General features: G+C 59.0%; 53 protein-coding genes (2 of these 53 only partly in view). 25 read left to right on the top strand and 28 right to left on the bottom strand.

Annotation, left to right across the window (positions count from 1 at the left end):
- From cyoE to ALQ04_RS16405, 6 genes are all read right to left on the bottom strand, one after another.
- On the bottom strand, positions 1–31 hold the start of the coding sequence (gene cyoE / locus ALQ04_RS16430) for a heme o synthase (RefSeq protein WP_122316807.1). Its footprint begins 857 nt before the window's first position; the window shows 31 of its 888 coding nt (coding positions 1–31); the start codon lies at positions 29–31; its stop codon lies beyond the left edge, outside the window.
- Positions 32–41: 10 nt separating this feature from the next.
- Positions 42–374, bottom strand: coding sequence for a cytochrome o ubiquinol oxidase subunit IV (gene cyoD, locus ALQ04_RS16425; RefSeq protein ID WP_122316806.1), 333 nt, complete (start codon positions 372–374; stop codon positions 42–44).
- Positions 375–1,001 (bottom strand): cytochrome o ubiquinol oxidase subunit III, encoded by a 627-nt coding sequence (gene cyoC, locus ALQ04_RS16420; RefSeq protein WP_122316805.1) that lies wholly within the window; start codon positions 999–1,001, stop codon positions 375–377. It abuts the gene before it with no gap.
- A gap of 2 nt (positions 1,002–1,003) precedes the next feature.
- Entirely contained in the window at positions 1,004–3,013 is a 2,010-nt protein-coding gene (gene cyoB / locus ALQ04_RS16415; protein ID WP_122316804.1) for a cytochrome o ubiquinol oxidase subunit I, read from the bottom strand.
- 3 nt (positions 3,014–3,016) lie between these two features.
- The gene (gene cyoA, locus ALQ04_RS16410; protein ID WP_122316803.1) at positions 3,017–3,958 is read right to left on the bottom strand and encodes a ubiquinol oxidase subunit II; all 942 of its coding nucleotides are present in this window, start codon (positions 3,956–3,958) and stop codon (positions 3,017–3,019) included.
- Between the two features lie 463 nt (positions 3,959–4,421).
- Positions 4,422–4,931 (bottom strand): disulfide bond formation protein B, encoded by a 510-nt coding sequence (locus ALQ04_RS16405; protein ID WP_122316802.1) that lies wholly within the window; start codon positions 4,929–4,931, stop codon positions 4,422–4,424.
- A 630-nt stretch (positions 4,932–5,561) separates the two neighbouring features.
- Here ALQ04_RS16405 and ALQ04_RS16400 point away from each other — a divergent pair.
- The 4 genes from ALQ04_RS16400 (at position 5,562) to ALQ04_RS16385 (ending at position 8,197) form a co-directional block, all read left to right on the top strand.
- A complete protein-coding gene (locus ALQ04_RS16400; RefSeq protein WP_122316801.1) occupies positions 5,562–6,461 on the top strand; it encodes a chemotaxis protein in 900 nt (299 codons plus the stop codon).
- Positions 6,462–6,523: 62 nt separating this feature from the next.
- Positions 6,524–6,985 carry an N-acetyltransferase gene (locus ALQ04_RS16395; RefSeq protein WP_122316800.1) on the top strand — a complete coding sequence of 154 codons (462 nt, stop codon included), beginning with the start codon at positions 6,524–6,526 and terminating at the stop codon, positions 6,983–6,985.
- A 44-nt stretch (positions 6,986–7,029) separates the two neighbouring features.
- Positions 7,030–7,344, top strand: a complete 315-nt coding sequence (locus tag ALQ04_RS16390; protein ID WP_122316799.1) for a hypothetical protein — start codon at positions 7,030–7,032, stop codon at positions 7,342–7,344.
- A 100-nt stretch (positions 7,345–7,444) separates the two neighbouring features.
- Positions 7,445–8,197 (top strand): YkgJ family cysteine cluster protein, encoded by a 753-nt coding sequence (locus tag ALQ04_RS16385; RefSeq protein ID WP_122316798.1) that lies wholly within the window; start codon positions 7,445–7,447, stop codon positions 8,195–8,197.
- Positions 8,198–8,203: 6 nt separating this feature from the next.
- Here the strand turns inward: ALQ04_RS16385 and ALQ04_RS16380 are convergent, their stop codons facing one another.
- The 7 genes from ALQ04_RS16380 to ALQ04_RS16350 all read right to left on the bottom strand — a co-directional run bounded on the left by ALQ04_RS16380 (position 8,204) and on the right by ALQ04_RS16350 (position 15,056).
- A complete protein-coding gene (locus ALQ04_RS16380; RefSeq protein ID WP_122316821.1) occupies positions 8,204–8,428 on the bottom strand; it encodes a hypothetical protein in 225 nt (74 codons plus the stop codon).
- A 92-nt stretch (positions 8,429–8,520) separates the two neighbouring features.
- Positions 8,521–9,519, bottom strand: coding sequence for a fimbrial protein (locus ALQ04_RS16375; protein ID WP_122316797.1), 999 nt, complete (start codon positions 9,517–9,519; stop codon positions 8,521–8,523).
- A gap of 1 nt (position 9,520) precedes the next feature.
- Positions 9,521–10,282 (bottom strand): molecular chaperone, encoded by a 762-nt coding sequence (locus ALQ04_RS16370; RefSeq protein ID WP_409077267.1) that lies wholly within the window; start codon positions 10,280–10,282, stop codon positions 9,521–9,523.
- On the bottom strand, positions 10,273–12,732 hold the full coding sequence (locus ALQ04_RS16365) for a fimbria/pilus outer membrane usher protein (protein ID WP_259645023.1): 2,460 nt from the start codon (positions 12,730–12,732) through the stop codon (positions 10,273–10,275). Before ALQ04_RS16365 ends, ALQ04_RS16370 begins: the two co-directional genes overlap by 10 nt.
- Before the next feature lie 251 nt (positions 12,733–12,983).
- The gene (locus ALQ04_RS16360) at positions 12,984–13,721 is read right to left on the bottom strand and encodes a molecular chaperone (protein WP_122316820.1); all 738 of its coding nucleotides are present in this window, start codon (positions 13,719–13,721) and stop codon (positions 12,984–12,986) included.
- 62 nt (positions 13,722–13,783) lie between these two features.
- Positions 13,784–14,368 carry a fimbrial protein gene (locus ALQ04_RS16355; protein WP_122316794.1) on the bottom strand — a complete coding sequence of 195 codons (585 nt, stop codon included), beginning with the start codon at positions 14,366–14,368 and terminating at the stop codon, positions 13,784–13,786.
- A 307-nt stretch (positions 14,369–14,675) separates the two neighbouring features.
- Complete coding sequence (locus ALQ04_RS16350) at positions 14,676–15,056, bottom strand: hypothetical protein (protein WP_122316793.1); 381 nt, start codon at positions 15,054–15,056, stop codon at positions 14,676–14,678.
- 345 nt (positions 15,057–15,401) lie between these two features.
- On the opposite strand from ALQ04_RS16350, the gene ALQ04_RS16345 reads away from it, so the two are divergent.
- The 5 genes from ALQ04_RS16345 to ALQ04_RS16325 all read left to right on the top strand — a co-directional run bounded on the left by ALQ04_RS16345 (position 15,402) and on the right by ALQ04_RS16325 (position 23,396).
- Positions 15,402–16,562, top strand: coding sequence for an efflux RND transporter periplasmic adaptor subunit (locus ALQ04_RS16345; protein WP_122316792.1), 1,161 nt, complete (start codon positions 15,402–15,404; stop codon positions 16,560–16,562).
- Positions 16,559–19,660 (top strand): multidrug efflux RND transporter permease subunit, encoded by a 3,102-nt coding sequence (locus ALQ04_RS16340; RefSeq protein ID WP_122316791.1) that lies wholly within the window; start codon positions 16,559–16,561, stop codon positions 19,658–19,660. Before ALQ04_RS16345 ends, ALQ04_RS16340 begins: the two co-directional genes overlap by 4 nt.
- Before the next feature lie 10 nt (positions 19,661–19,670).
- Positions 19,671–20,348: a heavy metal response regulator transcription factor gene (locus ALQ04_RS16335; RefSeq protein WP_122316790.1), complete on the top strand. Its 678-nt coding sequence runs from the start codon at positions 19,671–19,673 to the stop codon at positions 20,346–20,348.
- Positions 20,338–21,714 (top strand): heavy metal sensor histidine kinase, encoded by a 1,377-nt coding sequence (locus tag ALQ04_RS16330; protein ID WP_122316789.1) that lies wholly within the window; start codon positions 20,338–20,340, stop codon positions 21,712–21,714. Before ALQ04_RS16335 ends, ALQ04_RS16330 begins: the two co-directional genes overlap by 11 nt.
- 158 nt (positions 21,715–21,872) lie before the next feature.
- Complete coding sequence (locus ALQ04_RS16325; protein WP_122316788.1) at positions 21,873–23,396, top strand: sensor domain-containing diguanylate cyclase; 1,524 nt, start codon at positions 21,873–21,875, stop codon at positions 23,394–23,396.
- A 49-nt stretch (positions 23,397–23,445) separates the two neighbouring features.
- Here the strand turns inward: ALQ04_RS16325 and ALQ04_RS16320 are convergent, their stop codons facing one another.
- Positions 23,446–23,916 (bottom strand): PA2169 family four-helix-bundle protein, encoded by a 471-nt coding sequence (locus tag ALQ04_RS16320; RefSeq protein ID WP_122316787.1) that lies wholly within the window; start codon positions 23,914–23,916, stop codon positions 23,446–23,448.
- A 216-nt stretch (positions 23,917–24,132) separates the two neighbouring features.
- Between ALQ04_RS16320 and ALQ04_RS16315 the strand changes: the two genes are divergently transcribed.
- Positions 24,133–24,366, top strand: coding sequence for a DUF3820 family protein (locus ALQ04_RS16315; RefSeq protein ID WP_122316819.1), 234 nt, complete (start codon positions 24,133–24,135; stop codon positions 24,364–24,366).
- Between the two features lie 220 nt (positions 24,367–24,586).
- Here the strand turns inward: ALQ04_RS16315 and ALQ04_RS16310 are convergent, their stop codons facing one another.
- From ALQ04_RS16310 to zwf, 3 genes are read right to left on the bottom strand one after another with little or no spacing between them, the layout of a single operon-like run.
- Positions 24,587–25,261, bottom strand: a complete 675-nt coding sequence (locus ALQ04_RS16310; RefSeq protein ID WP_122316786.1) for a bifunctional 4-hydroxy-2-oxoglutarate aldolase/2-dehydro-3-deoxy-phosphogluconate aldolase — start codon at positions 25,259–25,261, stop codon at positions 24,587–24,589.
- Between the two features lie 17 nt (positions 25,262–25,278).
- Complete coding sequence (gene pgl / locus ALQ04_RS16305; protein WP_122316785.1) at positions 25,279–25,992, bottom strand: 6-phosphogluconolactonase; 714 nt, start codon at positions 25,990–25,992, stop codon at positions 25,279–25,281.
- On the bottom strand, positions 25,979–27,448 hold the full coding sequence (zwf, locus tag ALQ04_RS16300) for a glucose-6-phosphate dehydrogenase (RefSeq protein WP_122316784.1): 1,470 nt from the start codon (positions 27,446–27,448) through the stop codon (positions 25,979–25,981). Before zwf ends, pgl begins: the two co-directional genes overlap by 14 nt.
- 207 nt (positions 27,449–27,655) lie before the next feature.
- Between zwf and ALQ04_RS16295 the strand changes: the two genes are divergently transcribed.
- Entirely contained in the window at positions 27,656–28,522 is an 867-nt protein-coding gene (locus ALQ04_RS16295; protein ID WP_122316783.1) for a MurR/RpiR family transcriptional regulator, read from the top strand.
- 229 nt (positions 28,523–28,751) lie between these two features.
- On the opposite strand, the gene ALQ04_RS16290 is transcribed toward ALQ04_RS16295, so the two are convergent.
- From ALQ04_RS16290 to ALQ04_RS16265, 6 genes are all read right to left on the bottom strand, one after another.
- Positions 28,752–29,624 carry a D-hexose-6-phosphate mutarotase gene (locus tag ALQ04_RS16290; protein WP_122316782.1) on the bottom strand — a complete coding sequence of 291 codons (873 nt, stop codon included), beginning with the start codon at positions 29,622–29,624 and terminating at the stop codon, positions 28,752–28,754.
- A gap of 99 nt (positions 29,625–29,723) precedes the next feature.
- Positions 29,724–31,082, bottom strand: a complete 1,359-nt coding sequence (locus ALQ04_RS16285) for a carbohydrate porin (RefSeq protein ID WP_122316781.1) — start codon at positions 31,080–31,082, stop codon at positions 29,724–29,726.
- Between the two features lie 127 nt (positions 31,083–31,209).
- Entirely contained in the window at positions 31,210–32,370 is a 1,161-nt protein-coding gene (locus ALQ04_RS16280) for an ABC transporter ATP-binding protein (protein ID WP_122316780.1), read from the bottom strand.
- Positions 32,371–32,372: 2 nt separating this feature from the next.
- Positions 32,373–33,218, bottom strand: a complete 846-nt coding sequence (locus ALQ04_RS16275; protein WP_122316779.1) for a carbohydrate ABC transporter permease — start codon at positions 33,216–33,218, stop codon at positions 32,373–32,375.
- Positions 33,211–34,119: a carbohydrate ABC transporter permease gene (locus tag ALQ04_RS16270; RefSeq protein WP_122316778.1), complete on the bottom strand. Its 909-nt coding sequence runs from the start codon at positions 34,117–34,119 to the stop codon at positions 33,211–33,213. The genes ALQ04_RS16275 and ALQ04_RS16270 overlap by 8 nt, the downstream gene beginning before the upstream one ends.
- A gap of 102 nt (positions 34,120–34,221) precedes the next feature.
- Complete coding sequence (locus tag ALQ04_RS16265; protein ID WP_122316777.1) at positions 34,222–35,508, bottom strand: ABC transporter substrate-binding protein; 1,287 nt, start codon at positions 35,506–35,508, stop codon at positions 34,222–34,224.
- Positions 35,509–35,940: 432 nt separating this feature from the next.
- Between ALQ04_RS16265 and ALQ04_RS16260 the strand changes: the two genes are divergently transcribed.
- Positions 35,941–37,263 carry a hypothetical protein gene (locus ALQ04_RS16260; RefSeq protein WP_122316776.1) on the top strand — a complete coding sequence of 441 codons (1,323 nt, stop codon included), beginning with the start codon at positions 35,941–35,943 and terminating at the stop codon, positions 37,261–37,263.
- A 64-nt stretch (positions 37,264–37,327) separates the two neighbouring features.
- Here ALQ04_RS16260 and ALQ04_RS16255 read toward each other — a convergent pair whose 3' ends face one another.
- The 4 genes from ALQ04_RS16255 to edd all read right to left on the bottom strand — a co-directional run bounded on the left by ALQ04_RS16255 (position 37,328) and on the right by edd (position 42,393).
- Positions 37,328–38,800, bottom strand: coding sequence for an ATP-binding protein (locus ALQ04_RS16255; RefSeq protein WP_122316775.1), 1,473 nt, complete (start codon positions 38,798–38,800; stop codon positions 37,328–37,330).
- The gene (locus ALQ04_RS16250; RefSeq protein ID WP_122316774.1) at positions 38,790–39,527 is read right to left on the bottom strand and encodes a response regulator; all 738 of its coding nucleotides are present in this window, start codon (positions 39,525–39,527) and stop codon (positions 38,790–38,792) included. Before ALQ04_RS16250 ends, ALQ04_RS16255 begins: the two co-directional genes overlap by 11 nt.
- Before the next feature lie 77 nt (positions 39,528–39,604).
- On the bottom strand, positions 39,605–40,570 hold the full coding sequence (locus ALQ04_RS16245) for a glucokinase (RefSeq protein ID WP_122316773.1): 966 nt from the start codon (positions 40,568–40,570) through the stop codon (positions 39,605–39,607).
- Positions 40,567–42,393 carry a phosphogluconate dehydratase gene (gene edd, locus ALQ04_RS16240; RefSeq protein ID WP_122316772.1) on the bottom strand — a complete coding sequence of 609 codons (1,827 nt, stop codon included), beginning with the start codon at positions 42,391–42,393 and terminating at the stop codon, positions 40,567–40,569. The genes ALQ04_RS16245 and edd overlap by 4 nt, the downstream gene beginning before the upstream one ends.
- Before the next feature lie 218 nt (positions 42,394–42,611).
- On the opposite strand from edd, the gene gap reads away from it, so the two are divergent.
- The 13 genes from gap to ALQ04_RS16170 all read left to right on the top strand — a co-directional run bounded on the left by gap (position 42,612) and on the right by ALQ04_RS16170 (position 57,252).
- Positions 42,612–43,613: a type I glyceraldehyde-3-phosphate dehydrogenase gene (gap, locus tag ALQ04_RS16235; RefSeq protein WP_122316771.1), complete on the top strand. Its 1,002-nt coding sequence runs from the start codon at positions 42,612–42,614 to the stop codon at positions 43,611–43,613.
- 99 nt (positions 43,614–43,712) lie between these two features.
- Positions 43,713–44,231, top strand: coding sequence for an RNA polymerase sigma factor (locus ALQ04_RS16230; RefSeq protein WP_122316770.1), 519 nt, complete (start codon positions 43,713–43,715; stop codon positions 44,229–44,231).
- Positions 44,232–44,305: 74 nt separating this feature from the next.
- Positions 44,306–45,271 (top strand): FecR domain-containing protein, encoded by a 966-nt coding sequence (locus tag ALQ04_RS16225; protein ID WP_183142198.1) that lies wholly within the window; start codon positions 44,306–44,308, stop codon positions 45,269–45,271.
- Positions 45,272–45,397: 126 nt separating this feature from the next.
- Positions 45,398–47,974: a TonB-dependent receptor gene (locus ALQ04_RS16220; RefSeq protein ID WP_122316768.1), complete on the top strand. Its 2,577-nt coding sequence runs from the start codon at positions 45,398–45,400 to the stop codon at positions 47,972–47,974.
- A gap of 116 nt (positions 47,975–48,090) precedes the next feature.
- The gene (locus ALQ04_RS16215; RefSeq protein ID WP_122316767.1) at positions 48,091–48,705 is read left to right on the top strand and encodes a biliverdin-producing heme oxygenase; all 615 of its coding nucleotides are present in this window, start codon (positions 48,091–48,093) and stop codon (positions 48,703–48,705) included.
- Positions 48,702–49,163, top strand: coding sequence for a YbaN family protein (locus ALQ04_RS16210; RefSeq protein WP_122316766.1), 462 nt, complete (start codon positions 48,702–48,704; stop codon positions 49,161–49,163). The genes ALQ04_RS16215 and ALQ04_RS16210 overlap by 4 nt, the downstream gene beginning before the upstream one ends.
- A 113-nt stretch (positions 49,164–49,276) precedes the next feature.
- Positions 49,277–49,633 carry a DUF5064 family protein gene (locus ALQ04_RS16205; RefSeq protein ID WP_122316765.1) on the top strand — a complete coding sequence of 119 codons (357 nt, stop codon included), beginning with the start codon at positions 49,277–49,279 and terminating at the stop codon, positions 49,631–49,633.
- A 120-nt stretch (positions 49,634–49,753) separates the two neighbouring features.
- Positions 49,754–51,256: a sigma-54-dependent transcriptional regulator gene (locus ALQ04_RS16200; protein WP_122316764.1), complete on the top strand. Its 1,503-nt coding sequence runs from the start codon at positions 49,754–49,756 to the stop codon at positions 51,254–51,256.
- 338 nt (positions 51,257–51,594) lie between these two features.
- A complete protein-coding gene (gene gcvH, locus ALQ04_RS16190) occupies positions 51,595–51,978 on the top strand; it encodes a glycine cleavage system protein GcvH (protein WP_122316762.1) in 384 nt (127 codons plus the stop codon).
- A gap of 10 nt (positions 51,979–51,988) precedes the next feature.
- Complete coding sequence (gcvP, locus tag ALQ04_RS16185; protein WP_122316761.1) at positions 51,989–54,853, top strand: aminomethyl-transferring glycine dehydrogenase; 2,865 nt, start codon at positions 51,989–51,991, stop codon at positions 54,851–54,853.
- Between the two features lie 84 nt (positions 54,854–54,937).
- Positions 54,938–56,065, top strand: a complete 1,128-nt coding sequence (gene gcvT / locus ALQ04_RS16180) for a glycine cleavage system aminomethyltransferase GcvT (RefSeq protein ID WP_122316760.1) — start codon at positions 54,938–54,940, stop codon at positions 56,063–56,065.
- A 390-nt stretch (positions 56,066–56,455) separates the two neighbouring features.
- On the top strand, positions 56,456–56,668 hold the full coding sequence (locus tag ALQ04_RS16175) for a cold-shock protein (protein ID WP_010220199.1): 213 nt from the start codon (positions 56,456–56,458) through the stop codon (positions 56,666–56,668).
- Between the two features lie 98 nt (positions 56,669–56,766).
- A complete protein-coding gene (locus ALQ04_RS16170; RefSeq protein ID WP_122316759.1) occupies positions 56,767–57,252 on the top strand; it encodes an RDD family protein in 486 nt (161 codons plus the stop codon).
- Positions 57,253–57,303: 51 nt separating this feature from the next.
- Here the strand turns inward: ALQ04_RS16170 and lptG are convergent, their stop codons facing one another.
- Positions 57,304–57,502, bottom strand: partial view of an LPS export ABC transporter permease LptG gene (gene lptG / locus ALQ04_RS16165; RefSeq protein WP_122316758.1) — the end only. 863 nt of this gene lie beyond the right edge of the window; 199 of the gene's 1,062 nt are visible here — the last part of the coding sequence; the start codon falls outside the window, past its right edge; its stop codon occupies positions 57,304–57,306.

The following is a 57,502-nucleotide window of genomic DNA, read 5'->3' as shown; positions in this document are numbered from 1 at the left end:
TGGTGATTTGGATAAAGTGCTTCAGAGACATCTGGTATTCCTCAATGCGCCATCATTTCGCGATGGATACTGAAGATGATCCACACCGACAGACCGACCAGGAAGAAGATCACCAGCGCGGTAAAGGCAAAAGCCATCACGTTGTTGCGTTGCCCGCTCGAGAAATCCAGGTGCAGGAAGTAACGCAGGTGCACCAGGATCTGGATAACTGCGAACGCCAGGATAATCCAGATGGTCGTGTCTTTTGGCAGAGCCGGGGACATGACCAGGGCAAACGGGATAGCGGTCAGGATGATCGACAGTACGAAACCGATCAGGTAGTCCTTCACGGAACCGTGGCTGCCATCGTCGTGGGAGTTATGTGGATTAGCCATTTACAGCACCCCCAGCAGGTAAACAATGGTGAACACACCGATCCAGACCACGTCCAGGAAGTGCCAGAACAGGCTCAGGCAGCTCAGGCGGGTCTTGTTGGTGTTGGTCAGGCCCTTTTTCTGGACCTGATACATCATGATCGCCATCCAGATCAGACCGCTGGTCACGTGCAGACCGTGCAGGCCGACCAGGGCGAAGAACGCCGACAGGAAGCCGCTGCGGCTAGGACCGTAGCCTTCGTTGATCAGGTGATGGAACTCATAGACTTCCATGGCGATAAACGCAGCACCGCACAGGAAAGTAATGGCCAGCCAGCCCAGTACCTGACTCTTCTTGCCTTTGTACAGCGCCAGCATGGCAAAGCCATAAGTGATGGAGCTGACCAGCAGGAAAGCGGTTTCCACGGCCACGAATGGCAGCAGGAAGATGTCCTGACCGGACGGGCCGCCCGCAACGCTGTTGACCATCACGGCGTAGACCGCGAAGAACGAAGCGAAGAGCACACAGTCGGTCATCAGGTACAGCCAGAAGCCGTAGACCGTCATCCCACCACTGTCGTGGTGATCGTCGTGCCCATGATCATGGTCATGATCGTGGGCTCCGGAGTTGATAGCAATATTTGACATGTTTAAACCTGTTCCAGCGAGGACTTGACAGGAGTGTATGCACCGTTGGCCGCCAGGACCTTGTGATGCTCACCTTCAATACGCGCTACTTCTTCAGCAGGCACCATGTAGCCCTGGTCGTCACGCGCAGCGTGAGCAACGAAGACCGCGATGGTCGATACCAGGCTTACGCCCACCAGCCACCAGATGTGCCAGATGAAAGCAAAGCCGAAGACCGTCAACAGCAGCCCCATGTACAGGCCGGTTGGCGTGTTGTTGGGCATGTGGATCGCCGAGTAACGAGCCGGAACCTTGTAGGCGGTACCTGCACGCTTGGCATCGGTGAATGCGTCGATGTCTTTTGCCTCAGGCAGCTCGGCAAAGTTGTAGAACGGTGGTGGCGACGAAGTGGACCACTCCAGAGTGTGGCCATTCCATGGGTCACCGGTCAGATCGCGGTTCTTGTTGCGGTCACGGATACTGACGAACAACTGGATCAGCTGCGAAGCGATACCGGCTGCGATCAGGAACGCACCGAACAGGGCAACGTCCAGGTAGATGTTCCACTCAGGCATGTCGGTAGCGTTCAGGCGACGGGTCATACCCAGGAAGCCCAGCGCGTACAGCGGCATGAATGCAATGAAGAAACCGCTGATCCAGAACCAGAACGCTGCCTTGCCCCACTTCTCGTTCAGGGTGAAACCGAACGCTTTAGGGAACCAGAACGCGAAGCCGGCGATGTAACCGAATACCGCACCGCCGATGATGACGTTGTGGAAGTGAGCGATTACGAACAGGCTGTTGTGCAGCACGAAGTCGGCACCAGGGATCGCCAGCAGAACGCCGGTCATGCCGCCGATCGAGAAGGTGACCATGAAGCCCAGGGTCCAGAGTACTGGCGCGGTGAAGCGCAGGCGGCCCTGGTAGATGGTGAACAGCCAGTTGAATAGCTTCACACCCGTCGGAATCGCGATGAGCATCGTCGCCAGACCGAAGAAGGCGTTGACGTTCGCACCCGCACCCATGGTGAAGAAGTGGTGCAGCCAGACCACGAAGCCCAGTACACAGATACCGCCGGAAGCGAAGATCATCGACTTGTGGCCGAACAGACGCTTGCCGGTGAAAGTCGAAATGACCTCGGAGAACACACCGAACGCTGGCAGGACGAGGATGTACACCTCAGGGTGACCCCATGCCCAGAACAGGTTCACGTACATCATGGGGTTACCGCCCATTTCGTTCGTGAAGATGTGGAAGTCCATGTAGCGGTCAAGAGTCAGCAGCCCCAGACACGCGGTCAGGATCGGGAACGAAGCCACGATCAGGACGTTTGCCCAGGTGCAGGTCCAGGTGAAGATCGGCATGTCCATCAGTTTCATGCCAGGAGTACGCATCTTCAGCACGGTAACCAGGAAGTTGACGCCCGTTAGCGTCGTACCCAACCCGGATAACTGTAGTGCCCAGATATAGTAATCGACACCCACTCCAGGACTGTACTGCAGACCCGACAACGGCGGATACGCAACCCAGCCGGTCTTGGCGAACTCGCCGACACCCAGGGAGATGTTGATCAGCAGCATGCCCGCTACCAGAAGCCAGAAGCTCAGGGAGTTCAGGAACGGGAAGGCAACGTCACGAGCACCGATCTGCAGCGGCAGGACGATGTTCATCAGGCCGGTGAAGAATGGCATCGCCATGAAGATGATCATGATCACACCGTGAGCGGTGAAGATCTGGTCATAGTGTTCAGGCGGCAGGAAGCCTTCGGAACCGTTCTGGGCCATGGCCAGTTGCGCACGCATCATGATTGCGTCGGCAAAACCGCGCAGCAGCATGATCATGGCAACGATGATGTACATCACGCCGATTTTCTTGTGGTCGACGGACGTCAGCCACTCGGTCCAAAGGTACGACCACTTCTTGAAGTAAGTGATTGCCCCGACCACACCCAGACCACCGATAGCGATCATGGCAAGGGTCACCATGACTATGGGGTCATGCGGTACCGCTTCCCAACTTAATTTGCCTAACATCGTTTACTCCTCTGCCCCAGCAGCTGAATTTTTGCCCTTTTCCGCACCTTCGGAACCAGCAACTTCCTTCTCACCCGGAACAAGCTTCTTGCCTGGATTCATACCTTCATACTTGTCGATGATGATCTGGAACAGGTTCGGAGTGACCGTGGAATAAAGTTCGACGGGATTGCGTTCGCTAGGTTTGGCCAGTTCAGTGTATTCAGCAGCACCAAGCTGTTTAGGTGAACTCTTGACTTCGTTGACCCAGGCTTCGAAATCGGCCTGGCTGGTGGCGATAGCCTTGAACTTCATGCCGGTGAAGCCCGCGCCACTGTAGTTGGCCGAGATACCGTTGAACTCGTGGTTTTCGTTGGCAATCAGATGCAGTTTGGTGTGCATGCCGGCCATTGCGTAGACCTGGCCACCCAGACCCGGAATGAAGAACGAGTTCATTACAGAGTCGGATGTGATCTGGAAATTGACCGGGGTATTGGCAGGGAAGACGATCTTGTTGACCGTGGCAATGCCTTGTTCCGGATAGATGAACATCCATTTCCAGTCCAGCGCGACAACCTGGATGGTCACAGGCTTGACGTCGGACACAAGCGGACGGTAAGGGTCCAGCGAGTGAGTGGAAATGTAGGTGAAGTACCCCAGGAAGACCAGCAGGATCATGGGGACGCCCCAGACTGCGACTTCGATCTTGGTCGAGTGCGACCAGTCGGGCGTGTACTTGGCGGCCTTGTTGGACGCGCGATACTTCCAGGCGAAGACGAGGGTCATGACAATGACCGGGATGACCACGATAAGCATCAGCAACGTGGCGATGACGATCAGGTTCCGTTGTTCGATACCCACCTGCCCTTTCGGATCGAGCAGAGGAAAGCCCTCACAGCCGCTGAGCAACAGCATGCTGAACAGGGCCAAGTAGCCAAAAAACCTGGGGTACCTTTTTTTACTCATCTCACGACCTCTAAAAGCAGCTTGCGCGGTGCAGTGGGTTTCGACCGCCAACACTTTACCCTGCCAGTGCCGGCATCTTTTTTAAATTGAACAGGGACCTGCCGGAACGCTCTGTTGCGCAACGACACATCCGGGTTTACCTGTGAATTCTTATTTTGAGTCGCTGGAAATTGCCTGCTTTCGCACGACAACCCCCTTCAGCGCAGCCGTTTTCATGCGCTCAGAGGCCAGCATTGCGCTGCCTGTTTAGCTTGCACAGGGCGCTCCAAGCCTCAAAATTGCTGATCGCCAAGCCTGGCTAGACGATAAGTGCTGGCGATTGTAGATATGTAAATTTTTATTGACTATGGCTAATTTTGTAACAGTTAATATCAGAATCCGCAACAATCGCAAACCATTGATCTGCAGCGGCAGAAAAAATGCCTCGTCGAAACGAGGCATTTTTCGCTCAAAGCCCTTGCAGTCAGTAAGGTCTACGGCGATTACGAATGACTCCGACAGGGACCAGAATAGCAGTCAGAACGAATGCTATCAGAGCCCATTGAGCCAGTGACAATCCCAGGACGGGTGGATAGGGCGTGGAACAGAAACCACTGACCTGAAACACCAGCGGGAACAGCGACGCCAGCGGCAGGCCGTCGACGATGGGTTGCAGGGTGTCGATGCCGCAGCTGACTGCCGGATAGGCCAGGGTGTAGACATGGTGACCTGCGGCAGCGATCCCGCCCAGGGCGCTGAAGGTCACCAGGGTTTCCAGGACCGTGATGCTGCGGCGGCCCGGCATGGCCGCGCCGATGAAGGCAAAGATGGCGATGAACAGCAAGGCGTAGCGCTGCAGGATGCACAGCGGGCATGGCGCCTCGCCCAGCACGATCTGCATGTACAGAGCGCCGCCGATCAAGGACAGGCAGATAATTCCCAGCAAGACCAGAAACCGTTTTTCGCGTCTCAGGTACAACGTGTTGTCACTCATTCACATACCTTATCGAAATGGTGTGCAGATGCGCCGGACCAGCACGGGCGCCTGCGAGGGGAACTGACCCGCGGGTGCCAGGCACTCGCGGTCGGAACGTGGGAGATATTCATCTGTCGTTCCCGCCAACTCAAGCGCTTGCCCGCCATACGGATGCATTTGCCAGCTGGATGGTTCCCCCGGCACCGAAACAGGCGATGGCGGAAACCGGGCAAAAAACAGATCTCTTCCTTATATATAGAAGGATGCGTCTTTTTGTCGCACCGGGCCGTCCATGGGTTGGTCATGCACGGGCGTGCGACAGTTTACCGCAGGCCCATGCGAAGACACAGCTGATGGCCCCCTGAAAGACACAATCGGTAATTGTCTTGTCCTGTGTGACGCCATCAACTGTTTGACGTCAAATAAGCCAAACTGCCAGTATTGCGGCCCCGGCACCTGCGGCCGACACGAACCCTGCATGAGCTGGAAATCACTTTTTCCAGAAGTGTGACCGAACACCCAGGCCTTCAACGCTGCGGCCAGCTAACCTGTCAGAAACCTAAAGCCAGCCTGTCGCAAGTCGATAACCAGTAACTGAAAGTTGTTTTGCGCGTTGCAGCGACGAACACCGATAGCCAGAAGGTTTATATGTCACCCAAGAACGTCCGAGCAGATTCACTTTCGCTGCTGCTTTTCACGCTGCGCAGCGGCAAGCTGATGGCGATCAATCTGCTCAAGGTCAGTGAAATCATTCCCTGCCCGCCCCTGACTCACCTGCCCGAATCACATCCGCACGTCAAAGGTGTCGCGACCCTGCGCGGAGCTTCCCTTTCGGTGATCGACCTCAGCCGCGCGATTGGCGAGCGCCCGTTGGCCGATCCCGATGGTGGCTGCCTGATCGTCACTGACGTCAGCCGCTCCAAGCAAGGTCTGCATGTACAGGCGGTGAGCAAGATCGTGCATTGCCTGACCACCGATATCCGTCCGCCGCCCTTCGGTTCGAGCGGCCGCTCGTTCATCACCGGCGTGACCCAGGTTGATGGCGTGCTGGTGCAGGTGCTGGATATCGAGAAAGTGATTCACGGTATCGCCCCGGCACAGATCGTTGTCCAGCCCAATGAGCTGCCAGCCGAAGATGTCATGGCGCTGTCCCAGTCGCGGATTCTGGTGGTCGACGACAGTCAGGTCGCCCTGCAGCAGTCGATCATCACCTTGCGCAATCTTGGTCTGGAATGCCACACGGCGCGCAGCGCCAAGGAAGCCATCGATGTCCTGCTGGAACTGCAAGGCACCCCGGCGCAGATCAACATCGTGGTTTCCGACATCGAGATGTCCGAGATGGATGGCTACGCGCTGACCCGCACCCTGCGCGAAACCCCGGACTTCCAGAAGCTGTACATCCTGCTGCACACCTCTCTGGACAGCGCGATGAACGGCGAAAAGGCCAAGCTGGCAGGCGCCAATGCGGTGTTGACCAAGTTCTCGTCACCCGAGTTGACCAAATGTCTGATCGAGGCGGCCCATACCGTCATGGCCGAGGACACCTGATCCACCGGCCCGGCGCCACACGCCCATCACCTGGCGACGCATCGGCCCGACACTGCTGGCTGATGCGCCGCGATCTCGGCAAGCCGGTGTCCTTGCGACACTGGCCTGACCACATCGGGCTCATTCCCTTCACACTTGATCAAGCCCCCGGGATTCATGCCCTGCTTACCCTGGGTTATCAGGACGGCTGCGGCAGCGTGCCGAACTATCCAGACTGGTCGAGAGCGTTCGAGCAAGATCCCGAATTCGATACCGCACTGTGCTTCGTCGCCCGCGACGAGCTGGGAGCGGTCGGCGTGATTACCTGCTGGACCAGCGCGTTCATCAAGGATCTGGTAGTTCATCCACGCGCCCGCCGTCAGGGCATCGCCATGGCATTGCTGGCTCATCTGTTCGATCACTTGCGCCAGCGCGGCGAAGCCCGGGTTGATCTGCGGGTGATGGAAAACAATCTGGCGGCACGCGAATTGTACGAAAAATCGGATATGTCCTACATCCTGCGCTCCGCCATCGACCCACAGTGATCTGGCATAATCCGGGCTTCAAGCGATGCCCGTGGAGGCAGCTCATGAAACCATCCATCGTCCTGCTGATCGCCCTCTCAGCCTTCGTCGGCCGGAGCTTCGCCGCCACCCCGCAAGCCTGGCAGGCACTGGACAAGGCCATGCTGGAAAGCTGTCTCAAGGCCAGCCAGCTCAAGGACAGTAAACCGCTCGGCAACAGCGCGCAGTTCGATGACCGGGTTGGCTACAGCGCCCTGTTGTTGCAAGGTCGCTATCCGCAGAAGCACATGAACAACCGCAAGGGCACCGAGCTGTGCCTGTTCAACCGTAAAAGCCGACAAGCCAGCGTCACCGAGTGGGACAGCATCGCCCCCAAATGAGCCGACGCTGGCGCACAACTTGCTTTGCAACCTGTCCAGGTCATGACTGACAGCAACTTGCCGTCAGTCCTGGCGCTTATCTGAACGGGTTCCCGAAACAATGAACACTCAGTTTTCCTGCGTAGGCTGCGGCAGTTGCTGCACCGATCACCATGTTCCCCTGACCCTCATCGAGGCCGCGCAATGGGCGGCGGATGGCGGTACGGTGATCGTATTGATCGAGGCATTCCTGAGTAACGGCTATGGCGTTCCCGCAGAACAACTGACCCACGCTACACGCCGTTCGACCCTGGTGAGCAGCGGTTCGGCACAAGCGCATGTGGCCATCACCTTCGCCGCCTATAACGTCGGTCGTTGCCGGAATCTTGACGCAGAAAACCTCTGCCGCATCTACGAGCGCAGGCCGCTGGTGTGTCGTATCTATCCGATGGAGATCAATCCGCACATTCCGTTGCGCCCAGAGGCCAAGGATTGTCCGCCGGAATCCTGGGAGCAGGGTCCGGACCTGATTGTCGGCAACAAGCTGGTCGATACCCAGTTGCTGGCGCTGATCGAACAGTCGCGCCAGGCCGACCGGGATGAGATTGCCACCAAACAGTCGGTCTGCCAGTTACTGGGCATTCGCACCACAGCGCTCAAGGGCAACGGGTTTGTGGCTTATCTGCCGGACATGCAGGCTTTCGCCGCGGCCATCGAGCAGATCACCAACAGCCAGGAGCCGCTGGTGGTCGATGCGGGCTGGGAGTTTCATGTTGCCGGGCAGGAAGTCGTCAGCACATTGCATCTGGCTGGCGCAGAAGTGACGACTCGCGAGCCGTCCTCCTACCTGTTCATACCCCTGCAAGCCACCTGAAATCGATCAGCGCTTGCCCATCGAGCGACGGGTTCCGGCTGGCGCGGCACCCGGCGTCTTGTGATGAGAGTGCTTGTTCGATTTCTGGTGCCAGGCTTGATCCTTCCTGGCCTGAGCAAACTCGGACGGCTTGAACGGAAAGCTGAACGGCGCAATCACGGGTTTGCTGTCTTTCTCAGGTGCCGGGTCAGTAACGGCTTCCAGGGCAGGTGTTTGGTCAAGGCTGGTCATGGTGACACCAAAAATCCGAATAATCGGGCACATGCCCGCGGGCGCGCAGCATACCTGAATCGCTGCACGGTTGCCCGACCAGACATCGGCCTTCACTTGTAGAACAGATCCACCATGACCTCGGCCTCGAACGGCCCGGCCTTGGGCCGTGTGGTCTGCCACAGCAGCTCGGCATTGAAGTCGGCCCTGCCCGTCTGGTTCTCGCCCTGCAGGTCGGTCAGATGAAACAGTTCGTTATAGCGCAAGGGCGTATTGCTTCTCTCGCTGACGATCCGAATACCCAGTGAATTGTTATTGCCCGGCACCAGCACATCACCGGACAGGCGCCCCGTCACCGGCCTGAAACGCGCATTGAGGCTGAACGGTGATTCACAACTGCGGTTGGCCAGCAGGGAAAACGGGCGACGGGCAAAGACCTTGCCCACTTCGACCCGCTGAATGCCCAGGGAACCGAACTCCAGGGTTTCGGGCAGCACTTGCAGCTCGGCTTCACAGGCAATGAAACGCAAGCCCGTCAGGTTGTTGATGACATAGCTCAGGTTGCGCCCCTGTAACAGGTCCGGCCCTTCCACGCCGTCGAGCTGGAACATCCGATAATCCAGCAGATCGCTGGCCACGCCCGAGGGTGGCGTCGGCCCGAACTTCTGCACGAACACGGAAAAGGCCAGGGAGAAACGCACCTTGGGACAGGCACCGATATTGGAATCCCCTTCGTGGCAGACCGGCACATACTGGCGGGTGCTGATGCGTCCGCTGCTTTGCAGGTAATCCACACCATCGATGGTCAGACCTGCGCGGATGCCCTGGCCGATCACCCGGTTATCGGGATTGAGGTAGATAAAGACTTCTTCCTGTACCGACTGCTGCCCTTCCCTGGCACATTCGACCTGAACGTTCAGACGTTCGGAACGCCACACCACTTCACCATTGGGCGTCGATGCCGGTATCGCGACCGTGCTGCTCAGGTCGCCATGGATCGCGGACTCGCCCGAGCCCTGAGTCTTGCATACCAGAGCAAAACCGGTGGCCGGGCTCAGTGCCGCTGCAAGAACAAAATATTTCAACCAGTGGTTGACAGGAAAACAGGACATTTCAGCATTCTTCTTGAAGTTGGATAGGGTCTGGCGTGAAAGGCATTCGCCCGTTCAAACGCATGCAATAGGTGCGCTGACCGCCATAGTCGGTCAACGCCTTGAATGAAAAGGTCTGCGGCTGGACCCGCCGCTCACCTGCCGGCAAAGGCATTGCAAAACGCCCTCCCGGCTCAAGCAGCAGGTAATCACTGAGCGCGATGTCATCGAGCTTCACCGTTTGCAGCGTGGCGTGGTACGACGTGGGATTGCTGACCTGCAACGCGGCGCCGTCATCCACCAGGCTCCAGCCCAGACGTAGTGCGGTGTCAGCCGGATCGCCCGACAAAGCGGGCGGGCGATAGAACACATTGATGCGCTGGCGCACGGCGATATTGAGCTGGTTATTGCCTTCCCGGCGCCTGGGCACCTCCAGCACATAGAGGTGCAGCAAGGATTCGCGATCCATGGGCATGCCGCTGCCCTGATACAGCACCCGCAGCAGTTGCTTTCCTCCCGCCGGCAGATGAGAGAAATGCGGAGTGACGACAAATGGCAGAACACTGCGCTGATCCCTTGGCGTCTCATCACTTTCGTGCGGGGCGCTCAGCCAGGTCTGAATCAGCACTTCATGCTCACCGCGATTGCTGGCCTGGATACTGGCCTCACGAAAGCTGCCATCGAAGATCAAGCGGGTTCCGGCCAGCGACACCGCGGCCTGCGCACTGCTGGCTGCCCAGCAGAGCAACACAAGCACCCCGTGACGCAGGCAACTCATTGGCATATCACCTTGAGCCGTTCATAGGCGCGCCCAGGATCCTTGGCTGGCAGGGTGAAAGGCGCACGGCAACTCTGCCCGGACCACTGCACGTGCAATACGCCGCTGTCTTTCTCGCTGAGCACCAACGCCTCACTGTTGGGATCGACGACCGCAAGCGCCCTGCCCTGCTCATCCTCGACACTGGCACCCAGGGGAATCGCGCTGGCGTCGGCACGTACCAGCTCGAACTGCACACGGCGACCTTGCGAGGCCTTGAAACTCACCAACGGAATTGCGCCACGACGCGGCACGATCTGCGAAATAGCGTTATCCAGCTCGATATCGGCGCCCAGTCGCCGGGTGTCCAGCGAAACCCAGTTGGTGCGATAGGGCTGGGCGTAAGGCAGCACCGCATAACCATTGCCCGAAGTCTGCACATTGCTGTAGGACTTCAGTTTTGCGCCCGCCACTTCCGGCACCTGGACCAGCGCGAAGGTTTCACCCAGCGGCTGGCCAAGGTTGATCCCGCCTGCATGGGCCACCAGCGAACCCGATGCGCCAAGGGTCAAGGCGTCGTAGTCGCGGCCCTGGCTGTAGCCTGTCTCGAAACGGCCAAAAGTTGTGGTGACATTCAGCTTGCCGGCACCGAAGCTGCCGGAACTGCTGTCATGCCCGGCCTGTACCGAATAGAACAGATCGCGCTGATCCAGCACCTGGCCATTGAGCCCGGCCTGCATGTTGTACTCGCCCGTGTCATCGCGTACCGCATTCAACGACAGGCGCGAAGAGCCAGGCTTGTCGCCCAGTGGCAAGGTCATGCTCAAGGCGATGCGCTTATCGGTTTCTCCGCGCCCTCCGGCATCGAATTCCTGGTTACGCTCCAGCGACACGCTGTAGTTCAAGGTGCGCCAGACAGCGTTGTAGGACAGGTATAGCTGTCGGGTCTTGCCGGGCAGGTTCCAGTAACGCTGCTCGGAAGCGGTCAGGCTCAAGGAACCGGTCTGGCTCGGCAATACCTGAGTGATATTGGCCTCCAGCCGGTCCCTGGCCCGGCCACTGGACAACAGGCCCGGCCGCTGGTCGGTTTCACTGACATGCTGGTTGAGGGTCCGGTACTGCTCGGTCGAATAGCGGTAACCGGCCACTGCCAACGTGGTGTTGGTCACATCCAGGGTATTGGCATAGCGCACCCGCATGCTCTGGCCAGTGCGGGTCTGCTGTTCCAGCTCACTGATCGAATGGGTGATATCGAAAGAGACAGCACCCAGCCCGGTATTGACCCCGGCACCGATATTGGCGGCGCTGTAGTCCTCGGCCAGTTGCAGGCCGCCAAAGCCGGTGACACGTTCACTGAGGCCGTAGATCATTGCTGCACTGGTGAAGTTCGGCGACGCCTGATGGTCGTCGTTGCTGTCCACCTGCCCGGCGGCCAGGCTGTAGCGGAACGAGCCGACCGGTACCATGATCGGCAGCGAGGCATAGGCCTGAGTAAAGGTCCGGCGCCGACCGTCGGCCTCGATGATGGTTACCAGCAGATCGCCATTGGAGCCGCTGGGGTAAATGTCGGAGATCTCGAAAGGCCCTGGCGAAACGTTGCCGCTGTAAAGCATGAAACCGTTCTGCCGGACCTCGACCGTGGCGTTGGTTTCAGCCGTGCCACGAATCACCGGCGCATAGGTGCGCTCGCTGTCGGACAGCATGCCATCGTCGGAGGTCATCGCCGCGCCCTTGAAACGAACACTGTCGAATACCTGGGAATCGGTGAAGGTTTCACCCAGCGTCAACTGGCTCTTGAGAGCCGTGATATCACGCTGCGCAAAAGTACGGTTACTGCGAAAACGATAGGACTGATTATCGCCATGAACTATCGATGACTCATTGCGCAGCCGCCAGGCACCGATATTGAAGCCGTTGCGCAGGCCCAGATAATACTGATCGCTCTGCAACCCTCGCTGGCGGCGTCTTGCGCCATTGAAGTTGTAATTGACGAACCCTGCGGTTTCGCCCTGATCCCACAGTTCCGGCGAAACATAGCCGCGCCTGCTGCGCGCCATCACCGCCTGGGGAACACTGATATCCAGGCGCAGGGCGTCAGGACGATAGTCGACGCGGGCAAACTCGATATTGGCCGTCAGATCGAAACATGCCTGCCCGTCAGTCCCGACCAGACGTGCGGGGTCCAGTCCGAAGCCTTGCAGCATATCCGGACTCAGACAGGGTTCGATCAGGCCGGAATGACTATTACGGCTGAAGGTAATATCCCGGCGACCACTCAGCGCCCGGTTGACATACACATCCACCCGGTAAGTACCGGGTAATACGCTGTTGGCGCGCAGAAACTCCTGTAGATCGGGAGGCTGGTCACTGCCTTGAATGAAAGCGGTATTGAACTTGACGGGCTGGGCGTTGCGCGTGTCCGCCGATGCGCCGCTGAAGGCGGTTATCCATAAACCGACCCCCACACCAATCGCCAGGCGACAACGTCGCAATGATCTTCGGGCCTTGCGTCTCACCCAGCGAGCCCGATCATGCAGACCGAAACCCTTCATGACTTTCTTGTTGTTCTGGTGGTGCCATTCCATTAGCTGTTTCACTCTACTTGCAGATCTGGCGCGCAGCAGAATCCTTTCACGCAGACGCACGACTACCGAGTCGCTGTTTTCGTCAGGACTCAAATGGTTGGAAATCAATAAAAGCGTCCAGGCTGATATTTGCAGAAGTATCGCTATCGGTTTTTACTGGCCAGCGTGATTTGTTCACCTTTCAAGGTCGCGTGATAAGGAACTTGCCCACCGAAGTCATTGATACTGATGAAACTCAGGTTCACCGGCGCATTACCGGACCTGTTGCTCAACGACAGACGCAAACTCTGTCCCGGTGCAAGCATTTGGCTGTCGAGGCTGGCCAGTTCCCTTTTGCCCTGGCGGGTCGCAAGCTTGAGCATCGAGACATGATAAGGCCCCGGATTTTCGACCTGCAGAACATCGTTGCTCAGCAGCCGCCAGCGCAGCATTTCCGGGGCCGCAGTCGGGTCGGCCTTCAGGCCTTCGGGGCGAAAGAAAACCTTGATGCGCTGACGTATCGCAATCTGCAGGGTATTTTCCGCAGCCGTCTGCGGAATCTCCTGCACGTTGAGCCATAGCACCGATTCGCGGTCCTTCGGCAAGCCGGAACCGGCATAGATCAGGCGCAGCAATTGCCTGCTGCCCCCGGCCATGCGGGCAAGGGTCGGGGTCACGACAAATGGCAGCCTCGCGACGGTCTTGTCCTCGGTGACCGGCGCCTCAAGCCAGGACTGCAGAAGGATTTCCCCGCCGCCACTGTTATGCACGCCAAAACTGGCTTCCTTGTCACCGCCCTGATAAATGACCCGCGTGGTATTGAGCACAATGCCCGCCTCGGCGACGGACATCCATAACCCCACCGCAAGCAGTGCGGCAGAGCGAAGATAGGTAAAAGACATGAAGGCATTCGCTTTGAGTTCGACATGTGGCAGGGCGAGCAATGGCTCACCCTGCCGTTTCATCACTCGTAGTCCAGCACGAAAGGCATGAAACCATCGGCATTACCCGGGTTGGTCGGCGTGCCATTGAGGACATAGACGGCGCCGAAGTTGATTTCCGCCGTTGCACCGCCTACACCATCCTTGACCAGGGTGTTGTCGATGGTTTCGTTACCGCTCAGATCCATCAGCACATTGGAGGCGTTGAGCAGGCCGATACCGACACCGTCGGCCGCACCGGTAGTGCGCAGCAGTTTCGGATCATTGTTGTCCAGGCCGCTGCCGTTACGCGCGGTAAAGCGCATCTTCACCATGTTGTACTGATCGACACCGGCACTGCAGTTGACCAGCAACTGAATCGGCATGGCCGTTTCAAGTTTGGTCTCACTCGAAAGACCGATATCGGAAAACGAAACATTCCCGAGATCGACATTGATTTCGCCAGGATTGTTGCCCGGGCTGACACCCGTACCTGGAGCGACATCACAGGAAATATTGGTCAGGGTTCCATTGAATATCAACTTACCGTTGTTGGCGGCATTTGCCATGTTTGCAACACCCAACCCCAGCACACTCATTACAGCCAATGTGAAAGAAAACTTTTTCATACCAACGACATTCCTTGTGTTATTTCGTGTGTGCCCACTATCGGACGGCGAGCACTATAGGTCCCGAACCTTTTAATCGCTGTCAGGCTGATGACTTTGAAATATGAGATAGACCAATTCAGCGTGCAGGACGTGTCTGTAGGAAAAACAAAAAACCACCTACAGCCCGTATAACTCAAGGACCGTACAGAAAGACCGACTGAAACAGTCAACCAAAGATTGCATTTGGATAAAAATGCGTTGCAGCGTGGCACTGCCGGAAAAACCGTCACACTGGCAAGCATGACGGTTGCAGAGAAGAAGAGACTTACTGATAGGTCACTATAAGCAGCCCCGTCTGCCCAGAAGCCTGGCTCTGCAAGGTTGTCTGTGCCGACGTCAGCGACATGGCCTGGTATTGCAGAGTAAAGGGCACAGCCTGATCGCCACAGGCATTGCGCAAGGTGCTCATCCGGACCGTAACACCTGAAACCTGTATATAACGGGCATCATTGTCGCTCCCGACAGCGGAGGCCTGCACGACATCGCAGCCAGTATTGACGAGTTTCCCATGGAACCTCAGGACTTCAGCCTGCGTCATTATCGGTGCCGATAAAACCAGTACAGGAATAGCCATTACAGCAGCCAGTTTCCGAGTCCTGGGCAAAGCTCGCAGAAAACTTTCCCAAACCAACGCAGCGCTCTTCATGGCAATACTCCGTTTGTTCAACTGACAGATTCAAGTTAAGTCGACGCAAGGATTAACCGCCAGAAAAATCGCACAGACATGTAGGATCTTTCTTATGAAATTCAAAATATCTGTAACGTGTTTTTCAATAACTTTCCGTACAGAACTCCGAACGATTCAAGCGTTGTCCAGTTCAACCTCTAGACAGATATCGTCCGAAAGCGTTTTTTCTTGATGCTCTGCCCGCCACCTGACGCTTGCTGACAATTCTGACAGCTAAAAGTCATTCTACTGACCGGATTTAACCGTTATAAGGAGGGCCTGACATCATGGTTTCTCCATTGACCCTTCCGGCGCCTCCTTCACATGCGTAAACAGAGCAGAATCGTCATTGTTGTGGTCACCCTTGCCGCGATGGCCGCGATTGCCACCTGGTACCTGACGCGCCCTGCCCCGGCGAAAACAAGTGCCCCCAGCGCCGTGCCGGTCAAGGTGATCAGCGTCATTGAAGAGGATGTGCCGCGTTTCATAACCGGCATCGGTTCGGTGCTGTCGCTGCAAAGTGTGGTGATTCGCCCGCAGGTAGACGCCATCCTCACTCGTCTGCTGGTCAAGGAAGGACAGTCGGTCAAGGCTGGCGACCTGCTGGCAACGCTGGATGATCGCTCGATTCGCGCCAGCCTCGAACAGGCCAGGGCGCAACTGGCCCAGAGTCAGGCGCAACTGGATGTGGCGCAGCTGGATCTCAAGCGTTATCGCCAGCTTACCGACGACAATGGTATTTCCAGGCAGACCTTCGATCAGCAGCAGGCGCTGGTGCGTCAGCTCAATGCCACGGTGCTGGGTAACCAGGCGACGATCAATGCCGCTCAGGTACAACTTTCCTACACCCAGATTCGCTCGCCGGTGAGCGGTCGGGTCGGGATTCGCAATGTGGATGAAGGCAACTTCCTGCGCGTCAACGATGCCGCCGGGATGTTTTCCGTAACCCAGATAAACCCGGTGGCGGTCGAGTTTTCCCTGCCGCAACAAATGCTGCCTACCTTGCAGGCGCTGACCGGAAATTCCGCCCCGGCGACGGTCAAGGCTTACCTGGGCAGTGATGGCAATGGCATGCTGCTGGGTGAAGGCAAGCTGGCCTTGATCGACAACCAGGTATCGGCCACCACCGGCACCATTCGCGCCAAGGCGCAGTTTGGCAACAGCGACGAAAAACTCTGGCCCGGTCAATTGGTCACGGTAAAAATCCAGACCGGCATCGAACACAATGCGCTCAAGGTTCCACCGCAAGTCGTGCAGCGCGGCATCGACCAGCATTACGTCTACCGGGTTACCCCTGAAGATAAAGTGGAAGTGCTGCCAGTCACCGTGCTGTATCAGGACAGCGAACTGACCCTGATCAGCGGGCCGAATGCCGGTGACGTGCTGGTCAGCGATGGCCAGTCGCGACTCAAGCCCGGAGCACGGATCGAGGTCGTTCGTGAGCAGCCACAGCCGCCGCTGCTCAAGGTAGGGAGTGCACAATGAAAGGCCAGGGCTCGATCTCGGCCTGGTGCATCGATCATCCGGTCGCCACGCTGCTGCTGACATTCGCCCTGGTGCTGCTGGGGCTCATCGCCTTTCCGCGCCTGCCGGTCGCACCGCTGCCAGAAGCGGAATTTCCGACGATCCAGGTCAGTGCCCAGCTCCCCGGCGCCAGCCCGGAAACCATGGCTTCGTCGGTCGCCACGCCCCTCGAAGTGCAATTCAGCGCGATACCGGGCATGACCCAGATGACCTCCAGCAGTGCGCTGGGCTCGACCAACCTGACACTGCAATTCACCCTCAACAAAAGCATCGACACCGCTGCCCAGGAAGTCCAGGCCGCGATCAATACCGCCGCAGGCCGGTTACCCGCCGACCTGCCGAACCTGCCGACCTGGCGCAAGGTCAATCCGGCCGACAGCCCGGTGCTGATTCTCAGTGTCAGCTCGAACCTGATGCCCGGCACCGAACTGAGCGACGTCACCGAAACCCTGTTGGCGCGCCAGCTCAGCCAGATAGAAGGCGTCGGACAGGTTGCCATCAGCGGTCAGCAACGCCCGGCGATCCGCATCCAGGCAGCGCCGGAAAAACTTGCCGCCCTGGGCCTGACCCTCGCGGACATACGCCAGGCCGTGCAGCAGACCAGCCTCAACCTGGCCAAAGGCGCGCTGTATGGCAAGGACAGCATTTCCACGATTTCGGCCAACGATCAATTGTTCGAGCCGCAGGATTACGCGCAGTTGATCGTTTCCTACCGGGACGGCGCGCCGGTGCATCTCAAGGATGTGGCGCGGGTCATCAATGGCTCGGAAAACGCCTACGTGAGAACCTGGTCCGGCGATCAACAAGGCGTCAATATTGTGATCTTCCGCCAGCCGGGAGCCAATATCGTCGATACCGTGGACCGCATTCAGCGCGAACTGCCGCGTCTGCAGGAAATGCTCCCGGCTTCGGTGGAAGTCTCGGTGCTCAACGACCGGACCCGGACCATCCGCGCCTCGCTGCACGAAGTCGAGTTGACCCTGCTGATTGCCGTGCTGCTGGTCATCGCGGTAATGGCGCTGTTCCTGCGCCAACTGTCGGCGACCCTGATCGTCAGCAGTGTGCTGGGCGTATCGCTGATTGCCAGCTTCGCGATGATGTACGTCATGGGCTTCAGCCTGAATAACCTGACCCTGGTGGCGATTGTGGTAGCCGTCGGCTTTGTGGTGGACGATGCCATCGTCGTGGTGGAAAACATTCACCGCCACCTGGAAGCCGGCCAAGGCATGCGTGAGGCCGCGATCAAGGGTTCGGGAGAAATAGGTTTCACCGTGGTGTCGATCAGTTTCTCACTGGTCGCAGCCTTCATTCCGCTGCTGTTCATGGGCGGCGTGGTCGGGCGGCTGTTCAAGGAGTTTGCGCTGACTGCCACCGCGACCATTCTGATTTCCGTGGTGGTGTCCCTGACTCTGGCGCCAACCCTGGCGGCCATGTTCATGCGGGCGCCCAAGCACGGCCAGCAGCAGAAACCCGGCTTCAGCGAACGACTGCTGGCCCTTTATGAGCGCGGCTTGCGCAAGGCGCTGGCTCATCAGCGCCTGACACTTGGGGTGTTCGGTCTGACGCTGATTCTCGCAGTGGCCGGTTATGTGGTGATCCCCAAGGGCTTTTTCCCGATTCAGGACACCGCCTTCGTGCTTGGCACCAGCGAGGCGGCGGCCGATATTTCCTATCCGGACATGGTGAAGAAACACCAGGAGCTGGCAAAGATCGTCGGCGCCGATCCAGCAGTACTGGCCTTCTCCAATTCGGTGGGCGTGACCGGCAGCAACCAGACCATCGCCAGTGGACGCTTCTGGATTTCCCTCAAGCCCCGTGCCGAGCGCGATGTATCGGTCAGCGAGTTCATCGACCGCCTGCGTCCGAAGCTGGCCAAAATCCCCGGCGTCGTGCTGTACCTGCGCGCCGGGCAGGACATCAACCTCAGTTCCGGCCCGAGCCGCAGCCAGTACCAATACGTGCTCAAGAGCAACGACGGCGACCTGCTCAATACCTGGACCCAGCGCCTGACCGAAAAACTGCGCAGCAACCCGGCGTTTCGCGACCTGTCCAACGACTTGCAACTGGGTGGCAGCGTGACCCATATCGACATCGACCGCAGCGCTGCAGCGCGCTTCGGGCTGACCACCGCCGACGTCGATCAGGCGCTCTACGATGCTTTCGGCCAGCGCCAGATCAGTGAATTCCAGACCGAGGTCAACCAGTACAAGGTGGTGCTGGAGCTGGACGTCAAACAACGCGGCAAGGCCGAAAGCCTGAACTATTTCTACCTGCGCTCGCCCCTGACCAACGAGATGGTGCCGCTTTCGGCCCTGGCCAAAGTCAGCCCGCCGACCATGGGACCACTGTCGATCAGCCATGACGGTATGTTCCCGGCCGCCAACCTGTCCTTCAACCTCGCCCAGGGCGTGGCGCTGGGCGATGCAGTGCGCATGCTGGATCAGACCAAGAACGAAATCGCCATGCCGGCCTCGATCATTGGCAACTTCCAGGGCGCCGCCCAGGCGTTCCAGAGCTCTCTGGCCAACCAGCCATGGCTGATTCTCGCCGCGCTGGTGGCGGTGTACATCATTCTTGGCGTGCTCTACGAGAGTTTCGTCCACCCGCTGACCATCATTTCCACCCTGCCTTCGGCGGGCATCGGCGCGCTGTTGCTGCTCTGGCTGATGGGCCAGGATTTCTCGATCATGGCGCTGATCGGGGTGGTACTGCTGATCGGTATCGTCAAGAAGAACGGCATCCTGCTGGTGGATTTCGCCCTTGAAGCCCAGCGCGAACAAGGCATGACGCCACGCGAGGCGATCTACGAAGCCTGCCTGACGCGCTTTCGTCCGATTATCATGACCACCCTCGCCGCCCTGCTCGGTGCGTTGCCGCTGATGCTCGGCTTTGGCGTCGGTGCCGAACTGCGCCAGCCGCTGGGGATTGCGGTGGTCGGCGGTTTGCTGGTCAGCCAGATGCTGACGCTGTTCACCACGCCGGTCATCTATCTGCAACTGGAGCGGCTGTTCCATCGCCGCCAGACAGAACCTGCGCCGACGCTGGCCATTCACAAGTGAGAGTCGTCCCATGCGCGTGCTGATTGTCGAAGACGAAGAGAAAACAGCGGATTACCTGCATCGCGGCCTGACCGAACAAGGCTATGCCGTGGATCTGGCGCGGGACGGTGTCGAAGGGCTGCACATGGCCCTGGAAAACGAATACGCGGTGATCATCCTCGATGTGATGCTGCCGGCCCTCGACGGCTTTGGCGTGTTGCGTGCCCTGCGGGCGAAAAAACAGACGCCGGTGATCATGCTGACCGCCCGCGAACAGGTCGATGACCGAATTCGCGGGCTGCGCGAAGGTGCCGACGATTATCTGGGCAAGCCGTTTTCCTTCCTCGAACTGGTGGCGCGCCTGCAGGCACTGACCCGCCGCAGCGGTGGTCATGAGCCGGTGCAGATCAGCATCGCCGACCTGTGGATCGACCTGATCAGCCGCAAGGCCACGCGCGGTGGTGTGCGCATGGAACTGACTGCCAAGGAGTTCTCGCTGCTCAGTGTCCTGGCCCGCCGCCAGGGCGAAATCCTCTCCAAGACGGCGATTGCCGAGATGGTCTGGGACATCAATTTCGACAGCGACGCCAATGTCGTCGAAGTCGCGATCAAACGCCTGCGCGCCAAGCTGGACGGCCCTCACGAACACAAGCTGCTGCATACCATTCGGGGCATGGGCTATGTGCTGGAGGACCGCAGTGCGGACTGATTCCATCGCCTTGCGCCTGAGCGGCCTGTTCGCGCTGGTTGCCTTCGGAGTATTTCTGTTGATCGGCTGGGCCTTGTACCTGCAGGTCGACAAGAGTCTGGACCTGCTGCCCAAGGCCGAGGTCGATGCGCGCTACAGCGTGCTGGAATCGGCCGTCAATCGCTTCGGCACTCCCGAGCACTGGGGCAAGATCAAGAACAAGCTGAGCCTGCTGAGCGAAGAAGACAAACGCATCCGCTTCTGGGTGGTCAGCGACGATCCGGTCTACGAATATGGCCACCCGAACGCCGAGATCCGCAGGTTTGCCCCCGGCCCGCTGGGCATGCGCGACCTGAAACTGACCGATCATCCTTATCCCTTCAAGGTTCTGGTCAGCGAGTTTGCGGCCAGGGACCAGCGCCCTGCCCTGCGCTTCATGACCGCTATCGATACGGAAACCTTCTGGCATACCCAGCACTCGCTGTTGATCGCCCTCATCAGCCTGGCGGTGGTCGGCATTGTGCTGGCCTCGGTGCTCGGCTATTGGGTGGCGCGTATTGGCCTGCGGCCGCTGGCCAGTCTTTCCGGAGAAGCGCTCAAGCTGTCGCCGCCACATTTGTCCGGACGCCTGCGCATGTCGCCGCTGCCGCCCGAACTGGAGCAGTTTGTGACCTCGTTCAACTCGACGCTGGAACGGGTCGAACAGGCCTATTCGCGGCTGGAGTCGTTCAATGCCGATGTCGCCCACGAACTGCGCTCGCCCCTGACCAACCTGATTGGCCAGACCCAGGTGGCGCTGACCCGCGGGCGCTCGGCCGAACATTACTTCGAGGTGTTGCAATCGAACCTTGAAGAACTGGAACGCCTGCGCTCGATCATCAATGACATGCTGTTCCTGGCCAGCGCCGATCAGGGCAGCAAGGCCACGGAACTGATCTGCGCCTCACTGGCAGAAGAAGTCGCCACCACCCTCGATTATCTGGACTTCATCCTCGAAGATGCCCAGGTCAAAGTCGAGGTTCAGGGTGACGCCAGCGTGCCGATCGAGAAGGCCCATCTGCGCCGCGCCCTGATCAACCTGCTGCACAATGCGGTGCAACACACCGAACCCGGTCAGGCAATTCGCGTGGATATTCAAACGGGCGACGGGCATGTGAGGGTCGGTATCGCCAATCCCGGTGCGCAAATCGCCGCAGAACACTTGCCCAGGCTGTTCGAACGCTTCTATCGGGTGGATGCTTCACGCAGTAACAGCGGTGCCAATCATGGGCTGGGCCTGGCGATCGTCAAGGCCATAGCATTGATGCATGGCGGCACGGTGTTTGTAAGAAGCGAACAGGGTTTCAATACGTTCGGCATCCAGTTGCCGGTAACTCCGGCGCCATAAAAATCACGCCAACAAACAGTACACTAATGAAATTATTCTTATTCAATGTGCTGCCCATGGAAAACCCCTCGTTACTTGAAATTAATTCAGGCCTTCTTATAAAGGCGTGATATATATCCCGGCCTCGACTGTTCTGTTCTGGAAGTACTACGGCTGCAATGAACACCCCTGTCACCGTGCAAACTGCACATTACAAATGGACTCGCTCCGAGCAGGTACTGATCGGCGGAAGCACGCTGTCGGTGCTTGCCATACTGATCATTGTCGCGTTCCTGCTGGCCCGCGAGCGTAGCGATGCAACGGTGTCGGCGGCACGTACGGCGTCCAATATCGTGCAGTTGATCAATGCCGATGTACTGCGCAATGCCGAGCTGTATGACACTTCACTGCAGGGCATCATCAAGTCCTGGAAGCGGCCGGACCTGGCGGATATATCAGCCGAACTGCGACAGCTTGTCCTGTTTGATCGCTCGACCATCGCACCGTACAAGGGCGATATGGTGTTACTGGACAAGGACGGCAAGATACTTGCCGACTCCCTGTCGGTCATCCCGCGCAACGATAACTTCGCCGAGCGCGCCTATTTCCAGAAACACCTCAAAGACCCTTCCCTCGATCTCTACGTCAGCGGCCCGTTCAAGACCCGTTGGGGCGACAAGGACTGGTGCATCAGTTTCAGCCGTCGCATGTCTGGGCCCGGTGGCGAGTTTCAAGGCATTGCCAGCGGTGCAATGCGCCTGATTTATTTCCGCCAGTTGTTCAAGAGCCAGATTCTGGACAAGGGCAGCAGCATCAGCCTGATCACGGCCCATGGCACCATGCTGGTTCGCTATCCGGAGATGGAAGGCCAGGACCTGACCGGCAAAGACTACAGCGGTACGGAAAACTTCAAACGCATCGTGCAGGAAGGCACCGGCAGCTTCATTGCCATGTCCTCACAACTCCTGACCATGCGCTTTTTTACCTTTTCCCGGGTCGGCGATTTACCGCTGATTGTGGTGATCGGCCAGGCCGAGGATGAGGTGTATGCCGTCTGGCGCCGCAATGCCTGGCTGGTGGGGTCCGCCACCGGTGTGCTGTGCATCGGGATTCTCTGGCTGACCTTGCTGCTGTGCCGCGAACTGCGCCGCCGCCACAAGGCCGAAGACACGCTGGCAAGCCTGGCCGCGACCGATGGCCTGACCGGCCTGGCCAACCGTCGCCAACTCGACGATGCCATGGACATTGAATGGGCGCGGGCGCTGCGCTCCGGCATGCCATTGTCGCTGCTGATGATCGACGTGGACCATTTCAAGGCCTTCAACGAACGGCACGGGCATCAGGGCGGCGATGACGCGCTGCGCAAGGTCGCCTGTGCCATTGCGCGCAATATCCGTCGCCCTGGCGATATCGCCGCACGCTATGGTGGCGAGGAGTTTGTCGTGGTGCTGCCGGAAACCGATCTGCAGGGCGCGATGCTGTTGGCCGAGTCGATTCGTGGTGCAGTCGAAGCGATACCGCCCTTCATGGGCGATCAACAAGCGATTACGGCCAGCATTGGGGTCGCTTCGCAGATCGTCAGGCCGGGAAATAAACTGGTGGCCCTGTTTGGCCTGGCGGACAAGGCGCTGTATCAGGCCAAGCACAACGGGCGCAATCGGGTGGAGCATCGGCTACTTGGCCAACCGACCCTGCCAGAATGAAAAAACGCCAGACTGGCTGGCGTTTTCTTTGCTTCACGCAAGGTGTTAATCAGGCAGTCCGACGGACCTGGTCACGCAGCAGCTTGATCTGGTCGTGATTGCGCTGGGTGCCATTGAGCTGGTCGCGGATCAGATTGACCACATTGGGCGGCAGCTGTTTTTCCGTGGCCTTTGCCAGGGCTTCCTTGTAAGTCTTCAAGGCATGATCCTCGCCACGCTCCACTTCGTTGAGAATGGCTTCGTCGCTCTTGCCGGTCAGGGTAGATTTCAGATCGACCCAGACACGGTGCAGGGAGCCAGCAACGCTGGACTTGGTTTCAGGATCGCCACCCAGTGAACGAACTTCAGCTTGCAGGTTGCGTACAGCAGCGCTGCATTCGGCGGCATGAGCCTGGAAGAAATTTTTCAGGTCTGGGTTCTTCAGGTCTTCGGCGCTGGTCTCAAAGCCTTTTTGACCGTCCTTGCTGGTTTCGATCAGATCGTTGAGCAGGTCAATGGATTCTTTATTGACGTCGGTCATTTCAATATCCTTAATCGGCAGTTGGTAAATGTCTTGTTGCTGACTAAGTGATTGCATGGCCCATGCCAGCTTATTTTTATGTTTTTTATCGTTATATTTCAATGACTTGTAAATAATCGAAAAAACGCTCCTCGCTCTTTCTGCATGAACTGTCTTTTTGCCTGCATGCAGAATGCAGTATGTTCTCATCTGTTTTACGTTATCGATGGCCTATCCATGAATCCGGAAAAACTCCAGCTGCTGGTCACCCGTGAAATGCCGTTCGGCAAGTACAAGGGACGGCTGATTGCCGACCTGCCCGGCCATTACCTGAACTGGTTCGCCCGGGAAGGCTTTCCCCACGGCGAACTGGGTGGTCTGCTGGCCTTGATGCAGGAAATCGATCACAACGGCCTGAGCGGGCTGCTGGATCCGCTGCGTACAAGACCACGACAATCTTTTCGCGAATGAATGGCTCTGCCTGCATTCAGTCTTGCAAGTCCGTCAGAGGGCTGTGAGAGGCAACTTGCTGGCGACTTCACCCAACAGAAACTCCGATCCGGTCCGACAGGGCCTGAAGATTCCACAGGCAAAAAAAAACGGCGCTCCGGACCAGGGAGCGCCGTAAAAACCATACAAACCAACAACAACTTCTTTAAAGGCCTCAGGCCGGGTGCCTGAGGCCAAATGTTCAGCCGAACAATGCCAGCGCCTCGGCGGTGGCTTCCTGAATGCGACCCCAGTCGCCATTCTTGACCCAGGCGTTGTCGATCATCCAGGTGCCGCCCACGCACATCACGTTGGGTTGAGCCATGTAGCTCTTGAGGTTATCGGCATTGACGCCGCCAGTCGGGCAGAAGCGCACTTCGTTGAACGGGCCGCCCAAGGCCTTGATCGCCGCCACGCCACCGCTGATTTCGGCGGGGAACAATTTGAAGCGGCGGTAGCCCATGGCGTAGCCGATCATGATTTCCGAGGCGCTGCTGATACCCGGCAGCATGGGCAGCGGGCTATCGAGCGCCGCCTGCAACAGATCCTGGGTACTGCCGGGCGTGACGATGAATTGCGAGCCGGCCGCTTCGGCGTCGGCCAGCATCCTGCGATCCAGCACAGTACCGGCGCCCACGCACAGTTCGGGGCGCTGTTCGCGAAGGATACGAATGGCACTGAGGCCAAAGGCCGAGCGCAAAGTGATTTCCAGAGCCGTGAGGCCGCCAGCCGCCAGCGCATCGGCAAGCGGCAGAACGTCTTCGTCACGGGCAATGGTAATAACCGGCAGAATCCGCGCCTTGGCGCAGAGTTCGTCGATCTGGGCAATCTTGTTCGCCATGCTGTTTCGCGGCTGATTATTTTCGTTCGTTGTCATGGCGACGGATCCTTTGCTTATGGGCACCAGTAAATCTCAAGTGATGAGTTGAGGAAGGCACGAACCGGCAATTGAGCGATGTCATCGCCCGCCAGCGCCGTGCGCAAAGTGTCGAGCTTGGCCTGGCCCGACACGGAAAGAATCGGATGACGCGCCGAAGCCAGCAGACGGCGCGTCAGGGTCAGGCGTTGATGCGGCACGCTGGGCGCCAGCATCGGCAGGCAGCGACGCTCGCCATCGGGTTGCAATGCTTCTGCGAGGTTCGGGCTGTCGGGGAACAGCGATGCGGTATGCCCGTCGTCGCCCATGCCCAGAATCAGCACATCGATGGTCGGCAACTGCTGCAGAATCTCGTCGGCTGCCAGGGCAGCCTCCTCCAGACTCGCGGCCGGGGTGTACAGGCCAATGAACTTCGCCTCGGCCACCGGACCTTGCAGCAAGTGGCGCTGCAGCAGGCCGGCATTGCTGTCGGCATGCTCGACCGGAACCCAGCGCTCGTCAGCCAGGCTGATGACCACGCGGGACCAGTCCACAGGCTGCTCGGCCAGACTCTGGAAAAACGCCACCGGGCTACGGCCACCGGACACCACCAGCGTCGCGGTGCCGTTGGCAGCGATGGCCGCTTGCAGGCGCTCGGCCACATTGACGGCCAGCGTACTGGCCAGCAGTTGCGGATTATCGAATTCGCGAGCTACCAGCCCTGCTGGCAGCTCAAGATCACATATCGCCATACCACGACCTCCCGTCACGAGTAATCAGGGCAATGGAGCTCATCGGGCCCCAGGAGCCAGCGGCGTAAGGCTTGGGCGCATCGCCTGCCTTCTTCCAGCCGGCGATCAGCTGATCGCACCATTGCCACGCATACTCGATCTCATCTTTGCGGACAAATAGGTTCTGATTGCCACGCATGACTTCCAGCAACAACCGCTCATAGGCATCGGGGACCCGAGCGCTGCGGTAGGTGTCGGAAAAATTCAGTTGCAACGGACCGCTACGCAACTGCATGCCTTTATCCAGGCCCTGATCCTTGGTCATCACTTGCAGGGAAATGCCCTCGTCGGGCTGCAGGCGGATAATCAGGCGGTTGCTGATCTGCAAACGCTGCTCAGGCGCGAAGATGTAGTGCGGCGGCTCCTTGAAGTGGATCACGATCTGCGACAGCTTCTGCGGCATGCGCTTGCCGGTACGCAGATAGAACGGGGTACCCGACCAGCGCCAGTTGCGGATATCGGCGCGCAGGGCAACGAAGGTTTCGGTGTCGCTCTGGGTGTTGGAGTTTTCTTCCTCCAGATAACCGGGCACCGATTTGCCTTCGCTGTAACCGGCGGTGTACTGCCCACGCACCACCTGGGTCGCCAGACGCTCCGGAGTGAACGGCGCCAGGGCCTTGAGCACCTTGACCTTCTCGTCGCGGATGCTGTCGGCCGACAGGTCGCTGGGCGGGTCCATGGCGATCAGGCAGAGCAGTTGCAGCAAGTGGTTCTGAATCATGTCGCGCAGTTGGCCGGCCTGATCGAAATAGCCCCAACGGCCTTCGATGCCGACTTTCTCCGCAACAGTGATTTCCACGTGGGAAATATGATTCTGGTTCCACTGGGTCTCGAACAGACTGTTGGCAAAGCGCAGGGCAATCAGGTTCTGCACCGTGTCCTTGCCCAGATAGTGGTCGATGCGGTAGACGCGATTCTCCGGGAAGAACTGCGCCACGGCGTCGTTGACCCGTCGCGAGGACGCCAGGTCATGGCCGATGGGTTTTTCCAGGACCGCACGGGTGCGATCAGCCAGATTGGCCGAGGCCAGGTTCTCGCAGATGGCGCCGTACACAGATGCAGGTGTCGCGAAGTAGGCAATCAGCGTTTCCGCGTCACCTACGCGCTCGGCCAGCGCGACATAATCCTCTGCCTTGAGGAAGTCGACATGCAGATAGCTCAGGCGTGCCTTGAACCGTTCAACGTTATCCGCTTCCAGTTCAGCCTCGGGAATGAAGCGGCGCATGGATTTTTCGATGTACGCCAGATGCGACTGCTCGGTACCTGGTTCGCGCGCCAGGGCAAGAATCCGGGTGTCTTCATGCAGCAATCCGGCGCGGTCGAGTTGGTAAAGAGCCGGGAACAGCTTGCGCACTGCCAGGTCACCCAAGGCGCCAAACAAGGCAAAAGTGCACGGTTCAACCGTAATCGAGGGCATAATGTTGGTTCTTTTATCAAGTTAGGCTACAAATACCTTTTTTAAAGGCGTTACTCAAGGCCGAATGTAGTAATAACCACAACATTTTGTCTAAAACCATATTCCAGTGGTGATCAACACAGGCCCCCAGTACGATAGGCCACCTTTGCTACAGGCTAAAGAGCTAATACAAAACCGTTGGTTAATCAGCCGCGACAAGGACTTGGAATGGACCGCGCAAGAAATCTCCTGGAGCAGATCCAGAGCCGGCTCGAAGAGCTGAACAAGGCTGAACGCAAGGTTGCCGAGGTGATCCTGCTCAACCCCCAGATGGCCACGCGGCTGAGCATCGCCGCCCTCGCCCAGGCGGCAAAAGTCAGCGAGCCGACGGTCAACCGCTTCTGCCGCTCGTTCAACGTCAGCGGTTATCCCGAGCTGAAACTGCAACTGGCGCAAAGCCTGGCCAGCGGTGCGGCGTATGTCAGCCGCGCTGTGGAAGCCGACGACAATCCCGAGGCCTACACCCAGAAGATTTTCGGCAGTGCCATTGCCTCGCTGGACAGTGCCTGCCAGCAACTGGACCCGCAATTGATCAGCAAGTCGGTGGACATGCTGATCCAGGCCCGGCAGATCCACTTCTTCGGCCTCGGCGCCTCCGCGCCCGTGGCGCTGGACGCACAGCACAAGTTCTTCCGCTTCAACCTGGCTGTCACCGCCCATGCCGACGTGCTGATGCAGCGCATGATCGCTTCGGTGGCGCATACCGGTGAGTTGTTCGTGATCATTTCCTACACCGGTCGCACCCGTGAACTGGTGGAAGTGGCGCGCATCGCGCGGGCCAATGGCGCCTCGGTGCTGGGGCTTACCGCTGCCGGTTCACCGCTGGCCAAGGCCAGTACCGTGAGCCTGAACATTCCGCTGCCCGAAGACACCGATATCTACATGCCGATGACTTCCCGGATCATCCAGCTCACCGTGCTGGATGTACTGGCCACCGGCATGACCCTGCGACGCGGTGTGGACTTCCAGCCGCACCTGCGCAAGATCAAGGAAAGCCTCAACGACAGCCGCTATCCGGCGGAAGATCAGGGCTGAGAGGTGTGGCGTCCGTTCGCGGATAAATCCGCTCCCACAAGATCAATTCAAACCTGAACTGCCCCCCCTCAAGAGTTGGATTGGTGTGCAACTTCTTGGGGGCAGTTCAAACCTGTGGGAGCGGATTTATCCGCGACGGATCAAGGCGATATTTACCGCTACCCCCTATTTATTGATCGTCTGAAAGGCCGTCGTTCGCTCCAAGACCACCTTCAACGGGCTACGTCACTTAAACAACACTCGCCCGCAACCTTATCTGCGCCTTCTCTCCAGGCTCCAGGCTGCCAGGCTCCCCGTCTCCCGAAGCTGCCTCGACCCGCACGAATCCCGCCGTCTCACTGCCACACACACCCAACAACGGCCTGCTACCAGGGTGCCAGACCACCGTGCTGGGACTATCGCTGGTATCGATGCGCAAACGCCGTTGCCAGGCCCGATCCTGAAGCTGCACGGCTCCAGAATGCTCGAAGACCCGCTGACAGCCACCCACCACCCGCAACTCGCCTTTCTGCTGACAGGCCTGACGACTCAACTTGTCATAACCCTGAGCACCATCCAGGCCTTGCAACGCCACACCCGCCACATCACTGATCCGCCAATAGGCATGCAGCCCATGACTGAAATGACACGGCTCACTGTCCTCATGACGAGTGCTCAAGCGCAACTCCATCCCCTGCCCCAGCTCGGCATGCAGATCGACCTGCCAGTCCCAGAGCTGCAACTGCCAGTGCAGACTCACACCGGCCTCGCTTTGCGTACTGTCGATCAGCTTCCAGTTGAGCAGACGCGCCCAGCCGTGGGCCGGCCAGCCACTTTCACTGGGATGACGGCCGTACCAGGGCCAGCAGACCGGCACGCCACCACGAATGGCGCCAACCTGCGGCCACTGCGCAGCACACCACAACCAGGGTTTCTGGCCACGGGGCTGAAAATGCAACAACTGCCCGCCCTGACGACTGAATACCGCCTGGCATTGCGGATGATCGATCACCAGCACATCGCGCAACTGATAACGCTCCCACTCGAAAGTCGGCCTGGCGCGTCGCGACTGGAAAAAGCGCTGCAACGGGTGCTCAAGCACCTGCGCGTTCATGAGAGGCATAGCCAATCGCACCTCTGAAAATAAAATAATTCATGACCATAAAAAAACGGGCAGCCAGGCTGCCCGCAAAGCACACACGACCTTGATCGGCTTGTCGAATCAGAACTTCGACTGAATTTTCAGGCCTGCCACAATCGCATCGTCAACCTGGCTGACACCACCTGGGTGCTTGATGTATTGCAGGTTGGGACGCACGGTCAGCCAATTGGTGACATGGAAGCCGTAGTAGATTTCCGAGTTGTACTCGGTGTCCTGTACCGGCAGGTAGCCCGGGTTGTCGTAGTCGTTGATACCGCTGATCTGGTTGGCCAGACGCACACGGTCCTGCACATCGTCGTTGACGTGGATACGGGCGATACCGATGCCGATGTCATCCTTGGGACGCGAATCGAACGGACCCTTGTAGGTCAGGCCGATCTGCTGGTAGTTGTCGACGAAGTTGGTTTCCTTGTCATGCACGGTGGCGTTGGCAAAGATACTCAGGCCACGGGAAGCATCGCCATTGTGCGAAGTCAGTTGCTGCTGAGCCACGACCCACCAGCCATGCTTGCTGCTGTGCGACTTGAACGCACCGCCGGAGACCGGCTGTGGCTGGCCGTCAGCGCCTTCATAGACATCGTCGGCACTCGGCGTGCTCTTGTAGAAACCGACACGGTATTCGCCGGGCAGCGAGTTGACGGTCGGGGTCCAGACCAGTTCGACCGGCAGGATCATGCCCTTGGTGCCGCTACCGCTGAGCTTGAAGCCGTTACCGGTTTCCAGGTTCGACGGGTTCTGCTCGTAGACACCGACCTGGGCATAGACTTCAGGCGTGATGTTGTACTTGATGCGCAATGCCCACTGGCTGATTGGCCAGTTGTACCAGGTATTGACGTAGTTACCGACCTGCGAGCCGCAGAACGACAGGTTCTGGAAGTCGCACGGGAAGGAGTTGAAGTCTTCACCCGGTCCGAAACGACCGGCCTTGACGTCCAGCACGCCGTCGAAATACTTCTGTTTGACCCACAACTGGGTCAGACGCCAGGTCTGGCCACGACCCCAGACTTCCTGCGAGGAACTGAGCGTGCCAGCACGCGGATCACCGATCCGGTCATTGGAAATGTTGCGACCACTACGTTCGGTAATAGCCATCTTGAACTCGGCATCCTGCCAGCCGAAGGCCTTCTGCAGGTCTACCTTCAGGCCGAAAGCGAACTGGTCACTGTAACGGCCGGTGGTGTCGTCGTTATAGCCACCATCGAGGTTACTGGCCATTTCGGCGACGTACTCCAGAGAGAAGTCGTACCCTTTATCGAGCAACTCGGTACGCAGACCGCCCCAGTCGCCCGTCATCCACGGTGAGTTGGCATCGAACGCATCGGCAGCATGGACGCTGCCCGCCAGACTCATCGCACCTACAACCGACAGCTTGCGTACCAACTGGAACCGGGAAAGCGATTTAGCCTTGATCTTCTTCATCCCATCTATCCTCTGTTTTATTGTTATTAGCTTTGGTGCACTTTTTCTTACTGCTTCGTGTTCGCCGGTGGGTCGTGCGATATGGCAGCGCCAGACCCGCCAGCCGTGCTCGGTAAAGGTCAATCAATCATTTGCGGTTCATCTGGGTGACATTGCCCATTCGCTCAGCCGTTTGCTGCTTTCCCAGAACACCCAGGCGCTCGCCGCTCTGCGCATCGAAAAGCAGGACCTTGGCCGGGTCGAACTGCAAGGTCAGGCTTTCACCCACCTGAGGCGCGACATCCGGCGCCAGTCGGCAACACACCTTACTCTGGTTCAGGTTGACGAACACCAGTGTGTCCGGACCGGTCGGTTCGGTGACCTGCACTTCGGCACGAATGGTCGGCAGGCCGTTGGGCTCGCCCGCAGCCAGAGTAATCTGCTCGGGACGAATCCCCAGGATCACTTCGCGATCTTCCAGCCCGGCATCGCTGAGCCCCAAGGGCAACTCGCAACGGGCCTGGCCGCTGTCGAGCAGCGCCAGCAGACGGCCTTCCTTGCGTTGCAGGCGCAGCGGAATGAAGTTCATCGGCGGCGAGCCAATGAAGCTGGCGACGAACAGGTTGGCCGGATCGTTGTAGATCTGCTTGGGCGTACCGAACTGCTGCACGATCCCGTCCTTCATGACCGCCACTTTATCGCCCAGGGTCATGGCCTCGATCTGGTCGTGGGTGACGTAGACGGTGGTGGTTTTCAGACGCTGGTGCATCAGTTTCATTTCAGTGCGCATCTCGACCCGCAGCTTGGCGTCGAGGTTGGACAGCGGTTCGTCGAACAGGTAGATCTTCGGCCTGCGCGCCAGGGCACGGCCCATGGCGACCCGCTGCTGCTGGCCGCCTGACAACTGGCCCGGCTTGCGATTGAGCAGGTGCTCGATCTGCAGCAGCTTGGCGACCCGGCTCACTTCCTCGTCGATGGCGCTTTGCGGCATCTTGCGGATTTTCAGGCCGAACTCGATGTTCTCCCGCACGTTCATGGTCGGGTACAACGCATACGACTGGAACACCATCGCGATGTCCCGGTCTTTCGGGCTGGTGCCGCTGACGTCTTCGCCATCGATGAGAATCGCGCCGCCGCTGATGCTCTCAAGGCCGGCAATGCAGTTCATGAGGGTCGACTTGCCGCAGCCGGACGGACCGACCAGGATCAGGAACTCGCCGTCATTGATCTGCAGCTCGATGTTCTTCAGCGTATCCGGCAGGTTGGCGCCGTAGGTCTTGTTTACGTTACGTAGTTCGAGAGTCGCCATGATTACCCCTTGACCGCGCCGGCCGTGAGCCCACGCAGGAAATACTTGCCAGCCAGTACGTAGACCAGCAGTGTCGGCAGCCCGGCGATCATCGCCGCCGCCATGTCAACGTTGTATTCCTTGGCGCCGGTGCTGGTATTGACCAGGTTGTTCAGCGCCACGGTAATGGGCTGCGAATCGCCGCTGGAAAACACCACGCCAAACAGGAAGTCGTTCCAGATCTGGGTGAACTGCCAGATCAGGCAGACCATGATGATCGGCGTCGACATCGGCAGGATGATCCGCCCGAAAATCGTGAAGAAGCCTGCTCCGTCAAGGCGTGCAGCCCGAACCAGCGCTTCCGGAATGCTGACGTAGTAGTTGCGGAAGAACAGCGTGGTGAAGGCCAGTCCGTAGACCACATGCACGAACACCAGGCCGGTGGTGGTACTCGCCAGCCCCATCTTGCCGAGGGTGAAGGAAGCCGGCAGCAGCACGGTCTGGAACGGCAGGAAACAGCCGAACAGCAACAGCCCGAAGAACAGTTGCGAACCACGGAAGCGCCACATCGACAGCACGTAGCCATTCAAGGCACCGATGGCGGTGGAAATCACTACCGCCGGAATGGTGATCTTGATCGAGTTCCAGAAGTAACCATCGACGATATCCCAGGCCTTGACCCAACCGATGAAGGTGACCACGCTCGGCCAGCTCAGCAGGTTGCCGCTGCCGATGTCTTCGGGGGCCTTGAAGCTGGTCAGGAGCATGACGACCAGCGGTACCAGATAAATCAGACAGGCCAGCAGCAACACTGCATGGATCAGGATCCGGCTGAAGCTGATGGCCGGTTTGCCAACTTGACTAGTCATGGCGTTTTGTCCTCAGCTCGGAATACAGATACGGCACCAGAATCGCCAGGATCGCGCCAAGCATCAGAATCGCACTGGCCGAGCCCATGCCCATCTGGCCGCGGCTGAAGGTAAAGGAATACATGAACATCGCTGGCAGGTCGGAGGAATAACCGGGACCGCCTGCGGTCATCGCCGCCACCAGGTCGAAGCTCTTGATGGCGATGTGCGCCAGAATCATGATCGCGCTGAAAAACACCGGGCGCAGACTCGGCAGGATCACCCGCCAGTAGATCAGCGGCAGGCTCGCACCATCCATTTGCGCCGCACGAATGATCGACTGATCGACCCCGCGCAGGCCGGCCAGGAACAGTGCCATGACAAACCCTGAAGACTGCCAGACCGCAGCGATGACCAGGCAATAGACAACCCGGTCCGGATCGACCAGCCAGTCCAGGCGAAAACCTTCCCAGCCCCAGTCGCGCAGCATCTTGTCCAGGCCAAGGCCCGGATTGAGCAGCCATTTCCAGGCAGTACCGGTGACGATCATCGACAGCGCCATCGGGTAGAGATAAATCGTACGAATCGCGCCTTCACGACGAATCCGCTGGTCCAGCAGCACCGCCAGCACTACGCCGACCACCAGGCTGATGGCGATGAACATGCCACCGAACAGCAGCAGGTTCTTGCTCGCCACCCACCAGCGGTCGTTGTCCATCAGGCGCATGTACTGCGCCAGCCCGACCCACTTGTAGGAAGGCAGGAACGTCGAGTTGGTGAACGAGAGAACGAAGGTCCACAGGATGTAACCGTAAAAACCAACCAGCACGATGAACATGCTGGGTGCCAGAACCAACTTGGGCAGCCAGCGTTGCAGCGCATCCAGAGGCGAGGCTTTGCTGAACACAGCGACAGAGCTCATCGGGAATATCCAGTCCGGAATATCGAATCCGGGCCGCAGGCAGGTGTGAAACCGGGGAACGGTTTCATCAGCACAGACTGCAGCCGGGGTTTCAGTAACGAATTACTGGGCGGACTTGACTGCCGCGCCCAACTTTTTGGCCGCTGCCGCAGGGTCGGCAGCCGGATCGTTGATGTAGTTGGTCACCACATCGAAGAATGCGCCCTGTACCGCCAGCGTAGTCGCCATGTTGTGCGCCATGCTTGGCTGCAGACCGCCGGTTTTCGAGTCAGCCAGGAAGTCCTTGGCCGCTGCCTGGGCGCAGGAGTCGAAACCGTGCTTGTCCATATTGGTCAGCATGTCGTTACGAACCGGAATCGAACCCTTGTTGATGCTGAACACCTGCTGGAAGTTTTCACCCAGCGCGACCTTGGCCAGGTCCTGTTGCGCCGCAGTGGTGCCCTTGTCCTTCTGCTTGAACACGGCCAGCGAGTCGATGTTATAGGTGAACGCCTTGTCGGTGCCCGGGAAGGCTACGCACTGGTAATCCTTGCCGGCGACTTTCTTGGCGGCGGTCCACTCGCTCTTGGCCCAGTCACCCATGATCTGCATGCCGGCCTTGCCATTGATGACATCGGCAGCGGCGATGTTCCAGTCGCGACCGGCGCGGTTGGCGTCCATGTAGGTGGCGACTTTCTTCAGCTCAGTGAGGGATTTGGCCATTTCCGGCCCGGCCAGGGTTTTCTGGTCCAGATCGACCAGGGCTTTCTTGTAGCCTTCGGCGCCCATGACCGAGAGCACCACGGCCTCGAAGACCGTGCTGTCCTGCCATGGCTGGCCGCCATGGGCCAGAGGGATGAAACCGGCGGCCTTGAGCTTGTCACCGGCGGCATAGAATTCTTCGAGGGTGGTCGGCGCCTTGTCGATACCGGCTTTCTTGAAGACTTGCGGGTTGATCCACAGCCAGTTCACGCGGTGGATGTTGACCGGCACGGCCACGTAGTCGCCGTCGTACTTCACGGTATCGGAGACTTTCTTGTCGAGCAGGGAATCCCACTTCTCTTCCTTGGCGACATCCTTCAAGGCATCGGTATCGAGCAGGCCGGTAGAGGCCCACTCCTGGATATCCGGGCCCTTGATCTGGGCTACGCCCGGAGGATTGCCCGCCACCGCACGACTCTTGAGCACGGTCATCGCAGTCGCCCCGCCACCACCGGCAACCGCACCGTCCTTCCAGGTAAAGCCGTCTTTTTCAACTTGCGCTTTCAGGACATCGACAGCGGCCTTTTCACCACCGGACGTCCACCAGTGCACGACTTCGACAGTGCCTTTGGAATCGGCAGCAGTAACGCTCAGAGGGAACAACGAGGCGAGAGAAATGACAGCGGCGAGACGTGAGATTGAATTCATCGATTTGACCTTTCTTGTTGTTATGCATGAGCAAGTCTGTGCTTGCGCTCAACGCAGTTTAACCAAGGGAGTTCCGGTCACGGTAACGAAGGGACGTGCAAATGTCACAGAATGGTTACGATGACAAGGCTGAGTCAGCCGGCCCGCAACAGCTTTTTCCTTCAGGATAGAGGGCTTTGTCCGGTGAAACAGTTTTAATGAATCCGGTGACAAAATCCCCATTGACTTTATTTGGCCAATCAGATTATTTCGAACTATCCAGATTATTTATATCGCCAATAAATACAAACAGACCCTGTCGTTCAAAACTTCGCTACCTACTATTAAGAGCAGCTTTCTCTTTATTGCTGCTCGTGGCAGTCGCTGGCGCTTTTTCAGCGCCATTCAAAATAGCCAAAACGGAAAGTTACATATACTTACAAGGAGTAACACATGAACACTCAATCCAATTCATTCAAATCCGGTGAAATAGATCCAGGTTTTCAACCCATCACCGTTCCCAATCCGCAACCCGGTGAAAGAGACTTTTCCATCGACACCCTGCTTCGCTTATCCAGCGGCCATTTCATTGCTGGCTGTCAGGACGCTGTTTACTACCAGATCCCCTGCCTGGTCAGAATCAATCCGGATCACAGCGTCGATACAACCTTTGGCCAGGATGGCTATGCCTTTATCGACCTGAGCAATGAGCCCCTGGCCGAAAATGCAGGTCATTTACTGGATGTGTATCAATTGCCCGACGGCGGATACCTGGCCAGACTGGATACAATCGCCACGCTCAAAGGCCAGCGGCTCTCCTGCCTGGTCCTGGCCTGTTTTACGGTTGACGGGCAAAAGGACCCAAACTTTGGCAACGACGGGATTCGCCTGTATCCATTGCCCGGTCCAAAACCCCAGTGGCCAGAAGCATTGCGCAAGCTTGCCAGCCCCATTCCCTCGCCACAGCTGTCACGTTTTCCCCATGAGAGATACCATGACCTGAAAGTATTGAGCGATGGCAAGTTGCTGATCCTCACCACCGCCAGGGAACTCAATGAAAACACTCATCGCCCCTATGTGCTGAGGCTCACGGCAGAGGGCGAACTTGATCCGACCTTCAATTCCAGTGGTTTTATGGAACCCGTGGGTTATATGTGGTTCAAGCCACATCGTCTGTTAGAACAAAACAATGGCATGCTGGTAATAAGCGGCGAATATCCGGGCATTCCGTTTATTGCCAGATTTCATGAGAACGGCACGCTCGATACAACCTATGGCGATAATGGTTACTTCACTGATCTTGGCCCTTACGCCTATACAAGATGGCACACCCTTTTACCTGACGCTGCGCAGAATATTGTTTGCGTAGGGCAAAGAGGTGGCCCAACCTTTCTGCAAGGCAGAGGCGTTACTGTGATTGGCAAGCTTGATGTCAATGGTCAGCGCGTTCCCGAATTCAATCAGGGGCAAAGCGTTCTGATTGAGCCAAGAGAAGCCGGCGATGTGGTTCTTTCAAATTTTACGGCGATTGTCGATCAGGCAAACCGGATCGTTATTGGAGGCAGACAGCTGAGCCCGGTAACCTTGCTGACAGGTTTCATGGCGCGCCTGCTTCAGGACGGTCAGGCAGACACCAGCCTGGGTGAGAATGGCGTGCTTTATTACGAGGACCTCCAAAGCCTGGATTACCTGCTCGAAGAACCGGGCATGGGGGTCTACTACTCGGTTGTCCTGACAAGTATTAGCCCGCAGTTCATCCATCGTTTCCTGAGCTGATCCTTTGAACATACAGTAACCAAAGATGGCACTGCTCACGCAGTGCCATCCCCAGAAAACCGTTTCACTCCAGTGACCTGGGCAGAAACAGCGTCACCCTCAGCCCACCGTCACGCAGATTCTGCAGGCTCACTTCGCCGCCATGACTGTGCGCAATGTTGCGGGCGATCCCCAGCCCGAGCCCGTAGCCCTGTTGCTGGCTGCCCGCCAGACGGAAATGCGGCTCGAACACATGCTCCAGACGTTTTTCAGGTACGCCCGGCCCCTCATCGTCCACATGCAGGACAAACGCCAGGTCGTTATCCTCGACTTTCAGATGTGCCCGATGCCCGTACTTGATGGCGTTGTCGATCAGGTTGCCGATGCAACGCTTGAGCGCCAGCGGCTTGCCTGGATAGGCCGCTTCGGCAATGCCTTGTTGCGTAACACGGCCATCGCCATCCGGACGCAGATAGGGCTCGATCAGGCACTCAAGCAAATGGTTGAGATCCACCTGCTCGATATTCTCGTGAATATCGGTGTCCTTCACGCATTGCAGTGCACCCTTGACCAATAGCTCCAGCTCATCGAGATCGCGGCTGAACTTGGTCTGCAACAACTCGTCTTCCAGCAGCTCGACCCGCAACCGCAAGCGGGTGATCGGCGTGCGCAAGTCATGGGAGATGGCGCTGAACAACTGACCGCGTTCGGTCAGATAACGGCTGATCCGGGTGCGCATGGTATTGAAGGCGCGGCTGACTTCCACCACTTCGCTGCCGCCGCCCTCGACCACCGGCTCAACATCGGCGCCCAGCGACATGTCCCGCGCCGCACGCGCCAGACGCTTGAGCGGCCGACTTTGCCAGTGCACCAGAAGGCCAATGAAGAACAGCAGGAAAACACCGGTCAAGGCAATGAACCAGACTTGCTGTACAGGCAGTTCCTGTTCTTCCAGCGAGGTATAGGGTTCAGGCAGCAGCGAAGCGATATACAGCCATTCGCCGGGCGCCAGCTCGATCTGGGTCACCAGCACCGGCGGATTCAGCGGCTCCAGAGTCAGCGCGTAATGCGCCCAGGAACGGGGCAACTCATCGAGCTTCAGACCGCTGTTGAAGATGCGCAGGTCATCGGGGCGCACGAACCACACCGCGATGTCGGGATCCTTGCCCAGATGCTGACGCAGCACTTCATCGACCACTTTCAACACCGCCTGCTTGCGCGGCGTCGGCGGCAGTATCTGCATGTCCAGCGGACGATCGTTGAGCGACACGACGAAGCGCGTACCGCCCATGCTGCGCAACTGATCCAGCACCAGCGGACGATAGGCCAGCGGCAATGAGCGAAAGTAACTGACGCTGGCCGCCATCGAGTAGGCAAGGCTGCGGGCGCTGGTCACCAGGCCTTCCATCTGCGTGGCCCGCAGTTGTGAAAGCCAGATGACGCTGGACAAGCCCTGGGCCATCAATACCGCCAACAGCGTCAGCAGCAACATGCGCCCCAACAGGGAATGCGGCAGCCTCGGACGTCGCAACTTCAGGAGGATATTTTCAATAGCCATTGCTGGCGTGCACGCTGACATTGGTCGCCAGCAGATAACCACTGCCACGCACAGTACGGATCAGCCGCGGTGCCTTGCCGGTATCGCGCAGACGCTGGCGCAGGCGACTGACCGCCATGTCGACGATACGCTCCAGCGGCATCAGTTCGCGGCCGCGCGTGGCGTTGCCGATGGTGTCGCGATCAAGGATCTGCTGCGGATTGTCGAGAAACAGTTTGAGCAAGGCGAAGTCTGCGCCGGAGAGGATCACTTCTTCACCATCGCTGTGGAACAGGCGATGACTGACCATATCCAGACGCCACTCATCGAACACCATCACATCGTTGCCGCTGCGCTCCTGACCGAACTGCGCACGGCGCAACAAGGCCTTGATCCGGGCCTGCAATTCACGGGGGCTGAAAGGCTTGCCCAGATAATCGTCGGCACCAAGCTCCAGACCGATGACCCGGTCGGCCTCGTCGGAACTGGCGGTGAGCATGATGATCGGTACATGCGGCTGGCGCGGATGCTGGCGCACCCAGCGGCACAGGCTGAAACCATCTTCATCGGGCAACATAACGTCGAGGATCAGCAGGTCGCTGGGGGCCTCATTGAACGCGAGACGAAAATCCGCGCCATCACCCACGGTTCGCACCTGAAAACCGGCACGGCTGAGGTAGGTATCCAGCAACTCGCGGATCTCCTGGTCATCATCGACCAACAGAATCGATTTACTGACTGAGCTCAAATTGAATCGTCCTTGTTAGCTGTGATTACTTTGTTGTTATTGGGTTGCCATCCATGGTGCATGTGCGGTGAAACGGATCAGATGTCCTTTCCAAACGCCTGCTGCAATGCGACGCCGGCCCCCATCAGACCAGGGTATTCGGCAGTGACCAGCCAGACCGGCAGGCCCTTGAAATAATCGCTCATCACGCCCTTTTCAGCGAGGGCGCGCTTGAATCCGCTGTTGCTGAAGAATTCGACGAAGCGCGGCACTACGCCGCCGACGATATATACCCCACCGAGCCCGCCCAGAGTAAGCACATTGTTGCCCACCACCCGGCCAAGGAACACGCAGAACTGATCCAGCACTCCGGCCGCGACCGGATCGCCGGCCACCGCCGCCGAGGTAATGGCGGCAGGCGACTTGAGCACCGGCTCGATATCGTCCAGCGCACAACTGACCCGATACAACTGCAACAGGCCTGCTCCGCTCAGCACTGTCTCGGCGCTGACATGCTCGTGCTCGGCCATCAGCCGCGTCCACAACAAGGCTTCGCGGGCGGTACCGATCGGCAGGTCCACATGACCGCCTTCGCCGGGCAAGGCCATCCAGTGGTTTTCGCTGACGCTGATCAGGGTGCCGACACCGAGCCCGGTGCCCGGCCCGACCACTACGCACGGGCGATCAGGCTTGCCGATGCCGTGGCAGATAGTCAGGTATTCATCGTCACGCAGGCGGGTCATGCCCAGCGCCATGGCAGTGAAGTCGTTGATCAGCAGCAGCTCGTCGACCTTCAGGTTGGCGCAGAACTTCGAGCGGCTCAGTTGCCAGTGGCTGTTGGTGAAATAGAACTCGTCGCCATCCACCGGCCCGGCGACGGCCAGGCAGACGAAGCCGATGTCGCCGCGCTGCAGTTCGAGGTCCTGCAGGTAGATCTCGATGGCTTGTTCCGGCCCGGCGTAATCGATGGTCGGGAATACCCGGATCGAATGCAGTTTGTCGTCTTCCCAAATGGCAAAACGTGCATTGGTGCCGCCAATATCACCGACCAGAGCCAATTTCACTTGAGCTTCTCCAGATTTGAAGTAAAGGCGCTGGCGCCCTGCTCGGCTGAGCTGAAGGCCATACGCATGAAACCGAACAGTTCCCGGCCACAGCCGACACCATTGTCGAGCTGACCGACAGCCGGCTCTCTGGCCCCCAATTCTGACGCTTCGATCAGAACTTGCAACGTGCCTTTTACTCCATCGACGCGAATCACGTCACCATCCCGCACAAGAGCCAAAGGGCCACCATCAAAGGCTTCCGGACAGACATGGATCGCCGCCGGGATCTTGCCCGATGCGCCGGACATACGTCCGTCAGTCACCAGCGCAACCTTGAAACCGCGGTCCTGCAACACGCCGAGGAACGGCGTCATCTTGTGCAGTTCGGGCATGCCATTGGAGCGCGGCCCCTGGAAACGCATTACCGCGACGAAATCGCACTCCAGCTCACCGGCCTTGAACGCATCGGCCAGATCCTGCTGATCCTCGAAGACCTTGGCTGGTGCTTCGACAATCTGGTGTTCCAGCGCCACGGCGGAAACTTTCATCACCCCACGCCCGAGGTTGCCTTCCATGACTCGCAGGCCACCTTCGGGAGAAAACGGCCGCGCCACCGGGCGCAGAATGCTTTCGTCCAGACTCTGCAACGGGCCTTCGCGCCAGACCAGCTTGCCGTCTTCCAGAAACGGTTCCCTGGTATAGCGACTCAGGCCGTAGCCGGCCACAGTATTGACGTTTTCGTGCAGCAACCCGGCCGCCAGCAGTTCACGGATCAGGAACGACATGCCGCCCGCCGCCTGGAAGTGGTTGATATCGGCCTTGCCGTTCGGATAGACGTGACTCAGGGTCGGCACCACTTCCGAGAGGTCGGCCATGTCCTGCCAGGTCAACTGGATACCGGCTGCCTGGGCAATCGCCGGCATGTGCAGGGTGTGGTTGGTCGAACCACCGGTGGCATGCAGGGCGACGATGGAGTTGACCAGCGACCGCTCATCGACGATTTCACCGATCGGCATGAACTCGCCGCTTTGCTGGGTCAGGCGGGTGACCTGCTGGGCGGCCTCGACTGTCAGCGCATCGCGCAGCGGAGTGTACGGATTGACGAACGAGGCGCCCGGCAGATGCAGGCCCATGACTTCCATCAGCAACTGATTGGTGTTGGCGGTGCCGTAGAACGTACAAGTGCCCGGGCCGTGGTAGGACTTCATCTCCGAATCCAGCAGCTCTTCGCGGGTCGCCTTGCCTTCGGCGTAGCGCTGACGGACATCGGCCTTTTGCTTGTTGGAAATACCGGAAACCATCGGCCCGCCGGGCACGAAGATGGTCGGCAGGTGACCGAAACGCAGCGCGCCCATCATCAGGCCCGGTACGATCTTGTCGCAGATCCCCAGCATCAGCGCGGCATCGAACATGTTGTGCGACAGCGACACCGCGGTGGACATGGCGATCACTTCACGGCTGGCGATGGCCAGTTCCATGCCTGGCTCGCCCTGAGTCACGCCATCGCACATGGCCGGTACGCCACCGGCGACCTGACCGACCGAACCAATGTCACGTAAAGCCTGTTTGATCTGGGCAGGAAAGTGTTCGTAGGGCTGATGCGCCGAAAGCATGTCGTTATAGGCAGAGACGATAGCCACGTTGGCGGCGTTCATCATGCGCAGGTTCTGCTTGTCCTCGGGACCGCAGGCCGCCACGCCGTGGGCGAAGTTGGCACATTGCAGTTTGCCGCGCATCGGACCGTCGCTCGCTGCGCCGCGAATCAGTTCCAGGTAGCGCTGACGGGTGTCGCGACTACGAGCGATAAGACGCTCGGTTACCTCAAGAATGCGGGGATGCATGTGATGAACTCCAGGCTAACGTCTATGGTCACCCGTAAAGACCATGCCAGTTATCGGGACCGCACGCCAAGGCGCAAAAGCCTGATCTCGATCAACTGAACCAGCCTTTCAGGCTTGTAGTTGTAGATAAAACAAAATATTGCCACTAAAAAGGCTTGTTTTCTATTTTTATGAGAATAATCTTGTAATTCCAACAACAATTCTTGAAGGACGACTGTATGACTATTCGCATTGCAATCAACGGTTTCGGTCGCATCGGCCGTAACGTCCTACGCGCACTCTATACCCAAGGTTACCGACAAGACCTGCAGGTCGTCGCCATCAACGATCTGGGCGACAGCGAAATGAACGCTCATCTGCTGCGCTTCGACACGGTTCACGGCCCCTTCGGTGGCACCGTTGAATGCGACAGCGAAAGCCTGACAGTCAATGGTGACCGTATCGCGGTCAGCGCCATTCGCAACCCTGCCGAGTTGCCATGGAAGGCCCAGAAGATCGACGTGGTGTTTGAATGTACCGGCCTGTTCACCAGCCGCGAAAAAGCCGCCGCGCACATCACTGCCGGGGCCGGCAAGGTCATTATTTCAGCACCGGCCAAAGGTGCAGACGCGACCATCGTCTATGGCGTGAACCACGACACCCTGCGCCAGTCGCACCAGATCATCTCCAGCGCTTCCTGCACCACCAACTGCCTGGCGCCGGTTGCCCAGGTGCTGCATCGCGAGCTGGGTATCGAAAGCGGGCTGATGACCACCATCCACGCCTATACCAATGACCAGAACCTGATCGACGTGTACCACACCGATCCGTACCGCGCCCGTTCGGCCACTCACTCGATGATCCCGAGCAAGACAGGTGCAGCCGAAGCCGTGGGCCTGGTGCTGCCGGAACTGGCAGGCAAACTGACCGGCATGGCCGTGCGGGTGCCGGTGATCAACGTGTCGCTGGTGGACCTGACCATCAACATCAAGCGCGAAACCACTGCCGAAGAAGTCAACGCACTGATGAAAGAGGCCAGCCAGCACTCCCGCGTCCTGGGCTACAACACCCTGCCGCTGGTTTCCCACGACTTCAATCACAACCCGCTGTCATCGATCTTCGACGCCAACCACACCAAAGTCAGCGGCAGGCTGCTCAAGGTACTGGCCTGGTACGACAACGAGTGGGCGTTCTCCAACCGTATGCTCGACAACTGCCTGGCACTGCATAACGCTCAGTGACCCGTTCCGAGTATTAAGAAAAATACAGAAAACCGGACTTGACCGCAGAAGTGGATGATAAGCATTATCATCCACTGATTTTCCCGGTCGAGTACTTCTGTGTCGCAGTCGCACTTCAACGCTGTATTTGTCGCTCAGCGCGAAGTGCTGTTGCGCACCCTGCAAGGGATGGTAGGCAACCACAGCACGGCCGAAGACCTGCTGCAGGAAACCTGGCTGCGCGTCACCCGCGCCCTGACCGAACGCCCGATAGATCACCTGGAACCCTTCGTCTACCAGACCGCCCGCAACCTGGCGCTGGATCATTTGCGCTCCCGGCGCATCCATGGCCGCACCCTGATCGAGGATGCGCCACTCGAACAGATCGAAAGCGTGGTCGCGCAACTCAGCACCCCCGAAGATGCCACCCATGCCAAGCGTCTGCTTGAACGCCTCAGCAATACTGTCGGTAAACTCAGCCCGCGCCAGCAGAACATCTTTGTCCTGAGCCGCCTCAATGGCTGCAGCTATCTGGAGATCGCCGAGCAACTGGAGATTTCCGCAAGCACCGTACAAAAAGAACTGAAACTGATCATGGCGATCTGTATGGGTGTGATGGCAAGACTCGACCAGGCTTGACCAGAGCCGGACGCTGCCGCAGGCTGCTCTTCCCATTGCACGCACAGATCGAACCGAGCTTGCCGAGGACCACCGTGCCCCCAGGAACAGAACGCCCGCAGTCGCTTGCCCAGGATGTACTGAGCGACAGCGCAATGGATCAAGCCCTGACCTGGCTGATCGAACTGGAAGGTGCGGATCCTGAGCAGCAGGCGCGTTTCGAGGCCTGGCTGCAGGCCGATCCGGCCCATGCGCAAGCTTTCGGCAAAGCCCGGGCGCTATGGAATTCGCAACCGGTCCGACAGGCCGCCGCGAGCCTGCAGACGCCGCGCAAACCTTCGTTGTGGCAACGCGCCCGCCCGCACTGGAAACCCTTGGCCACCGCCGCTGTTCTGCTGCTGGGGCTGTTCAACTTCAGCGATCTGCCGCTGCGCATCCAGGCCGATCATCTGACGGTGGTCGGTGAGCGTCAGCGCCTGCAACTCAACGATGGCTCGAAAGTCCTGCTCAATACCAATTCGGCGTTTTCCAGCCACCTAAACGACAAACAGCGGGTCGCTCGCCTGTATCAGGGCGAAGCCTACTTCAACGTGGCGCTCGACCCGAACGTGCCGATGGAAATCGAAGCCGGGCCGATCCGCATGAGTGCCAACAGCAGCGAGTTTTCGGTACGTTATCTCGATGGCGAGGCGCGGGTCCAGGTGCAGCGCGGTGCACTGGATGTCAGCGCCATACGTGGCGACTCCAGGGTCAGCCTGGCTGCCGGCGACAGTGTGCGCGTCGGTCCTGCGGGGTTCGGCCATCGCGAAAGGCTCGATCCGGGCAAGGACCTGGCCTGGGTCGAGGGTCGCCTGATCTTCGATAACAGCCCGCTCAGCGAGGTGCTGGCGGAATTGCGTCGCTACTATCCCGGCTGGATCATCAACACCAACCCGGCGCTGGACAAGGTCACCGTCACCGGCAACTACAAGCTCGACAACCCGCTGAACGTTGTGCGCTCACTGGCGCAGATCACCTCGGCCAGCGTGCATGAGATGCCCGCTGTCGTGCTCATCAACTGAACGGAAAAGTTTTTTTACGCGGTCGCCCTGAGTCGTTCGTCTAGTCATAGCCAATGCAATTGATTCGCATTAAGAATCGAGCTGCAAAACACTATAACGAGCAACACGTCAGGGAGCGCCATCGCAATGCCATCCACGTTTACGCCCACCACCCCCACTCGCAGGTTCACGCTCTCGCTGCTGACCGTGGCGGTTTTCAGCGCAGGCCTGCAAGCGATGCCCGCCGTCGCGGCGACCGAAAGCGCAGCACCGGCGCGAACTGCCGGGACTTACTCGTTCTCGATAGCCAGACAACCGCTGGTTTCGGCCCTCAATGAATTCAGCCGGGTCACCGGCTGGCAGGTGGGCGTTTCCTCGAACCTGACACAAAACGTCGTGTCCCCTGGCGTAAACGGCAACCTGCAACCCGCCCAGGCACTGGAGCGTCTTCTGGCCGGCAGCCCGTTGAGCTATCGCAATCTGGGCGACAACAACGTGGTCCTGGAAAAACGTGTCGCCGGTGTCATCGCCCTTGAGCAGACCACCGTCAGCGCCACGCGCCAGGAGCAGGACATCGCTTCGGTTCCCAACACCGTCAGCGTGCACACCCGCGCAGAGCTGGACCGCAATAACGTCAATGACATCCGCGATCTGGTGCGCAACGAGCCGGGCGTTTCGGTCGGCGGCGCAGGCCAGCGAGGCGGCACCACCGGCTACAACATTCGCGGCATCGACGGTAACCGGATCCTGACCCAGGTCGATGGCGTCGAGGTCCCGGACAGTTTCTTTACCGGGCCCTTCGCCCAGACCCGGCGCAATTACGTCGACCCGGAAATCGTCAAGCGCGTGGAAATCCTCCGCGGCCCGGCCTCGGCGCTTTACGGCAGCAGCGCCATCGGCGGCGTTGTCAGCTATTACACCCTCGACCCGGACGACATCATCAAGCCGGGCCAGGACGTCGGAGCCCGTCTGAAAACCGGCTACAGCTCGGCCGATGAAAGCTGGCTGACCTCCGGCACCGTCGCCGGACGCCACGGCGACTTCGACGCACTGTTGCACCTGAGCCAGCGTGAAGGTCACGAAACCGAATCCTACGGCAGCACCAGCGGCACCGGCCTGACCCGCACCGAAGCCAACCCCGAAGACCAGCGCGCAACCAACGTACTGGCCAAACTGGGCTGGAACTACGCCGAAGACGCGCGCCTGGGCCTGACCTACGAAAAGTACAAGGACGATCGCGACACCAACCAGCTCAGCGCCGTCGGCGGACCTTTCGGCAACGGTGCCGGGATTGGCATGTACCGCGGACGGACCACCAACGATACGGTCACCCGTGAACGCTTTGGCATCGAACACAACTTCGCGCTCGACAGCCTGCTGACCGACAAGGTCAAGTGGAGCCTGAACTACCAGAACGCCAAGACCGAGCAGAACACCCAGGAGCGCTACTTTCCGTTCACTCGCGACCTGCTGCGCACTCGCGACACGGTCTATCAGGAGAAACAGTGGATCTTCGACGCGCAGTTCGACAAGTCCTTCGCCATCGCCGATACCCGGCATGAACTGACCTACGGCACCACGCTCAAACAACAGAAAGTCAGCGGCCTGCGTACCGGCAGCGCAATCTGTGCGCGGGTGCTTGGCGCCTGTACCGTTGCAGGTGCCGCAAGCCCTGTGGCAACCGACAACCCGGTGCCGACCAGTGATTTCCCGGACCCGACCATCACCAGTTACGCGCTGTTCGCTCAGGACCAGATCAGCTGGAACAACTGGACCTTCATGCCCGGCCTGCGCTACGACTACACGCGCCTGAAGCCGAAGATGACCGAAGAGTTTCTCAACTCCGAAGGCCTCGACGATCCAAGCGGCGGCAACAATGAGGACAGGACCTGGGATCGCGTATCGCCCAAGTTCGGCGTGACCTATGCCCTGGCCGACAACTACACCTGGTACGGCCAGTACGCTGAAGGTTTCCGGACCCCGTCCGCCAAGGCGCTGTATGGCAGCTTTGAAAACACCACTGCCGGTTATGTGGTCGAACCCAACCCGAACCTCGACCCGGAAAAAAGCAAAAGCTATGAAACCGGCCTGCGCGGGCGCTTCGAGTCCGGCTCGTTCGACGTCGCGGTGTTCTATAACAAGTACCGCGACTTCATCAACGAAGATGGCCTGGCAGCCGGCTACGACGAACTCACCTTCCAGTCCTACAACATCAAGCACGCCACCATCAAAGGCGCCGAGATCAAGGGCCGCCTGAATCTGGACAGCTTCGGTGCGCCACAGGGCCTCTACACCCAAGGATCGATTGCCTACGCCCATGGCCGCAACAACGACACTGGCGAACCGCTTAACAGCGTCAACCCGCTGACCGGCGTTTTCGGCCTCGGTTACGAACAGGGCAACTATGGCGGCCTGTTGAACTGGACCATGGTCAAGCGCAAGAGCCGCGTGGATGACGGCGAATTCAATGAGCCGGACGGTTCCGCCAGCCAGTTCCGGACACCGGGCTTCGGCATTCTGGACCTGACCGGCTACTACAAGGTCACCAACGACGTCACGGTCAATGCAGGCCTCTACAACCTGACCGACAAGAAATACTGGCTGTGGGATGACGTGCGCGGCTACGACGGTGTCGGCGAGGCAGGCGCGACCGCTCCGGCCAACCTGGATCGCCTGACACAGCCTGGACGCAACTTCAGCGTCAATCTGGTCTGGGACATCTGATTGCGGATCCGAACATGGCACGCCCGCGAACACTTCGAGGGCGTGTTTTTTTACGCTTCAGAACCGCGCCATTCGTCTATTCAACAACTGATCCTCATTTTGCAAGGAAGAACCTGATGACAACCGAGCAGACTCGCCCTGCCCTGCGTTCGCAGCGTCTCAACCAGATTACCCATGCGCCCCACGACCAGCTCGACAAGGCGGTCAAGGCCCATGCACCCTTTGCCACGCTGGACAGCTACAAACACTTCGTCGCTGCCCAGTACCTGTTCCAGGCCGAACTGCAAGGTCTCTACAACGATCCCGCGCTGGGCCAAATCGTCGGCGACCTGCCTGAACGTTGCCGCGCCGAGCAGGCCAGGGCAGACCTCGCCGACCTGAACACCGAGATTCCGCCAACTGTTGCCGGTGCCGTACAGAACCCGAACAAGGCCGAGGCACTGGGCTGGCTGTTCGTTTCCGAAGGCTCGAAACTGGGCGCCGCGTTTCTGATCAAGCGTGCTGCCGCCCTGAACCTCAGCGAAAGCTTCGGTGCCCGGCATCTGGGTGAACCTGCCGGTGGCCGCGCCGATGGCTGGAAAAGCTTTATCAGAATCCTCGACGAGCTGGAGTTCAGCGCCGAAGAAGAGGCGCAGATCGATCAGGGCGCCATCGCGGCCTTCGAGCGCTTCACGGTTCTGCTGCAACATGCTTACGCCCATGCAACAAAGATCGAACAGGTTCAGGCATGAAAAAACGCCCGGTGCTGTTAAGCTGGCCGGGCTTTTTGAACCTGCCTGTAGTGACCATGACCTATAAACCGCCCGGCACCAGACTTTCGCGCCTTCTGTTTGGCATCCTTGCTTATGCCAGCCTGGGGATCGGCATTGTCGCCATCTTCATTCCCGGCCTGCCGACCACGGAGTTCATTCTGCTGGCGGCCTGGGCCGCGACCCGCAGCTCGCCGCGTCTGAATGCCTGGCTGGAAAACCATCGTGTGTTCGGCCCGGTCCTGCGCAACTGGCGCAATGGCCGACTGGTCACCCGCAGCGCCAAAATCAGCGCGACCATCAGCATGCTGTTCTGCGCCATCCTGATGCTGAGCCTGCTCAATCATGTCTGGTGGCTCTACCTGGCAATCGCCGGCATGGCACTGGGCAATCTGTGGCTCTGGTCCAGGCCAGAGCCTGCGCGTGACATGAATCAGTAATGGGTCTGCGCAACACGACTATGCTGTCGGGAGATTATTCATGGTGCTGAACCCCGGCCAACGTACCGGGGTCTACCCGTAGACTTTCAACTTCCTGACGGAGCGACCTCACAATGTTCGAGCCAGGTCATCTGCATATCACCCACGCCGCCCTGCAACGCGCAGACTTCAGCTACGACATTCACCTGCATTACGAAGTCCGCGAAGACCCCGAACAAGGCACCTGCATGCATTTCACCATGCAGGGCGAAATCAACGGCAAGAGCTTCAGCGAAGAATTCCAGTTGCCCCGCGACCTGGCCTTCAACTTCGCCCACGATGCCGGACGCATCGGCATCAAATACGGCCTGCCGAACCTCGCCGCCATGCCCATCGACCTGCACAAGGAGTACGACCGGATGTTCAAGGACGTCCGCGAAAAACTGCATGCCCAGCCGGGTGAGCCGGTGAAGCCGGAACATCTGGAGTAACCTTCTTCGCGAATGAATTCGCTCCAACACGGATGTTGGCTGGAACGAATTCATTCGCGAAAAACCTCGGTCTACAAGGCATACTTGCGCCTCTTCGCCATCAAGAACCCATAACGCCCCATGCGCATCCATGTCTGCTTCATCGACCGCGTCGGTATCACTCAGGAAGTGCTGGCCATTCTGGGTGGACGCAATCTGAACCTCGATGCGGTGGAGATGGTGCCGCCCAACGTCTACATCGATGCGCCGACCCTCAGCCATCAGATGCTCGAAGAACTCAAGGATGCCTTGTTCCGGGTGCGTGGCGTGGAAGCGATTACCGTGGTGGATATCCTTCCCGGCCAGCGTCGCCACCTGCAGCTCGATGCCCTGCTCGCCGCCATGACCGATCCGGTGCTGGCGCTGGACAGTGCCGGCCATGTGCTGCTGGCCAACCCGGCGCTGATCGCCCTGATTGGCCGGGAACCTGAAGGCGAACCGATCGGGGAACTGTTCGCCGATCCGAGCCTGCAAGCCACGCTGCTGGAAAACGGTTTTCGCCTGCCCATGCGCGAAGTCACGCTCAATGGCGAAGCCTTGTTGCTGGACGCCACGCCGATCACTGAAGCCGGAGCCTTGCTGACCCTGTATCTGCCGAGCCGGATCGGTGAGCGCCTGTCGGCCCTGCATCACGACCATGCCGAAGGCTTCGATGCCCTGCTCGGCGAGTCGTCCGCCATCCGCATTCTCAAGGCCCGCGCCCAGCGTGTTGCGGCGCTGGATGCGCCATTGCTGATTCAGGGCGAAACCGGCACCGGCAAGGAACTGGTGGCCAGGGCCTGTCACGCCAGCAGTGCGCGGCATGGCGAACCGTTCCTGGCCCTCAACTGCGCGGCGCTCCCGGAAAACCTCGCTGAAAGCGAGCTGTTCGGCTATGCACCCGGCGCGTTTACCGGCGCCCAGCGCGGCGGCAAACCGGGGCTGATGGAACTGGCCAACCAGGGCACGGTGTTTCTCGATGAAATCGGCGAAATGTCGCCCTATTTGCAGGCCAAACTGCTGCGCTTTCTCAATGACGGCAGCTTCAGACGGGTTGGCGGGGATCGGGAAGTCACGGTCAATGTGCGCATCCTCAGCGCCACCCATCGCGACCTGGAAAAGATGGTCAGCGAAGGCACCTTTCGGGAGGACCTGTTCTATCGCCTGAACGTCCTGAACCTGGAAGTCCCGCCGCTGCGTGAACGCGGCCAGGACATTCTGCTGCTGGCGCGGTACTTCATGGAACAGGCCTGCACCCAGATCCAGCGCCCGGTCTGCCGCCTGGCAACCGGCACTTATCCAGCGCTGCTAGGCAACCGCTGGCCGGGCAATGTGCGGCAGTTGCAGAACGTGATCTTCCGCGCTGCCGCCATCAGTGAAAACACGCTGGTGGACATTGGTGACCTGGACATTGCCGGCACTGCGGTCGCCCGCCAGAGCGACGGCGAGATCGGCAGCCTGGAACAGGCCGTCGAAGGCTTCGAGCGCGAGTTACTGCAGAAGCTCTACGCCGACTACCCTTCGACACGACAACTGGCTGCGCGCCTGCACACCTCGCATACCGCGATTGCACATCGGTTGCGTAAATACGGGATTGGCAAGTAGTTCTGTGTGTGGGAGCGGATTGATCCGCGAAGCCTTTTCGTGAATGAATCCGCTCCCCCAGGCAAAGTCATTCACAAACACCCGTAACGAAATCACTCCATCGTAACGATATCAATCCAGTCGCCTGCAGTCCCCAGCCAGCAAGGCTTTGATCCCATGGAGTTTTTCCAGCCCTGCGCCTCTGTATCGATTTCGCTACAACGCCTTCTAAAGCCCTTGCCCAAAAACAACATAACCATATGATTTAAAACAACATTTTCATATTGGCCGCAAACTTGCACTCCCGTTTCTCATTGCGCCAGCGCCAGCCGCGGGCTTTTTATCCTTGAGGAGTTGTTATGAGCGAGTTGCGATTCACCGTTGAACACGAATGGCTGCGGACCGAAGCCGATGGCAGTGTCACGGTAGGCATCACGCCTTATGCGCAGGAATCGCTCGGCGATGTGGTGTTTGTGCAGCTCCCGGAATTACAGGCCTACACTCAACACGCCGAAGTCTCGGTGGTGGAGTCGGTGAAAGCGGCCAGCAGCATCAACATGCCGCTGGACGGCGAGGTGATCGAAGTCAATTCCGCACTCGACAGCACCCCGGAACTGGTCAACGAAGACGCGCTGGGCGCCGGCTGGTTCTTTCGCTTCATCCCGCAAGACGCCAATGCCATTCACGGCCTGTTGGATCAGGACGCCTATGACCGCCTGATCAAAGCCAACGCTGAAGCCTGAGGAGCGAGCCATGACTGACTCTATCGAATTGAGCACCGCCAACGAATTCATCGCCCGTCACATTGGCCCACGCGCCAGCGACGAGCACGCCATGCTGCAAACCCTGGGTTTCGACTCCATCGAAGCTCTGAGCGAAAGCGTGATCCCGCAGAGCATCAAGGGCACCAGCGTTCTCAACCTGCCTGCCGGCCAGAGCGAAGCCGATGCGCTGGCCTCGATCAAGGCCATCGCCAGCAAGAACCAGTTGTTCAAGACCTACATCGGCCAGGGTTACTACAACACCCATACACCGGCCCCGATTCTGCGCAACCTGCTGGAAAACCCGGCCTGGTACACCGCCTACACGCCTTACCAGCCGGAAATTTCCCAGGGCCGCCTGGAATCGCTGCTCAACTTCCAGACCCTGATCAGCGACCTCACCGGCCTGCCGATCGCCAACGCCTCGCTGCTGGATGAAGCCACTGCCGCCGCAGAAGCCATGACCTTCTGCAAGCGCCTGAGCAAGAACAAGGGCAGCCAGCATTTCTTCGCTTCGGCCCACTGCCACCCACAGACCCTCGACGTACTGCGCACCCGCGCCGAACCGCTGGGCATCACCGTGGTGGTTGCCGACGAAGCGGAACTGGGCGATGTCAGCGATTACTTCGGTGCGCTGCTGCAATACCCGGCCAGCAATGGCGATGTATTCGATTACCGTGAATTGATCGAGCGCTTCCACAGCGTCAATGCGCTGGTCGCAGTGGCCGCCGATCTGTTGGCCCTGACCCTGCTGACGCCACCGGGCGAATTCGGTGCCGACGTGGCCATCGGCAGCGCCCAGCGTTTCGGCGTACCGCTGGGTTTCGGCGGCCCGCATGCGGCCTACTTCTCGACTCGCGACGCCTTCAAGCGCGACATGCCGGGCCGTCTGGTCGGCGTATCGGTGGATCGCCATGGCAAACAGGCGCTGCGTCTGGCCATGCAGACCCGCGAGCAACATATCCGTCGCGAGAAAGCCACCAGCAACATCTGCACCGCGCAAGTGCTGCTGGCCAATATCGCCAGCATGTATGCCGTCTACCACGGCCCGCGCGGCCTGACCAACATCGCCAGTCGCGTGCATCGCATGACCGCGATTTTCGCAGAAGGCCTGGCGCAACTGGGCCTGAAGGTCGAGCAGCAGTTCTTCTTCGACAGCCTGACCCTAAACACCGGCGCCAAAACCGCCACGCTGCACGCCAAGGCCCGTGCGCACCACATCAACCTGCGGGAAATCAACGCCGAATACCTGGGCCTGTCATTCGACGAAACCACTTCGCAGTCGGCGGTCGAAACCCTGTGGACGATCTTTGCCAGTGACGGCCAGAGCCTGCCGGATTTCGCCACCCTGGCCAGCAGTGCCAAGTCGCATCTGCCCAAGACCCTGCTGCGGCAATCGGCGATCCTCAGCCATCCGGTGTTCAACCGCTATCACTCCGAAACCGAGCTGATGCGCTATCTGCGCAAGCTGGCCGACAAGGATCTGGCACTGGACCGCACCATGATTCCGCTGGGCTCCTGCACCATGAAGCTCAATGCTGCCAGCGAAATGATCCCGGTCACCTGGGCCGAGTTCGGCAACCTGCATCCGTTCGCGCCCGCCGAACAAAGCGCCGGTTACCAGCAACTGACCAGCGAACTGGAAACCATGCTCTGCGCCGCCACCGGTTACGACGCCATTTCCCTGCAGCCCAATGCCGGTTCCCAGGGTGAATACGCCGGCCTGCTGGCCATCCGCGCCTATCACCAGAGCCGTGGCGACGAAGCGCGTGATATCTGTCTGATTCCGTCGTCCGCGCACGGCACCAACCCGGCCACTGCCAACATGGCCGGCATGCGCGTGGTGGTCACCGCCTGCGATGCGCGCGGCAACGTCGACATCGAAGACCTGCGCGCCAAGGCCATCGAGCACCGCGAGCAACTGGCAGCCCTGATGATTACCTACCCGTCGACCCACGGCGTGTTCGAGGAAGGCATCCGTGAAATCTGCGGCATCATTCATGACAACGGCGGCCAGGTTTACATCGACGGCGCCAACATGAACGCCATGGTCGGCCTCTGCGCCCCGGGCAAGTTCGGTGGCGATGTCTCGCACCTGAACCTGCACAAGACCTTCTGCATTCCGCACGGCGGTGGCGGCCCGGGCGTCGGCCCGATTGGCGTGAAGTCGCACCTGACACCGTTCCTGCCTGGCCACGGCCGGATGGAACGCAAGGAAGGCGCGGTATGCGCAGCGCCATTCGGCAGCGCCAGTATTCTGCCAATCACCTGGATGTACATCCGCATGATGGGCGGAGAAGGCCTCAAGCGTGCTTCGCAACTGGCGATCCTCAACGCCAACTACATTTCCCGGCGTCTGGAAAACCACTACCCGGTGCTCTACACCGGCAGCAACGGGCTGGTGGCGCATGAATGCATTCTGGATCTGCGCCCGCTCAAGGAAACCAGCGGCATCAGTGTCGACGACGTCGCCAAGCGCCTGATCGACTTCGGCTTCCACGCCCCGACCATGTCGTTCCCGGTGGCCGGCACACTGATGATCGAGCCGACCGAAAGCGAATCCAAAGAAGAACTGGACCGTTTCTGCGAGGCCATGATCAAGATTCGCGAGGAAATCCACGCGGTAGAGAACGGCACGCTGGACAAGGATGACAACCCGCTGAAAAACGCGCCGCACACCGCTGCCGAAATCGTCGGGCAATGGACCCATCCGTACAGCCGCGAACAGGCGGTGTACCCGGTCGAGTCGCTGATCGAAGGTAAATACTGGCCACCGGTCGGCCGTGTCGACAACGTGTTCGGCGACCGCAATCTGGTCTGCGCCTGCCCGTCCATCGAAAGCTACCAAGAGGCGTGATCGGCCTGCTTCGCGACTGGGCGGTGATCCGCTCATTCGCGAAGGCAGCTCGACACAGACCCACTGACTTTAGCGGATTCCATCATGTCCACAGATCAACTGCTGACCACCCCGCTGCACACCCTGCATCGCGAACTCGGCGCCAAAATGGTGCCCTTCGCCGGTTACGACATGCCCGTGCAATACCCGGCCGGCGTGATGAAAGAACACCTGCATACCCGTGAAAAAGCCGGTCTGTTCGATGTCTCGCACATGGGCCAGATTCTCCTGACTGGCGCCAACGCCGCACAGGCGCTGGAAACCCTGGCGCCGGTGGACATCATCGACCTGCCGGTCGGCATGCAGCGTTATGCGATGTTCACCAATGAAAACGGCGGCATTCTCGATGACCTGATGGTCGCCAACCTGGGCAACGATCAACTGATGCTGGTGGTCAATGCTGCCTGCAAGAATGAGGACCTTGCTCATCTGCGCAAGCATCTGGCCTCGCAGTGCAGCATCGAGCCGTTGTTTGAAGAGCGCGCCCTGCTGGCCCTGCAAGGCCCGCAAGCGGTGACCGTACTCGCCCGCCTGGCTCCGCAAGTGGCGGACATGACCTTCATGCAGTTCGCCAGCGTCACACTGCTGGGCGTTGACTGCTATGTCAGCCGTTCGGGCTACACCGGCGAAGACGGTTACGAGATTTCGGTGCCGGTCGCCCAGGCCGAAAGCCTCGCACGTCGCCTGCTGGACGAGCCGGAAGTGGCTCCCATCGGCCTCGGCGCCCGCGACTCGTTGCGTCTTGAAGCCGGTCTTTGCCTGTACGGTCACGACATGAATAGCGAAACCACACCGGTCGAAGCCAGCCTGTTGTGGGCAGTGTCCAAGGCCAGACGCGCCGACGGTGAACGTGCCGGTGGTTTCCCGGGAGCCGAAAAAATATTTGCCCAGCAGCAGGCCGGGGTAAATAAAAAACGTGTCGGACTGTTGCCACAAGAGCGCACGCCGGTGCGTGAAGGCAGCGAAATCGTCGACGCAGAAGGCCAGACCATCGGCAGCGTGTGCAGCGGCGGTTTTGGTCCGACTCTGGGCGGTCCGTTGGCCATGGGTTATCTGGAAAGTCGTTTCAGCGCACTCGAAACACCGGTCTGGGCGATGGTGCGCGGCAAGAAAGTTCCGATGCTGGTAAGCAAAATGCCTTTTGTTGCGCAACGTTACTTCCGCGGTAAATAACGGCGTCAAAAAAACAGCAATTATTTCGCGTGCAATAACCCTGTCACATGACTCTTTTATAGAGTTACGTACAGGGTTTCTGCGCGTGCAAAAATGCCCCGTGAAAGTGCACGAACGAGCCAGAAACGGGCAGTTTTCCATCAGGAGTGAAAGATCCCTGCACGCCACTTGCAGTCAATGAAATCAGGGATAAAACGGGGCTTGTTTTTGTAACGAGAGTTGGCGTAGAGTTTCCTGACTGTGTTTGCATAGGTCGCTGAATCTGGACCTGGGCAGTAGCTCAAAGCGTTGCTACATCCCGTTCTACGTTTCTTACTTCCTGCAACCAGCCCCAGTACTCTTTCGTGTGAAAGAGGCTGTCACCAATTCAAGCGTCAAGGAAATAAGAAAATGTCCCAACGTCAGAGCGGCACCGTCAAGTGGTTCAACGACGAAAAAGGTTTTGGTTTTATCACTCCAGAGAGCGGTCCGGATCTGTTCGTACATTTCCGCGCAATTCAAGGTAACGGCTTCAAGAGCCTGAAAGAAGGCCAGAAAGTCACGTTCATTGCCGTGCAGGGCCAAAAAGGCATGCAGGCTGATGAAGTTATCGCAGAAGCTTAATCGCCGATGCCAAAAAGCCCCTGATTATTGATCTCAGGGGCTTTTTTATGGACGCGATTTCGTAAGATGCGGTCTTTACCGTGATCGAGAGCTTCGCGATGTCCAAACACCTGCTTCGTCCGCAAGGCGATTTCGCGCCTGCCGGCCTGGCTCGACGCCTGGCGGCCATCTGTTACGACGCCTTCCTCTGCTTTGCCCTGCAACTGGTCACGGCCTTCATCTACAAGCTGGTGCTGATGGCCTTCATCGGTGAAGCCAGACTGCGCACCCTGTCCGAATCCGGCGCACTGGATGGCGACCCTCTGCTCTCTTCCATTCTGCTGCTGGTGACCTTTGGCTTCTTCGCCAAGTTCTGGACCCATGGCGGCCAGACACTGGGCATGCAGGTCTGGGGCATTCGCGTACAGAACGCCGACGGCACTTCCATCAGCCTGATGCAGGCCTTGCTGCGTTTCATGGTGTCGATTGCTTCGTGGCTGTGCCTGGGGCTGGGCTTTGTCTGGAGCCTGTTCGACAAACAGCAGCGCACCTGGCATGACACCTATTCCAATACCCGGCTGGTGAGAGTGCCGCGCCAGAAGTAAGCGCCCATGAAAAAGCCGACTCGACGTCGGCTTTTTCAATGCAGGCAACGCTTATCCAGCGCGACGCAACAACAGCACACCGGCAAGGGCGCAAGCAGCTGCCGGCACCAGTACCGCAAACAGCGGCGAGAAGCCGAATACCAGGCTCGACGGGCCGAGCAGGTCCTGAATGATACGGAAGGTAAAGCCGACCAGCACACCGGTGAACACCCGCTGGCCGAGGGTTACCGAACGCAGCGGGCCGAAGATG

The organism is Pseudomonas cichorii, assembly GCF_003700275.1.
Classification (GTDB): domain Bacteria; phylum Pseudomonadota; class Gammaproteobacteria; order Pseudomonadales; family Pseudomonadaceae; genus Aquipseudomonas; species Aquipseudomonas cichorii_B.
This window is presented reverse-complemented; position numbering and strand designations above follow the sequence as displayed.

Excerpts from the sequence above, each read along its gene's own strand:
- cyoD (WP_122316806.1), bottom strand. The coding sequence starts at position 374 with ATGGCTAATCCACATAACTCCCACGACGATGGCAGCCACGGTTCCGTG.
- cyoC (WP_122316805.1), bottom strand. The coding sequence starts at position 1,001 with ATGTCAAATATTGCTATCAACTCCGGAGCCCACGATCATGACCATGAT.
- cyoB (WP_122316804.1), bottom strand. The coding sequence starts at position 3,013 with ATGTTAGGCAAATTAAGTTGGGAAGCGGTACCGCATGACCCCATAGTC.
- cyoA (WP_122316803.1), bottom strand. The coding sequence starts at position 3,958 with ATGAGTAAAAAAAGGTACCCCAGGTTTTTTGGCTACTTGGCCCTGTTC.
- ALQ04_RS16405 (WP_122316802.1), bottom strand. The coding sequence starts at position 4,931 with ATGAGTGACAACACGTTGTACCTGAGACGCGAAAAACGGTTTCTGGTC.
- ALQ04_RS16400 (WP_122316801.1), top strand. The coding sequence starts at position 5,562 with ATGTCACCCAAGAACGTCCGAGCAGATTCACTTTCGCTGCTGCTTTTC.
- ALQ04_RS16395 (WP_122316800.1), top strand. The coding sequence starts at position 6,524 with ATGCGCCGCGATCTCGGCAAGCCGGTGTCCTTGCGACACTGGCCTGAC.
- ALQ04_RS16390 (WP_122316799.1), top strand. The coding sequence starts at position 7,030 with ATGAAACCATCCATCGTCCTGCTGATCGCCCTCTCAGCCTTCGTCGGC.
- ALQ04_RS16385 (WP_122316798.1), top strand. The coding sequence starts at position 7,445 with ATGAACACTCAGTTTTCCTGCGTAGGCTGCGGCAGTTGCTGCACCGAT.
- ALQ04_RS16380 (WP_122316821.1), bottom strand. The coding sequence starts at position 8,428 with ATGACCAGCCTTGACCAAACACCTGCCCTGGAAGCCGTTACTGACCCG.
- ALQ04_RS16375 (WP_122316797.1), bottom strand. The coding sequence starts at position 9,519 with ATGTCCTGTTTTCCTGTCAACCACTGGTTGAAATATTTTGTTCTTGCA.
- ALQ04_RS16370 (WP_409077267.1), bottom strand. The coding sequence starts at position 10,282 with ATGCCAATGAGTTGCCTGCGTCACGGGGTGCTTGTGTTGCTCTGCTGG.
- ALQ04_RS16360 (WP_122316820.1), bottom strand. The coding sequence starts at position 13,721 with ATGTCTTTTACCTATCTTCGCTCTGCCGCACTGCTTGCGGTGGGGTTA.
- ALQ04_RS16355 (WP_122316794.1), bottom strand. The coding sequence starts at position 14,368 with ATGAAAAAGTTTTCTTTCACATTGGCTGTAATGAGTGTGCTGGGGTTG.
- ALQ04_RS16350 (WP_122316793.1), bottom strand. The coding sequence starts at position 15,056 with ATGAAGAGCGCTGCGTTGGTTTGGGAAAGTTTTCTGCGAGCTTTGCCC.
- ALQ04_RS16345 (WP_122316792.1), top strand. The coding sequence starts at position 15,402 with ATGCGTAAACAGAGCAGAATCGTCATTGTTGTGGTCACCCTTGCCGCG.
- ALQ04_RS16340 (WP_122316791.1), top strand. The coding sequence starts at position 16,559 with ATGAAAGGCCAGGGCTCGATCTCGGCCTGGTGCATCGATCATCCGGTC.
- ALQ04_RS16335 (WP_122316790.1), top strand. The coding sequence starts at position 19,671 with ATGCGCGTGCTGATTGTCGAAGACGAAGAGAAAACAGCGGATTACCTG.
- ALQ04_RS16325 (WP_122316788.1), top strand. The coding sequence starts at position 21,873 with ATGAACACCCCTGTCACCGTGCAAACTGCACATTACAAATGGACTCGC.
- ALQ04_RS16320 (WP_122316787.1), bottom strand. The coding sequence starts at position 23,916 with ATGACCGACGTCAATAAAGAATCCATTGACCTGCTCAACGATCTGATC.
- ALQ04_RS16315 (WP_122316819.1), top strand. The coding sequence starts at position 24,133 with ATGAATCCGGAAAAACTCCAGCTGCTGGTCACCCGTGAAATGCCGTTC.
- ALQ04_RS16310 (WP_122316786.1), bottom strand. The coding sequence starts at position 25,261 with ATGACAACGAACGAAAATAATCAGCCGCGAAACAGCATGGCGAACAAG.
- pgl (WP_122316785.1), bottom strand. The coding sequence starts at position 25,992 with ATGGCGATATGTGATCTTGAGCTGCCAGCAGGGCTGGTAGCTCGCGAA.
- zwf (WP_122316784.1), bottom strand. The coding sequence starts at position 27,448 with ATGCCCTCGATTACGGTTGAACCGTGCACTTTTGCCTTGTTTGGCGCC.
- ALQ04_RS16295 (WP_122316783.1), top strand. The coding sequence starts at position 27,656 with ATGGACCGCGCAAGAAATCTCCTGGAGCAGATCCAGAGCCGGCTCGAA.
- ALQ04_RS16290 (WP_122316782.1), bottom strand. The coding sequence starts at position 29,624 with ATGCCTCTCATGAACGCGCAGGTGCTTGAGCACCCGTTGCAGCGCTTT.
- ALQ04_RS16285 (WP_122316781.1), bottom strand. The coding sequence starts at position 31,082 with ATGAAGAAGATCAAGGCTAAATCGCTTTCCCGGTTCCAGTTGGTACGC.
- ALQ04_RS16280 (WP_122316780.1), bottom strand. The coding sequence starts at position 32,370 with ATGGCGACTCTCGAACTACGTAACGTAAACAAGACCTACGGCGCCAAC.
- ALQ04_RS16275 (WP_122316779.1), bottom strand. The coding sequence starts at position 33,218 with ATGACTAGTCAAGTTGGCAAACCGGCCATCAGCTTCAGCCGGATCCTG.
- ALQ04_RS16270 (WP_122316778.1), bottom strand. The coding sequence starts at position 34,119 with ATGAGCTCTGTCGCTGTGTTCAGCAAAGCCTCGCCTCTGGATGCGCTG.
- ALQ04_RS16265 (WP_122316777.1), bottom strand. The coding sequence starts at position 35,508 with ATGAATTCAATCTCACGTCTCGCCGCTGTCATTTCTCTCGCCTCGTTG.
- ALQ04_RS16260 (WP_122316776.1), top strand. The coding sequence starts at position 35,941 with ATGAACACTCAATCCAATTCATTCAAATCCGGTGAAATAGATCCAGGT.
- ALQ04_RS16255 (WP_122316775.1), bottom strand. The coding sequence starts at position 38,800 with ATGGCTATTGAAAATATCCTCCTGAAGTTGCGACGTCCGAGGCTGCCG.
- edd (WP_122316772.1), bottom strand. The coding sequence starts at position 42,393 with ATGCATCCCCGCATTCTTGAGGTAACCGAGCGTCTTATCGCTCGTAGT.
- gap (WP_122316771.1), top strand. The coding sequence starts at position 42,612 with ATGACTATTCGCATTGCAATCAACGGTTTCGGTCGCATCGGCCGTAAC.
- ALQ04_RS16220 (WP_122316768.1), top strand. The coding sequence starts at position 45,398 with ATGCCATCCACGTTTACGCCCACCACCCCCACTCGCAGGTTCACGCTC.
- ALQ04_RS16215 (WP_122316767.1), top strand. The coding sequence starts at position 48,091 with ATGACAACCGAGCAGACTCGCCCTGCCCTGCGTTCGCAGCGTCTCAAC.
- ALQ04_RS16210 (WP_122316766.1), top strand. The coding sequence starts at position 48,702 with ATGAAAAAACGCCCGGTGCTGTTAAGCTGGCCGGGCTTTTTGAACCTG.
- ALQ04_RS16205 (WP_122316765.1), top strand. The coding sequence starts at position 49,277 with ATGTTCGAGCCAGGTCATCTGCATATCACCCACGCCGCCCTGCAACGC.
- ALQ04_RS16200 (WP_122316764.1), top strand. The coding sequence starts at position 49,754 with ATGCGCATCCATGTCTGCTTCATCGACCGCGTCGGTATCACTCAGGAA.
- gcvH (WP_122316762.1), top strand. The coding sequence starts at position 51,595 with ATGAGCGAGTTGCGATTCACCGTTGAACACGAATGGCTGCGGACCGAA.
- gcvP (WP_122316761.1), top strand. The coding sequence starts at position 51,989 with ATGACTGACTCTATCGAATTGAGCACCGCCAACGAATTCATCGCCCGT.
- gcvT (WP_122316760.1), top strand. The coding sequence starts at position 54,938 with ATGTCCACAGATCAACTGCTGACCACCCCGCTGCACACCCTGCATCGC.
- ALQ04_RS16175 (WP_010220199.1), top strand. The coding sequence starts at position 56,456 with ATGTCCCAACGTCAGAGCGGCACCGTCAAGTGGTTCAACGACGAAAAA.
- ALQ04_RS16170 (WP_122316759.1), top strand. The coding sequence starts at position 56,767 with ATGTCCAAACACCTGCTTCGTCCGCAAGGCGATTTCGCGCCTGCCGGC.